Annotated in this window: 44 protein-coding genes, 2 tRNA genes and 3 pseudogenes (2 of these 49 cut by a window edge); 41 read left to right on the top strand and 8 right to left on the bottom strand. The window is 70.7% G+C overall.

The genetic code is table 11. From position 1 onward, the window contains the following. Nucleotides 1-423, bottom strand: the beginning of a protein-coding gene (locus tag SSQG_RS13090) for a GNAT family N-acetyltransferase (RefSeq protein WP_003990241.1). 831 nt of this gene lie to the left of the window's left edge; 423 of the gene's 1,254 nt are visible here — the first part of the coding sequence; the start codon lies at nt 421-423; its stop codon lies beyond the left edge, outside the window. Between the two features lie 162 nt (nt 424-585). Between SSQG_RS13090 and SSQG_RS13085 the strand changes: the two genes are divergently transcribed. Together SSQG_RS13085 and SSQG_RS13080 are read left to right on the top strand one after the other, a co-directional pair. Then, nucleotides 586-1,764: a PP2C family protein-serine/threonine phosphatase gene (locus SSQG_RS13085; RefSeq protein ID WP_003990240.1), complete on the top strand. Its 1,179-nt coding sequence runs from the start codon at nt 586-588 to the stop codon at nt 1,762-1,764. A 59-nt stretch (nt 1,765-1,823) separates the two neighbouring features. Continuing rightward, nucleotides 1,824-2,285: an HD domain-containing protein gene (locus tag SSQG_RS13080; RefSeq protein WP_003990239.1), complete on the top strand. Its 462-nt coding sequence runs from the start codon at nt 1,824-1,826 to the stop codon at nt 2,283-2,285. Between the two features lie 15 nt (nt 2,286-2,300). Here SSQG_RS13080 and SSQG_RS13075 read toward each other — a convergent pair whose 3' ends face one another. Continuing rightward, nucleotides 2,301-3,479: an acyltransferase family protein gene (locus SSQG_RS13075; protein WP_039932560.1), complete on the bottom strand. Its 1,179-nt coding sequence runs from the start codon at nt 3,477-3,479 to the stop codon at nt 2,301-2,303. Nucleotides 3,480-4,114: 635 nt separating this feature from the next. Between SSQG_RS13075 and SSQG_RS13070 the strand changes: the two genes are divergently transcribed. Together SSQG_RS13070 and SSQG_RS43440 are read left to right on the top strand one after the other, a co-directional pair. Then, nucleotides 4,115-4,309 (top strand): hypothetical protein, encoded by a 195-nt coding sequence (locus SSQG_RS13070; RefSeq protein ID WP_003990237.1) that lies wholly within the window; start codon nt 4,115-4,117, stop codon nt 4,307-4,309. A 107-nt stretch (nt 4,310-4,416) separates the two neighbouring features. Further along, on the top strand, nt 4,417-6,768 hold the full coding sequence (locus tag SSQG_RS43440; RefSeq protein ID WP_003990236.1) for a protein kinase domain-containing protein: 2,352 nt from the start codon (nt 4,417-4,419) through the stop codon (nt 6,766-6,768). Nucleotides 6,769-6,866: 98 nt separating this feature from the next. Here the strand turns inward: SSQG_RS43440 and SSQG_RS13060 are convergent, their stop codons facing one another. Both SSQG_RS13060 and SSQG_RS13055 read right to left on the bottom strand, forming a co-directional pair. Next, entirely contained in the window at nt 6,867-7,076 is a 210-nt protein-coding gene (locus SSQG_RS13060; protein ID WP_003990235.1) for a hypothetical protein, read from the bottom strand. Nucleotides 7,077-7,303: 227 nt separating this feature from the next. After that, nucleotides 7,304-7,374 (bottom strand) — tRNA-Gly (locus SSQG_RS13055). A gap of 164 nt (nt 7,375-7,538) precedes the next feature. Here SSQG_RS13055 and SSQG_RS13050 point away from each other — a divergent pair. The 5 genes from SSQG_RS13050 (at nt 7,539) to clpX (ending at nt 12,450) form a co-directional block, all read left to right on the top strand. Beyond that, nucleotides 7,539-7,612, top strand: a tRNA-Pro gene (locus SSQG_RS13050). A gap of 197 nt (nt 7,613-7,809) precedes the next feature. Next, nucleotides 7,810-9,204, top strand: coding sequence for a trigger factor (tig, locus tag SSQG_RS13045; RefSeq protein WP_003990234.1), 1,395 nt, complete (start codon nt 7,810-7,812; stop codon nt 9,202-9,204). A 355-nt stretch (nt 9,205-9,559) separates the two neighbouring features. Continuing rightward, nucleotides 9,560-10,165: an ATP-dependent Clp protease proteolytic subunit gene (locus tag SSQG_RS13040; RefSeq protein ID WP_052310444.1), complete on the top strand. Its 606-nt coding sequence runs from the start codon at nt 9,560-9,562 to the stop codon at nt 10,163-10,165. Nucleotides 10,166-10,274: 109 nt separating this feature from the next. Further along, a complete protein-coding gene (locus tag SSQG_RS13035) occupies nt 10,275-10,982 on the top strand; it encodes an ATP-dependent Clp protease proteolytic subunit (protein WP_003990232.1) in 708 nt (235 codons plus the stop codon). Between the two features lie 181 nt (nt 10,983-11,163). After that, the gene (clpX, locus tag SSQG_RS13030; RefSeq protein WP_003990231.1) at nt 11,164-12,450 is read left to right on the top strand and encodes an ATP-dependent Clp protease ATP-binding subunit ClpX; all 1,287 of its coding nucleotides are present in this window, start codon (nt 11,164-11,166) and stop codon (nt 12,448-12,450) included. 63 nt (nt 12,451-12,513) lie between these two features. On the opposite strand, the gene SSQG_RS13025 is transcribed toward clpX, so the two are convergent. Beyond that, complete coding sequence (locus SSQG_RS13025) at nt 12,514-13,461, bottom strand: hypothetical protein (protein ID WP_003990230.1); 948 nt, start codon at nt 13,459-13,461, stop codon at nt 12,514-12,516. Between the two features lie 138 nt (nt 13,462-13,599). Here SSQG_RS13025 and SSQG_RS13020 point away from each other — a divergent pair. The 12 genes and pseudogenes from SSQG_RS13020 (at nt 13,600) to SSQG_RS12965 (ending at nt 29,653) form a co-directional block, all read left to right on the top strand. Next, nucleotides 13,600-16,223, top strand: a pseudogene (locus tag SSQG_RS13020) (valine--tRNA ligase). A 177-nt stretch (nt 16,224-16,400) separates the two neighbouring features. After that, entirely contained in the window at nt 16,401-17,924 is a 1,524-nt protein-coding gene (folC, locus tag SSQG_RS13015; RefSeq protein WP_003990228.1) for a bifunctional tetrahydrofolate synthase/dihydrofolate synthase, read from the top strand. A 5-nt stretch (nt 17,925-17,929) separates the two neighbouring features. Then, nucleotides 17,930-18,289, top strand: a complete 360-nt coding sequence (locus tag SSQG_RS13010) for a DUF4233 domain-containing protein (RefSeq protein WP_039932556.1) — start codon at nt 17,930-17,932, stop codon at nt 18,287-18,289. A 74-nt stretch (nt 18,290-18,363) separates the two neighbouring features. After that, nucleotides 18,364-18,777 (top strand): nucleoside-diphosphate kinase, encoded by a 414-nt coding sequence (gene ndk / locus SSQG_RS13005; protein WP_003990226.1) that lies wholly within the window; start codon nt 18,364-18,366, stop codon nt 18,775-18,777. A 265-nt stretch (nt 18,778-19,042) separates the two neighbouring features. Beyond that, nucleotides 19,043-20,062: a rod shape-determining protein gene (locus SSQG_RS13000; protein ID WP_004001297.1), complete on the top strand. Its 1,020-nt coding sequence runs from the start codon at nt 19,043-19,045 to the stop codon at nt 20,060-20,062. 144 nt (nt 20,063-20,206) lie between these two features. After that, nucleotides 20,207-21,154 (top strand): rod shape-determining protein MreC, encoded by a 948-nt coding sequence (mreC, locus tag SSQG_RS12995; protein WP_003990224.1) that lies wholly within the window; start codon nt 20,207-20,209, stop codon nt 21,152-21,154. Between the two features lie 13 nt (nt 21,155-21,167). Next, the gene (gene mreD, locus SSQG_RS12990; RefSeq protein ID WP_003990223.1) at nt 21,168-21,839 is read left to right on the top strand and encodes a rod shape-determining protein MreD; all 672 of its coding nucleotides are present in this window, start codon (nt 21,168-21,170) and stop codon (nt 21,837-21,839) included. Nucleotides 21,840-21,957: 118 nt separating this feature from the next. Continuing rightward, nucleotides 21,958-24,204 (top strand): penicillin-binding protein 2, encoded by a 2,247-nt coding sequence (mrdA, locus tag SSQG_RS12985; RefSeq protein WP_003990222.1) that lies wholly within the window; start codon nt 21,958-21,960, stop codon nt 24,202-24,204. Further along, nucleotides 24,201-25,403, top strand: a complete 1,203-nt coding sequence (gene rodA / locus SSQG_RS12980) for a rod shape-determining protein RodA (RefSeq protein ID WP_003990221.1) — start codon at nt 24,201-24,203, stop codon at nt 25,401-25,403. Before mrdA ends, rodA begins: the two co-directional genes overlap by 4 nt. Before the next feature lie 21 nt (nt 25,404-25,424). After that, nucleotides 25,425-26,033 carry a hypothetical protein gene (locus SSQG_RS12975; protein WP_003990220.1) on the top strand — a complete coding sequence of 203 codons (609 nt, stop codon included), beginning with the start codon at nt 25,425-25,427 and terminating at the stop codon, nt 26,031-26,033. 64 nt (nt 26,034-26,097) lie between these two features. Continuing rightward, a complete protein-coding gene (locus SSQG_RS12970; RefSeq protein ID WP_003990219.1) occupies nt 26,098-27,600 on the top strand; it encodes a CYTH and CHAD domain-containing protein in 1,503 nt (500 codons plus the stop codon). An 88-nt stretch (nt 27,601-27,688) separates the two neighbouring features. Continuing rightward, nucleotides 27,689-29,653, top strand: a complete 1,965-nt coding sequence (locus SSQG_RS12965; RefSeq protein WP_039932553.1) for a TIGR03960 family B12-binding radical SAM protein — start codon at nt 27,689-27,691, stop codon at nt 29,651-29,653. A gap of 32 nt (nt 29,654-29,685) precedes the next feature. Here the strand turns inward: SSQG_RS12965 and SSQG_RS12960 are convergent, their stop codons facing one another. After that, on the bottom strand, nt 29,686-30,375 hold the full coding sequence (locus tag SSQG_RS12960) for a GAF and ANTAR domain-containing protein (protein WP_003990217.1): 690 nt from the start codon (nt 30,373-30,375) through the stop codon (nt 29,686-29,688). A 212-nt stretch (nt 30,376-30,587) separates the two neighbouring features. Here SSQG_RS12960 and SSQG_RS43660 point away from each other — a divergent pair. The 15 genes and pseudogenes from SSQG_RS43660 to SSQG_RS12890 all read left to right on the top strand — a co-directional run. Next, nucleotides 30,588-30,683 (top strand): annotated as a pseudogene (locus tag SSQG_RS43660) (DUF2975 domain-containing protein); the annotation flags it as partial. Next, on the top strand, nt 30,683-30,913 hold the full coding sequence (locus SSQG_RS12955; RefSeq protein ID WP_003990215.1) for a helix-turn-helix domain-containing protein: 231 nt from the start codon (nt 30,683-30,685) through the stop codon (nt 30,911-30,913). The pseudogene SSQG_RS43660 and the gene SSQG_RS12955, both read left to right, overlap by 1 nt. Beyond that, complete coding sequence (locus tag SSQG_RS12950) at nt 30,913-31,380, top strand: GNAT family N-acetyltransferase (protein WP_039932550.1); 468 nt, start codon at nt 30,913-30,915, stop codon at nt 31,378-31,380. Before SSQG_RS12955 ends, SSQG_RS12950 begins: the two co-directional genes overlap by 1 nt. Nucleotides 31,381-31,478: 98 nt before the next feature. Next, a complete protein-coding gene (locus SSQG_RS12945) occupies nt 31,479-32,618 on the top strand; it encodes a hypothetical protein (protein WP_003990213.1) in 1,140 nt (379 codons plus the stop codon). Between the two features lie 48 nt (nt 32,619-32,666). Beyond that, nucleotides 32,667-33,449, top strand: coding sequence for a TIGR03936 family radical SAM-associated protein (locus SSQG_RS12940; protein WP_003990212.1), 783 nt, complete (start codon nt 32,667-32,669; stop codon nt 33,447-33,449). A gap of 259 nt (nt 33,450-33,708) precedes the next feature. Further along, nucleotides 33,709-37,885 (top strand): annotated as a pseudogene (locus SSQG_RS12935) (Rne/Rng family ribonuclease). Nucleotides 37,886-38,039: 154 nt separating this feature from the next. Then, nucleotides 38,040-38,633 carry a dTDP-4-dehydrorhamnose 3,5-epimerase gene (gene rfbC, locus SSQG_RS12930; protein ID WP_039932547.1) on the top strand — a complete coding sequence of 198 codons (594 nt, stop codon included), beginning with the start codon at nt 38,040-38,042 and terminating at the stop codon, nt 38,631-38,633. Between the two features lie 195 nt (nt 38,634-38,828). After that, nucleotides 38,829-39,149 (top strand): 50S ribosomal protein L21, encoded by a 321-nt coding sequence (gene rplU, locus SSQG_RS12925; protein ID WP_003990208.1) that lies wholly within the window; start codon nt 38,829-38,831, stop codon nt 39,147-39,149. Between the two features lie 14 nt (nt 39,150-39,163). After that, entirely contained in the window at nt 39,164-39,418 is a 255-nt protein-coding gene (rpmA, locus tag SSQG_RS12920) for a 50S ribosomal protein L27 (RefSeq protein WP_003990207.1), read from the top strand. A 124-nt stretch (nt 39,419-39,542) separates the two neighbouring features. Further along, nucleotides 39,543-40,979, top strand: a complete 1,437-nt coding sequence (gene obgE / locus SSQG_RS12915) for a GTPase ObgE (protein ID WP_003990206.1) — start codon at nt 39,543-39,545, stop codon at nt 40,977-40,979. A 112-nt stretch (nt 40,980-41,091) separates the two neighbouring features. Next, nucleotides 41,092-42,624 carry an FG-GAP-like repeat-containing protein gene (locus SSQG_RS12910; RefSeq protein WP_052310443.1) on the top strand — a complete coding sequence of 511 codons (1,533 nt, stop codon included), beginning with the start codon at nt 41,092-41,094 and terminating at the stop codon, nt 42,622-42,624. A gap of 168 nt (nt 42,625-42,792) precedes the next feature. Then, nucleotides 42,793-44,343 carry an alkaline phosphatase D family protein gene (locus tag SSQG_RS12905; RefSeq protein ID WP_039932544.1) on the top strand — a complete coding sequence of 517 codons (1,551 nt, stop codon included), beginning with the start codon at nt 42,793-42,795 and terminating at the stop codon, nt 44,341-44,343. Between the two features lie 516 nt (nt 44,344-44,859). Then, entirely contained in the window at nt 44,860-46,356 is a 1,497-nt protein-coding gene (locus tag SSQG_RS12900) for a bifunctional cytidylyltransferase/SDR family oxidoreductase (RefSeq protein WP_003990203.1), read from the top strand. A 172-nt stretch (nt 46,357-46,528) separates the two neighbouring features. Beyond that, a complete protein-coding gene (locus tag SSQG_RS12895) occupies nt 46,529-48,637 on the top strand; it encodes a hypothetical protein (protein WP_003990202.1) in 2,109 nt (702 codons plus the stop codon). Nucleotides 48,638-48,844: 207 nt separating this feature from the next. Then, nucleotides 48,845-50,053 (top strand): glycosyltransferase family 2 protein, encoded by a 1,209-nt coding sequence (locus tag SSQG_RS12890; protein WP_003990201.1) that lies wholly within the window; start codon nt 48,845-48,847, stop codon nt 50,051-50,053. A gap of 115 nt (nt 50,054-50,168) precedes the next feature. Here SSQG_RS12890 and SSQG_RS12885 read toward each other — a convergent pair whose 3' ends face one another. Continuing rightward, on the bottom strand, nt 50,169-52,268 hold the full coding sequence (locus tag SSQG_RS12885) for a hypothetical protein (RefSeq protein WP_039932540.1): 2,100 nt from the start codon (nt 52,266-52,268) through the stop codon (nt 50,169-50,171). A 321-nt stretch (nt 52,269-52,589) separates the two neighbouring features. On the opposite strand from SSQG_RS12885, the gene proB reads away from it, so the two are divergent. The 5 genes from proB (at nt 52,590) to SSQG_RS12860 (ending at nt 57,620) form a co-directional block, all read left to right on the top strand. After that, entirely contained in the window at nt 52,590-53,696 is a 1,107-nt protein-coding gene (proB, locus tag SSQG_RS12880; RefSeq protein ID WP_039932538.1) for a glutamate 5-kinase, read from the top strand. A 139-nt stretch (nt 53,697-53,835) separates the two neighbouring features. Then, on the top strand, nt 53,836-54,324 hold the full coding sequence (locus SSQG_RS12875; RefSeq protein WP_039932536.1) for a hypothetical protein: 489 nt from the start codon (nt 53,836-53,838) through the stop codon (nt 54,322-54,324). 83 nt (nt 54,325-54,407) lie between these two features. Further along, nucleotides 54,408-55,694 (top strand): glutamate-5-semialdehyde dehydrogenase, encoded by a 1,287-nt coding sequence (locus SSQG_RS12870; RefSeq protein WP_003990197.1) that lies wholly within the window; start codon nt 54,408-54,410, stop codon nt 55,692-55,694. Nucleotides 55,695-55,863: 169 nt separating this feature from the next. Continuing rightward, entirely contained in the window at nt 55,864-56,463 is a 600-nt protein-coding gene (locus SSQG_RS12865) for a hypothetical protein (protein ID WP_039932534.1), read from the top strand. 89 nt (nt 56,464-56,552) lie between these two features. Further along, the gene (locus tag SSQG_RS12860; RefSeq protein ID WP_003990195.1) at nt 56,553-57,620 is read left to right on the top strand and encodes a hypothetical protein; all 1,068 of its coding nucleotides are present in this window, start codon (nt 56,553-56,555) and stop codon (nt 57,618-57,620) included. 37 nt (nt 57,621-57,657) lie between these two features. Here SSQG_RS12860 and SSQG_RS12855 read toward each other — a convergent pair whose 3' ends face one another. After that, a protein-coding gene (locus tag SSQG_RS12855) for a M48 family metallopeptidase (protein ID WP_039932532.1) crosses the window boundary here: on the bottom strand, nt 57,658-57,671 show its 3' end. Its footprint extends 1,120 nt past the window's final position; the window shows 14 of its 1,134 coding nt (coding positions 1,121-1,134); its start codon lies beyond the right edge, outside the window — the gene reads right to left on this strand; its stop codon occupies nt 57,658-57,660.

The raw sequence follows: 57,671 nt of genomic DNA, 5'->3' as shown, positions 1-57,671 counted from the left end.
ATGGAAGGTGGCGGCGCCGTACCCGAAGCGCCCGTAGATCGCCGGCTCGGAAGCGGTGAGCACGGCCAGCGGCTCGCCCCAGGCGCGGACGTCGTCCAACTGCCGCCGCATCATCGACGTCAGGACACCGCGCCGCCGGTGCGTGGCGGCCACGCTGACCATCGTGACGCCCGCGGCCGGCACCGAGGCCCCGCCGGGCACGGTGAGCCGGAAGCCGAACGCCCCCGCCGTCCCCACGCACTCGGCCCCGTCCCACACACCGAGTGAACGGTCGAACTCGGTCAGCGAGTTCCACAACTCCCGCTCCTCGGCGGCCTCCGGCACCCCGCCGAAGCCCCGTACGAGGGTGTCGTACCACTTGTCCCAGTCGTCCTGCCGAAGCACCCGCGGGGTCGCCGCGGAGCCGGTCGAGTCAGTCGCCATGGGCCATGCCTACCAGGGCAATGCGGGACGAGCGAGGGAATTTCTCCTGGGCGGCGGCAGGGCGGCACGTGGTGAAGTTCACTGTGAAGTCGGCCCTCGGACGGGGGACAAGTGGGACCTCCCGTGCCAAGCGGCTGGTCCGATGGATAGGGTCCCGAACTAATGGCATCAGGACGAGAGCGGCGCGCGGAAGCCGACACGTTCACGGCCCGGTTGAAGAAGCAGTGGCACCGGGCCCGCGTCGGCGTGCGCCGAGCCGCCGTGGACTACTTCCGCGGTGACGGCTCGGACTGGATCGCCCTGGCCGGTCTGTTCCTGACCGTCCCGCTGATCGCGGCGGCCACGCTGGCGAACTCGGTGTGGTTCTCACCGGCCGCGCTCGTCCTGCCGGTCGTCGTGGGCGGCCTGCTGCTGCGCCCGGCGAGCCTGCTCGGCCTGTACGCGGCGGCGGCCACCGCGCTGATCGTGGAGTCGGTACAGCTGGGCCCCTACACGGAGGGCCCGTCCAGGGTCACCCCGGGCGCGGTGCTCGTCGTCGCGGCCTGCGGCTTCTTCGGGCTGCTGCTGGCCCAGTTCCGCAGCCGGGTCGGTGTGCCCTGGCGGCGCGGCGGCACCATGCTGTTCGACCTGCGCGAACGCATCCGGGTGCAGAGCAAGCTGCCCGACCTGCCCGACGGCTGGCACCGGGAGATGGCCCTGCGCCCCGCCGGCGGCCAGTCCTTCTCCGGCGACTTCGTCGTGGCGGCGCGCACCAACGGCGGCCGTACGCTCGAGGTCGTCCTCACCGACGTCTCCGGCAAGGGCATGGACGCGGGCTCCCGCGCCCTGCTGCTGTCCGGCGCCTTCGGCGGCCTGCTGGGCTCCCTCCCGCCGCACGCCTTCCTCCCCGCCGCGAACGGCTACCTGCTCCGCCAGGACTGGGACGAGGGCTTCGCGACCTCCATCCACCTGGTCCTCGACCTGGACTCGGGCGACTACGAGCTCTACTCCGCCGGGCATCCGCCGGGCCTGCAACTCAGCGCGGGCAGCGGCCGCTGGGAGGAGAAGGCGGCCGAGGGACCGCTCCTCGGGGTGTACGACGGCGCCCAGTTCGACCCGGTGAAGGGTTCGCTGCGGCCGGGTGACGTGCTGATGCTGTTCACCGACGGCCTGGTGGAGACCGCCGACCGCGACATCGTCGAGGGCATCGACCGCCTCACCGGCGAGGCCGACCGCTACGTGCCCGGCGGCTTCCACGGCGCCGCCTGGCACCTCATCGAGTCAGTGGCCAAGGACGTCAACGACGACCGGGCCCTGCTGCTGATCTGCCGAGAGGGCCCGACGGCTGCCGCCACCCGCTGAGGTGGGGTTTTCCGCGCCCTGCCGGCCCGGGCGGCGCTGCGCCGGGAGACACTGGGGCGGTGACCGAGACACCCCGCACCCCGCTGACCCTGGCCCAGGTCGAGGCCACCGCCCGCGCCGCGCACACCGGCCAGACCGACAAGGCGGGGCGGCCGTACGCCGAACATCTGCGGGCCGTCGCGGAGGGCGTACGGGCCAGGGGCGGCGACGAGGAGCAGATCGCGGCGGCCTGGCTGCACGACGCCGTCGAGGACGACGCGCTGTCGCCGCAGTGGCTGCGCGAGGCGGCGCTCAGCAGCCGTACCAAGGACATCGTCCTCGCGGTCACCAAGCGGGCCGGGGAGCCGCCCGAGGCGTACGCCGCGCGCATCCTCGCCACACCCGGCGCGCTGCTGGTGAAGGAGGCGGACCTGGCGCACAACGCGGACCCGGCACGCCTCGCGGTCCTCGACGCGGACACCCGGAAACGACTGACCGAGAAGTACGCACGGATGCGCGCACTTCTCGGTCTCGTCAGCTGAGTCCTGCCGTGGGGGTCAGGCGTTGACCTTCTCGCGTTCGCGCCGCTCGGCGCTCTGGCGTTCGCGGGCGAGCTCGGCCGCGTCCCGCTTGAAGGCCCACTCCATCTTCGGCTCCATCGCGAACCGGAACATGCGCTGCACCGGCTTGGTGCACAGCACCGTCACGACGGCGGCGGCGAGGACCGTCACGGCGATCTCGCCGAGCGGCTGGTGGAACCAGGTCGCCTCGAACCAGCCCTGGTAGTCACCGGCCTTCACCAGGAAGCCGTGCAGCAGGTAGCCGTAGAGCGTGCCTGCGCCGAGAGCGGTGAACCACATGTGGCGGCGCGGCACCCAGGCGAAGAAGCAGGCGGTCAGCACCAGGGAGCAGCCGAACATCGCGAGCACCATGACCGGGCCGGTCCACCACGGGGCGCCCAGCTCCTGCGCGGAGTCCCGGTGGTAGAACCACGCGGTGTTCATGCGCGGCACCGCCCACCAGCTGAAGGCCAGCGCGGCGGCGAACACGGGCACCGAGGCGATCCGCACCGAACGGCGGCGCACCATCTGGAAGTGCTCGGGCTTCATCACCAGGCCCAGCACGAAGAACGGCAGGAACTGCAGGACGCGCTGCAGGTCCAGGTCGTCACCGATCTCGGGGGAGACGGTCGCCAGCATGGCGAGGCCGAGCGCGAGCGGCAGCGGCCAGCGCGCCACCTTCCAGATGGGGGTGGTCAGCCGCCAGACGAACAGCGCGACCAGGAACCAGGTCAGGTACCAGGGGTCGAGGAGGCTGATCTCCTGACTCGGGTCGTTGTCGATCCAGCGCTTGAAGAGCGGGTAGGCCGTCTCGAAGACGATGTACGGCACGGCGACGCCGGTGATCAGGCGCTTGAGCCGGTCGGGCCGCATGTCGAAACTGCGCGAGAAGTAACCGGAGATGATGATGAACGCCGGCATGTGGAACGCGTAGACGACCTGGTACGTGGCCTCGAGTATCCGGCTGTCGCCCTTGAGCGGCTCCCAGGCGTGGCCCATGGCCACCAGCACGATCGCGAGGTACTTGGCGTTGTCGAAGAACGCGTCGCGCTGCTTGCCGTTCTGAGGGCTCTGCGGGCTCTGCGGCGAGCGCGGGCTCGGCACTCCGTCGGCCGATGACCGGGCCGGGGGAAGTGGCGCCCTGCGGTCGCCGTTCGGTCGCAGCGAGTTCGTCACAGACCCTCCCACCAGGAGTTCGGGGAGACGATCCGGGACCTCGCTGCGCGTGCGGGGGACGAGGCAGCGTGGAACATCTGAGGCACCCTAGCGTTCCCTGCGGCTATTCGTAAAACGCCGGACGTTAATCCTGGCTATTCGCTGTGAGTACCCCGGATTACGGGTAGTTGACGTCACTGTCGGCGTGATGGCCAACACATCGTCCGATGGCGGATTGCGTACACCGCGCAGGCTCCTCTTGTCGGCATACTTCCGGACTAAGCAGTGCATAAGACCAGCAGGCGACTCCGGTGGAATGTCCGCCTCCGCGCCCTTCCGTGCCCGCACACGGGGGCATCGGGGAGCCCGTGGCGGCAATTCGAATTAGCTGCGAACGCGTTGTGTGGATACGGAAACGACCGAGGCGAATTCCCGGGGTGGGTGGCGTATCGAATTGCCGTACGAGTCTCGGCCGTTGGGGCCCCGCGTCGGGCCCCGGACCCACGTGACGTCCGCGGCTCCGGACACGAGTGAGGTGGTCGATGCGTCACCGGCCGCATAGCGGGGCCGGGTTGGTGGCACGATGGTTCTGGCGGGGGTGCGCGGGGTCGCGTCCCCGGGCCGGGAGAGCGAACCGACCTAGGGTGTGATCAGTTGTGGCCATTTCACTGTCTGTGGTGCTGCTGTTGGCGATCATCCTTGTGGTGTTGCTGAGAGGCGGCTCCATCAAGGCCGGTCCCGCGATCGTGGCGGTCCTCTTCGGCTTCTTCCTCGCCTCGACCGGCATGGCCGACGACATCCAGCGGTTCCTCAACTCGATAGCGGAGACCATCAACTCCATCAGCTTCTGACCGGGAGGGGCGCGCCCCCTCCGGAGCCCCGCGCCGTGGGTCTCCGGCGCGGGCGGATACGCTCGCCCCGACCACAGGACGGTGCGTGACGGGGGGAACGTACGGGGATGGCGCTGCGCGATTCCGACCCGGCGGAGGTGGGCGGCTACCGCATCGAGGACCGTCTCGGCGCCGGCGGCATGGGCGTGGTCTACCTGGCCCGCTCGGCCTCCGGCCGACGCCTCGCGATCAAGGTCGTGCACGGCCAGTACGCCGACGACGACGAGTTCCGCGCCCGGTTCCGCCGCGAGGTGGCCGCCGCACGCCAGGTCAGCGGCGCCTTCACCGCACCGGTCGTGGACGCGGACGCCGACGCCCCGCGCCCCTGGATGGCCACCCTCTACATTCCCGGCGCCGACCTCGGCACCCACATCCGCCGGCACGGCCCGCTCCCGCCGCCCCGCCTGCGCGAACTCGCCGCGGGCCTCGCCGAGGCGCTGCGCGACATCCACCGGGCCGGAGTCGTCCACCGCGACCTGAAGCCGGCCAACGTGATGCTCGCCGACGACGGCCCCCGCGTCATCGACTTCGGCATCTCCCGCGCCGCCGAGTTCGCCGCCGCGGACGTCCTCACCCAGACCGGCCGCGTGATGGGGACCCCGCCCTTCATGTCCCCGGAACAGTTCGCCTCCCCCCAGGAGGTCGGCCCCGCCGCCGACGTCTTCTCCCTGGGCTCGGTCCTCGCCTACGCCGCGACCCGCCGCGGACCGTTCGACAGCCCGAGCCCCTACGAAACGGCCCTGCGGGTCGTCGAGGGCGAACCGGACCTCTCCGGTGTACCGGACGAACTGCTCCCGCTCCTGCGCCTCTGCCTGGAGAAGCACCCCAAGTCCCGCGTCACCGCCGACGAACTCCTGACCCTGCTGGGCGACGGCCACACCCCCGCCCCACCCCCGGCACCGGACGGCCCGGGAACCGATCCGGCCCGCCCCGGGGTCCCGGCCCCGTCCGGCCGTTCGGCGTCCGAGGGCCTGGGGGCCGATCCGGCCCGCCCCGGGGCCCCGACGCAGTCCGGCCGCCCGGCGAGCCGAGGAACCGATCCCGTGCGTCGCGGGACCCCGGCGACCCGTTCCGGCGACATGGCGCCGGAGCCCACCCGGCCGTCCGGTGGCCGCAGACGCCGGTACCTCCTCGCCGCGGCCGTCATGGCCGCCCTGACCGCCGTACTGGCCGCCACCACCGTCGTCCTCACCGACGCCCTCAGCCGCGACAGCGACTCCGCCCCCGCTCCCGCACCCCCCGCCGCCCGCAGCGACCTCCCCGAGGGCTGGAAGCCCTGGGCCACCTCGGCGAAGGCCCCCGAGGGCAGCGAGCGCGTCCTGGGCGGATCCGACAGCCCACTCGCGGGCTGCGCCGCCGTCGACACCTCCCTGGTGTGTGCCGGCGCCTACCTCGCGGCGACCCGCTTCGGTCTCGCCGACGGCCGCAACACCTGGTCCATGCCCGTCGACCCCACGCCCGACGAGAGCTTCGGCGACGAGGGCGCGATCATCGGCACCGGCGACGGCCGCGTCTACGCCTACGAGGCCGACGAGCGGGACGCAGCGAACGGCATATGGAGCAGCTACCGGGTCCTCGCCCTGGCCCCCGGCAGTGGCAAGGTGCTCTGGCGCACCCCGACCGGCAGCGGATTCATGGCCACGGCCCCCGACAGCGCGCAGGGCGCGTCCACGGCCGTGCCCGAGGGTGTCGTCACCTTCTACGGACCCCAGGGTGACGAGTACGCCCTGCTCGACGCCGAGACCGGCGAGGCTCGCTGGAAGCGCCCGAAGCCGGACGGTCGGGGCGACTGCCTGCTGCGCACGGCGGCCGACCGCGCCTACCTCGTATGCGCGACCTCCCCGGAGGACCGCAAGGCCGCCCGTACCACCGTCTCCCAGCTGGACCCGGCCACCGGAAAGGCCCGTTGGGAGGTCGAGATCAAGGGTGCCGCGGATGTGCTCGGCCAGCACGACGGACGCCTGGTGCTCGCGGACGCCTTCACCACGGGAGGCGGCCTGACCCTGATCGACGTCTCCTCGCACGTGCTCACCGTGCGACGGCTCGCGCAGCCCCGGCCCGAGGACGCGAACGTGTACCTGGTCCGTGGCACGCTCTACTTCACCCGAAGCAGCGGCGGTGTCCGCGCGGTCTCGCCGCGCACCGGCCGGACGCTGTGGGAGTCCAACTCCACCGTGGAGCAGCAGGGCCCACCGGCCGCCTCCGCCACCCACGTGTACTTCGCGTCCCCCAGCGGCCGCCTGGCCGCCCTGGACGCGGGCACCGGCAAAGTCGAGGACACCTGGCCCGGCCGCGACGACGGCGGTCGTGTCGACAGCGCGCTCGTCACCTCCGGAGCCCCGCCGGTCCTCGTCGGCGACGCCCTGTACGTCCCCTACGGCGTCCGCTCCGTCTACACGGTGGACGTACGCGACCTCTGAACCGGGAAGACCCAGGTGAACCGGGAAGGCCCCGGACAACACGTCGGGCCCGGTTCAGGGGAACCGGGCCCGAGCCGTACCGAGCGGGCGACGCGTCCTCAGGCGGTCGCCTGCGGCTGCCGCACCGAGAGGGCCCTCACCGCGGAGCCCGAGACGAGCACTCCTGACAGGGCGATCAGACTGGTCAGGATGTCCTGGATCTGTGCCGCCGGGGCGTAGACGATCACGATGACGACGAGCAGGGCCGCCCAGTCCCTCGGGCGAGGGCGAGCGATTGAGAGAACAGAGCGGGTGGGAACCACAGTCATAGCGGTACCTCCTGGTACTCGGTGGCCGCCCCACCGATCACGCGCCGCCAAGCCCGTTCGGTGGTGTGGGCCTCCTGCTTGGGACCCATAGTGGCGCCTCTACCTGCGGGAGATATTTCAGAGCGCCCCGGACAAGGCCCACGGTTCCCTCGGACGGACGAATGCCCCGGGTACGCGGAAGGCCCGGGGAGAGGAAACAACCTCTCGCCCGGGCCTTCGGCGTTCAGAGCGGGCGACGGGAATCGAACCCGCGTAGCTAGTTTGGAAGACTAGGGCTCTACCATTGAGCTACGCCCGCACGGCGCGCGCCGCAGGTCGGGTGACCGCGGCACAGAAAGCATCGTAGCGGGTCGGACCCCTCCGCCGCACACCGCATTCCGGCCCGGGCCGACAAGGCGGAGCCCTGGTGGAAATGCGGCGGCCTGACCGTCCTTCGGCATGTACCCTACGTGTCGCACCAGACGGGGTGTGGCGCAGCTTGGTAGCGCGTCCGCTTTGGGAGCGGAAGGCCGTGGGTTCAAATCCCGCCACCCCGACAAGCCACCCGATCACACTCGAGTGATCGTCTCCTGATCACTCGTATGATCGCCTTTTGGGCGGTGTAGTCGCTGCCGTTACTATGCAAGCTGCACGCCCGTGTGTCTCATCGTCTGAAGTCCTCCGGGCGGCGAAATCCGCCGGGCCGCTCTGGCCCCGGCAGAAACCAAGAAGTCAGCCACAAGGAGACCGAACCGTGAAGAGCGCCGTGGAGACCCTGAACCCGACTCGGGTTCGGCTCACTGTCGAGGTGCCCTTCGAGGAGCTCAAGGACAGCCTCGACGCGGCGTACAAGAAGATCAACCAGCAGGTCACGGTGAAGGGCTTCCGCAAGGGCAAGGTCCCGGCCCGGGTCATCGACCAGCGGTTCGGCCGCGGTGCGGTTCTGGAGGAGGCGGTCAACGACGCGCTTCCGAAGTTCTACACCGACGCGGTCAACGAGGCCGAGCTCAACGTGCTGGGCCAGCCCGAGGTCGACATCACGGAGCTGAAGGACGGCGAGACGCTGAACTTCACCGCCGAGGTCGACATCCGCCCCTCCATCGAGATCCCGGACTTCTCCGGCATCGAGGTCGAGGTCGACGCCGTCGAGGTCACCGACGAGGACGTCGCGAAGGCGGTCGAGGAGCTCCGCGAGCGCTTCGCCTCCACCTCCCCGGTCGAGCGCGCCGCCGAGGACGGCGACGTCGTGACGATCGACCTGGAGGCCAAGGTCGACGGCGAGGTCCTGGAGGACGGCGTCGCCGACGGCGTCTCCTACACGATCGGCTCCGGTGAGCTGCTGGACGGTATCGACGACGCCGTGAAGGGCCTGGAGGCCGGTGGCGAGGCCACCTTCACCTCCGAGCTCAAGGGTGGCTCGGCGGCCGGCAAGGAGGCCGAGGTCACCGTCAAGGTCACCCAGGTCGCCGCCCGCGAACTGCCCGAGCTGGACGACGAGTTCGCGCAGCTCGCCTCCGAGTTCGACACCATCGAGGAGCTGCGGGCGGACAGCCGCAAGCGCCTGGAGAACATGAAGCAGTACGACCAGGCCACGCAGGCCCAGGAGCGCGTCCTGGAGAAGCTGCTCGAGCTGGTCGAGGTCCCGGTCCCCGAGAAGCTGCTCGAGGACGAGGTCAACACCCGCAAGCACAACCTCGAGCACCACCAGCTCGGCCAGATGGGCCTCGACCTCGCGAAGTACCTGGAGATCCAGGGCAAGAGCGAGGAGGAGTTCGAGGCCGAGACCCGTGAGGCCGCGGTCAAGGGCATCAAGACCCAGTTCGTGCTCGACGAGCTCGTCAAGCAGGAGAAGCTCAACGTCAACCAGGAGGAGCTCACCGAGCACCTCATGCGCCGCGCCGCTTCCTCCGGCATGTCCCCCGACCAGTTCGCCCAGGCCGTCGTCGAGGGCGGCCAGGTTCCGCTCCTGGTCGGCGAGGTCGCCCGCGGCAAGGCCCTGGCCGTCGTGGTCGAGAAGGCCACGGTCAAGGACACCAACGGCGAGGTCGTCGACCTGGACGACGAGGACGAGGAGACCGAGGCCCCCGAGGCCGAGGCCACCGACTCCGCCGAGGCCACCGAGTCCGCCGAGGAGAAGACCGAGGGCTGAGCCCCCGGCACCGGGCAGGTAGTACAGGAGGGCCCTGGGGTACGCACCCCGGGCCCTCCTGTCGTACGTGAGGGCATCCCGCCCCAGGGGCGCGGGGAACTGCGCGACAAGCCCCCACTCACCCGCAGTCACCCCCGCCCCGGAACCACCCCGGCCCGAAACCACCCCCGTCCCAGCCGCGCAGCGCTACGCCCCCGGCGAACACTCCCATCTCCGGGATTCCCCGGAGGGACCCGCGCGTTAGGGTCCATGAATACGAGGGCAGTGGAGTCTGCGAACGGCTCCAGCCCCGCAGGGAAACGTGAGACGGCCCGGCGCCGTCGTAAGACGAGCAGGTGGATACGTGACGAATCTGATGCCCTCCGCCGCCGGCGAGCCTTCCATTGGCGGAGGCCTCGGCGACCATGTCTACAACCGGCTGCTCAACGAGCGGATCATCTTCCTCGGCCAGCCGGTCGACGACGACATCGCGAACAAGATCACCGCACAGCTGCTGCTCCTTGCCGCCGACCCGGACAAGGACATTTACATGTACATCAACAGCCCGGGCGGTTCGATCACGGCCGGCATGGCGATCTACGACACCATGCAGTACATCAAGAACGACGTGGTGACCATCGCCATGGGCCTCGCGGCCTCGATGGGCCAGTTCCTGCTCAGTGCGGGCACCCCCGGCAAGCGCTTCGCCCTGCCGAACGCCGAGATCCTGATCCACCAGCCCTCCGCGGGCCTGGCCGGTTCGGCCTCGGACATCAAGATCCACGCCGAGCGGCTGCTGCACACCAAGAAGCGCATGGCCGAGCTCACGTCCCAGCACACCGGCCAGACGGTCGAGCAGATCACCCGCGACTCGGACCGCGACCGCTGGTTCGACGCCTTCGAGGCCAAGGAGTACGGCCTCATCGACGACGTGATTCCCACGGCCGCCGGTATGCCGGGCGGCGGCGGCACCGGGGCCTGAGCGGCCCCACGAGGCTCCCAGAGCCCCGTAGGACCCCACCTGGCCCCACGCGGGGCCCAGGACGCCCCAGCGCCCCAGCCGACCGCCTCAGCCCCTTTCAGGAGACACCGTGAACCACTTCCCCGGCAGCGGCCTCTACGACCGTATGAGCGCCGTGCAGGACATGAGCGACTCACAGGGCCGCTACACCGGACCGCAGGCCGAGTCCCGCTACGTCATCCCGCGCTTCGTCGAGCGCACCTCGCAGGGCATTCGCGAGTACGACCCGTACGCGAAGCTCTTCGAGGAGCGCGTGATCTTCCTCGGCGTGCAGATCGACGACGCTTCGGCCAACGACGTCATGGCGCAGCTGCTGTGCCTGGAGTCGATGGACCCCGACCGTGACATCTCGGTCTACATCAACAGCCCCGGCGGCTCCTTCACGGCGCTCACCGCGATCTACGACACGATGCAGTACGTGAAGCCGGACATCCAGACGGTCTGCATGGGCCAGGCCGCCTCCGCCGCCGCCGTCCTGCTGGCCGCCGGTACGCCGGGCAAGCGCATGGCCCTGCCGAACGCGCGCGTGCTGATCCACCAGCCGTACAGCGAGACCGGCCGCGGCCAGGTGTCCGACCTGGAGATCGCCGCCAACGAGATCCTCCGGATGCGCTCGCAGCTGGAGGAGATGCTGGCCAAGCACTCCACCACGCCGGTCGAGAAGATCCGCGAGGACATCGAGCGCGACAAGATCCTCACGGCCGAGGACGCGCTGAGCTACGGGCTGATCGACCAGATCATCACCACCCGGAAGATGGACAACTCGAGCCTGCGCTGAGGCGAGAAGCTGTATCGTCTGCCGCCCCTTGGCACGGTTTGGCACGGTCCACGTCAAAGTGAACCGCGCCAAGGGGGGCCCGAACGAGGGGCCCGGCAAGGTACCGTCGGACATAAGGCAGCACCAGGAGTCCGCTGGACGTCGGCGTCCAGGAGTCTCCCAGGCGAAGGGGAAGCACACCGTGGCACGCATCGGTGACGGCGGCGATCTGCTCAAGTGCTCGTTCTGCGGCAAGAGCCAGAAGCAGGTCAAGAAGCTCATCGCAGGGCCCGGTGTGTACATCTGCGACGAGTGCATCGATCTCTGCAACGAGATCATCGAGGAAGAGCTGGCCGAGACCAGCGAGGTCCGCTGGGAGGAACTCCCGAAGCCCCGCGAGATCTACGAGTTCCTCGAGGGGTACGTGGTGGGCCAGGAGGCCGCCAAGAAGGCCCTCTCGGTCGCGGTGTACAACCACTACAAGCGCGTCCAGGCCGGCGAGAACGGCGGGGCGAACGGCCGTGACGACGCCATCGAGTTGGCGAAGTCCAACATCCTCCTGCTCGGCCCCACGGGCTCCGGCAAGACCCTCCTCGCGCAGACCCTCGCGCGCATGCTGAACGTCCCCTTCGCGATCGCCGACGCCACGGCGCTCACGGAGGCGGGATACGTCGGCGAGGACGTCGAGAACATCCTGCTCAAGCTGATCCAGGCCGCCGACTACGACGTCAAGAAGGCCGAGACCGGGATCATCTACATCGACGAGATCGACAAGGTCGCGCGGAAGAGCGAGAACCCCTCGATCACGCGCGACGTGTCGGGCGAGGGCGTCCAGCAGGCCCTGCTGAAGATCCTGGAGGGCACCACGGCCTCGGTCCCGCCGCAGGGTGGCCGCAAACACCCCCACCAGGAGTTCATCCAGATCGACACGACGAACGTGCTGTTCATCGTGGGCGGTGCCTTCGCCGGCCTTGAGAAGATCATCGAGGCCCGGGCCGGCGCCAAGGGCATCGGCTTCGGCGCGCAGATCCGCTCCAAGCGCGAGATGGAGTCCAAGGACCAGTTCCAGGAGGTCATGCCGGAGGACCTGGTCAAGTTCGGCATGATCCCCGAGTTCATCGGCCGTCTGCCGGTCATCACCTCGGTCCACAACCTGGACCGCGAGGCCCTGCTGCAGATCCTCGTCGAGCCGCGCAACGCGCTCGTCAAGCAGTACCAGCGTCTCTTCGAACTCGACGGCGTGGAGCTGGACTTCGAACGCGAGGCCCTGGAGGCCATCGCCGACCAGGCCATCCTCCGCCAGACCGGCGCGCGTGGCCTCAGGGCCATCATGGAGGAGGTCCTCCAGGGCGTGATGTACGAGGTCCCGTCCCGCAAGGACGTGGCCCGGGTCGTCATCACGGCGGACGTCGTGCAGTCGAACGTCAACCCGACGCTGATCCCGCGGGAGGCGCGGGGCCGCGGACCGGGGGAGCAGAAGACGGCCTAGTCACCCACTGCACGCGAAGGCGCCCGGCACGGCTCGTGCCGGGCGCCTTCGTCGTCGCCGGCGTCAGGCCTTGACGCGGACTTCCTCGCGGATCTTGGTGGTGAGGTCGATCGCCACGTCCTGGGTGACGCCCTGCGCCGCCTCAGCCGGCGACACGATGGCGATGGTGCTGTAGTCGGCCCACGCGCAGAACCAGTTGACCTTCTCCTTCTTGGTCAGCTGGTCCTGCGACTTGGCCGACTGGCACTTCATGGCCGCGCCGTCGAGGTCGGCCTCCTCGGGCTCCCCGATCAGTTCGGGCTTCGTGGACCCGGACGCGGCCTCCTTCTCGGACGACTTCTTGAAGTTGGCGAAGAACAGGTCCAGCGTCGCCTCCGGGTCGGTGATCTCACCGTAGGCGCCCGCCACCGTCAGGGTCTTGGCCGATGCCATCTTCGCCGCGGACGAGGGATCGTCGGGGTCGTAGTCGCTCAGGTCCACCGTGGAGTAGAGGCCCGCAGCGGTCTTGGCGCCCTTGACGCCGCTCTTCTCCAACTCCGAGGCGTTTCCGGCGGTCTGCCCGTCCTTCGTGGTGCGCTTGTACTCGGTGAGCACGGTCGCCGGCGTCGTCAGCTTGTGCGGCCCGTCGTCCTCCAGGCCGCCGCCCCCGCCGATCACGAAGTAGGCGCCCACGGCGATCGCCGCGACGACCGCGACCGCGCCGATGATGATGCCCGTCTTCTTCTTGCCGCCGCCCGGGGGCGGGGGCTGGGGGACGCCGTACTGGGGCTGCTGGCCGTAGGGCGGCTGCTGACCGTACTGGGGCTGCTGACCGTAGGGGGCCTGCTGGGGCGGGACGCCCTGCGGGGCCTGCTGCGGGTAGCCGTAACCGGGCTGGGGCGGAGGGGCCTGCTGGGGGTAGCCGTAGCCGGGCTGGGGCGCCTGTGGCGGCTGGCCGTACGGACCCGGCTGGCCGTACGGTCCGGGCTGCTGAGGCTGCCCGCCGTACGGGCCCGGCTGGTTGTAGCTCATGTTCTGGGTTCCCCTCCAGATGCTTATGCGTTCGGGACATCCTGGCGCAGACCCGCCGTGTGCATGGCATCGGGCCCCCCACCGTTACAAACGAAACGCGTTTCGGGACACGGACGTGACGCCTCTAAACTGACCCCCGTGACCGAGAACGCTCAGCAGCAGCCACCAGCGCCCAGCACCGACCTGCCGACCCAGTACGCGCCGGCCGACGTAGAGGGGCCGCTGTACGAGCGCTGGGTAGAGCGGGGTTACTTCGAGGCGGACGAGAAGAGCGACAAGCCGCCGTACACCGTCGTCATCCCGCCGCCGAACGTCACGGGCTCGCTCCACCTGGGGCACGCCTTCGAGCACACCCTCATCGACGCCCTGACCCGCCGCAAGCGCATGCAGGGCCACGAGACGCTGTGGCAGCCCGGCATGGACCACGCCGGCATCGCCACGCAGAACGTCGTCGAGCGGGAGCTCGCCAAGGAGGGCAAGTCCCGGCACGACCTGGGCCGTGAGGCCTTCGTCGAGCGCGTCTGGCAGTGGAAGGGCGAGTCCGGCGGCCAGATCAGCGGCCAGATGCGCCGCCTCGGCGACGGCGTCGCCTGGTCCCGCGAGCGCTTCACCATGGACGAGGGCCTCTCCCAGGCCGTCCAGACCATCTTCAAGCGGCTCTACGACGACGAGCTGATCTACCGCGCCGAGCGCATCATCAACTGGTGCCCCCGTTGTCTGACCGCCATCTCGGACATCGAGGTCGAGTACCAGGACGACGACGGCGAGCTCGTCTCCATGAAGTACGGCGACGGGGACGACACCATCGTCGTCGCCACCACCCGCGCCGAGACCATGCTCGGTGACACGGCCGTCGCCGTTCACCCCGAGGACGAGCGGTACAAGCACCTGGTCGGCAAGCAGGTCAAGCTGCCGCTGACCGACCGCTCCATCCCCGTCGTCGCCGACGAGCACGTCGACCCGGAGTTCGGCACCGGTGCCGTCAAGGTGACGCCGGCCCACGACCCGAACGACTTCGAGATCGGCCAGCGCCACCACCTCCCGGCGCTGACGATCATGGACGAGCACGCGGTCATCACCGCCCACGGTCCCTTCCAGGGCCTGGACCGCCTGGAGGCCCGCTCGGCGATCGTCGCCGCGCTGCGCGCCGAGGGCCGGATCGTCGCCGAGAAGCGGCCGTACGTCCACTCGGTCGGCCACTGCTCGCGCTGCAAGACCACCATCGAGCCGCGCCTGTCCATGCAGTGGTGGGTCAAGGTCGGGCCGCTCGCGAAGGCCGCGGGTGACGCGGTCCGCGACGGGCGCGTCAAGATCCACCCCCAGGAGATGGAGAAGCGCTACTTCGACTGGGTCGACAACCTCCACGACTGGTGCATCTCGCGGCAGTTGTGGTGGGGGCACCGCATCCCGGTCTGGTACGGCCCGAACGGCGAGGTCGTCTGCGTCGGCCCCGACGAGCAGCCGCCCGGCACCGAGGCCGAGGGCTGGCGCCAGGACACCGACGTCCTCGACACCTGGTTCTCCTCCGGCCTGTGGCCGTTCTCCACGCTGGGCTGGCCCGAACAGACCGAGTCGCTCGCGAAGTTCTACCCGAACTCGGTCCTGGTCACCGGCTACGACATCCTCTTCTTCTGGGTCGCCCGGATGATGATGTTCGGCCTGTACGCGATGGACGGCACCCCGCCGTTCCACACCATCGCCCTGCACGGCATGGTCCGTGACCAGTTCGGCAAGAAGATGTCGAAGTCCTTCGGCAACGCGGTCAACCCGCTGGACTGGATGGACAAGTACGGCAGCGATGCCCTGCGCTTCACTCTGGCCCGCGGCGCCAACCCCGGCGTCGACGTCCCGATCGGCGAGGACTGGGTCCAGGGCTCCCGCAACTTCGCCAACAAGATCTGGAACGCGACGCGCTTCGCGATGATGAACGGCGCGACGGTGGACGGCCCGCTGCCCGACCCGTCGAAGATGTCCGCCACGGACCGGTGGATCCTCTCCCGCCTGAACACCGTCGTCGCCGAAGTCGACGCGTTCTACGAGGACTTCCAGTTCGCGAAGCTCTCCGACGCGCTCTTCCACTTCGCGTGGGACGAGGTCTTCGACTGGTACGTCGAGCTGTCCAAGACGACGTTCCAGGCGGGCGGCGAGGCGGCCGAGGTCTCCAAGCGGGTCCTCGGCGAGGTCCTCGACGTCACGCTGAAGCTGCTGCACCCGGTGGTCCCCTTCGTCACCGAGACCCTGTGGACCACGCTCACCGGCGGCGAGTCGGTCGTCATCGCCGCCTGGCCGAAGGACAGTGGCTTCCGGGACGCCGGCGCCGAGCGCGAGATCGAGTCCCTCCAGTCGGTCATCACCGAGGTCCGCCGCTTCCGCGCCGACCAGGGCCTCCAGCCCGGCCAGCGGGTCCCGGCCCGCCTCACCCTGGACGGCACCCCGTTCGCCACCCACGAGGCCGCCATCCGCCAGCTGCTGCGCCTCCAGCCGGAGGGCGACGCGTTCACGGCCACGGCGACCCTCCCGGTCGCCGGCGCCGAGGTCGCCCTCGACCTCTCCGGCACGATCGACGTGGCGGCGGAGCGCAAGCGCCTGGCGAAGGACCTGGCGGCCGCCGAGAAGGAGAAGGCCCAGGCGGGCGCGAAGCTCGGCAACGAGGCGTTCCTCGCGAAGGCCCCCGACCACGTCGTGACAGATCCGCACCGCCTCGCAAGGCGGAGGAGGACATCACCGCATCAGTCCAGCTGGAGCGCCTCCCGCAGGCGTAACCGTCCCCACGGTGTGTGAGGCCCCCGGAGCCGCCAGGCCCGGGGGCCTCACACGTACCTCTGGGACACGCACTCAGGGACGCGGGGAACTGCGCGACCAGCTCCCACGGAGCCGCAGCCGCCCACAGGCACAAGCCACCGCAAACAATGTCAGTCGGTCTCCGTAGACTGGGCCCCGTGAGCGAGCTCCCTCCAGACCACGACGCCGACGACCAGCCCGACCCCCTCGACTCCTTCGACGAGATCATCGCGGAAGAGACCACCCGCGACCCCGACCTCGCGGTCATCGAGGCCGGCAGCCGCACCCTGCGCACCCAGGGCGGCCCCCCGGACGCCGACATCCCCACCCGCCCCACCGACCCCGAGGTCGACAAGGCCCTGCGCGAGGTCGAGGCAGAGCTGGCCACGCGCTGGGGCGAGACCAAGCTGGAGCCGTCCGTCAGCCGTATCGCCGCGCTGATGGACGTGCTGGGAGAGCCGCAGCGGTCGTACCCGTCCATCCACATCACGGGCACGAACGGCAAGACCTCCACCGCCCGCATGATCGAGGCCCTGCTCGGCGCCTTCGAGCTGCGGACGGGCCGCTACACCTCGCCGCACGTGCAGTCGATCACCGAGCGCATCAGCCTGGACGGCGCCCCCATCTCCGCCGAGCGGTTCATCGAGACGTACCAGGACATCAAGCCGTACGTCGAGATGGTCGACGCGTCGCAGGAGTACCGGCTGTCCTTCTTCGAGGTGCTCACCGGCATGGCCTACGCGGCCTTCGCCGACGCCCCCGCGGACGTCGCCGTGGTCGAGGTCGGCATGGGCGGGTCCTGGGACGCCACGAACGTGATCGACGGTGACGTCGCCGTCGTCACGCCGATAGACCTCGACCACACCGACCGGCTCGGCACCACCCACGCCGAGATCGCCGCGGAGAAGGCCGGCGTCATCAAGCAGGGTGCGACGGTCATCATGGCGCAGCAGCCGGTCGACGCGGCGCAGGTGCTGCTGAAGAAGGCCGTCGAGGTGGACGCGACCGTGGCCCGGGAAGGGCTGGAGTTCGGTGTCGTGGACCGGCAGGTGGCCGTCGGCGGCCAGATGCTGACGCTGCGCGGGCTCGGCGGCGAGTACCCCGAGGTGTACCTGCCGCTGCACGGCGCGCACCAGGCGCACAACGCGGCCGTCGCGCTCGCCGCCGTCGAGGCGTTCTTCGGGGTCGGCGCCCAGCGGGCCGAGCAGCTGGACCTGGACACGATCCGCAAGGCGTTCGCGGCGGTCGCCTCGCCCGGGCGTCTCGAGGTCGTGCGGCGCTCACCGACCGTCGTGCTGGACGCCGCCCACAACCCGGCGGGCGCCCGGGCGGCGGCCGCCGCGATCGGGGAGGCCTTCCAGTTCAGCCGCCTCATCGGCGTGGTCGGCGCGAGCGGCGACAAGAACGTACGGGGGCTGCTGGAGGCCTTCGAGCCGGTCTTCGCGGAGATCGTGGTCACGCAGAACTCGAGCCACCGCGCGATGGACGCCGACGAGCTGGCGGGCATCGCTGTCGAGGTGTTCGGCGAGGAGCGGGTCCAGGTCGAGCCGCGGCTGCCGGACGCCCTGGAGGCCGCGATCACCCTGGCCGAGGAGGAGGGCGAGTTCGCGGGCGGCGGTGTGCTCGTCACCGGCTCCGTCATCACCGTCGGCGAGGCCCGACTGCTCCTGGGGAGGGGCTGAGTCCCGTGCGTACCCTCTGTTCCTCGACCCTGATCGGCGAGTTCTTCATCATCGGATTCGCCGGGCTGGTCGCCATGAAGGACCCCGACCTGTCCATGACCACGGTGTGGACGGTCAGCGGTGTCGCGATGTTCCTGTGCCTGGTGCTGTGCGGCCTGGTGACGCGCCCCGGCGGGGTCGTGCTCGGCTGGGCGCTGCAGCTCGGGCTCATCGCGTCGGGTTTCGTCGTGCCGATGATGTTCTTCCTCGGCGCGGTCTTCGCGGCCCTGTGGTGGGCGTCCGTGCACTACGGGCGGAAGGTCGACGCGGCGAAGGCGAGGTTCGCGGCGGCCCAGGCCGGTTCCTCCACACCTGACGCTGCGTAACAGGTGCCCCGACACGCCGGGTAACCTCGTCTCACCGCACAACCGCACAACCTTGACGCATAAGGAGCCCCGTCGTGACCCAGCGCACCCTCGTCCTGCTCAAGCCCGACGCCGTCCGTCGCGGCCTGACCGGCGAGATCATCAGCCGCATCGAGCGCAAGGCGGGCTGGACGATCACCGCGCTGGAACTGCGCACCCTGGACCAGGACACGCTGGAGCAGCACTACGGCGAGCACAAGGGCAAGCCCTTCTACGAGCCGCTGGTGGAGTTCATGGCCTCGGGCCCGGTCGTGGCGCTGATCGTCGAGGGCGAGCGGGTCATCGAGGGGCTGCGCGCGCTCGCCGGCCCGACCGACCCGATCGCGGCTGCCCCCGGATCCATCCGCGGCGACTACGGCGTGATCGTCCGGGAGAACCTGATCCACGCCTCGGACTCGGAGGAGTCCGCGGAGCGCGAAGTGAAGATCTTCTTCCCGGGTCGCGCGTAAAGCGCGAAGGGCGAGCAAAGTCTGGGGGCGCCGCTCCCAGACTTTTCTGGCATATACGTGCCGATCGAGGGAACGATCGCCCCCGAACGCCCGTCTCCACAAGCGAACCCGCGCAGCATCTGCTGACATTGGCGGAGACCCTCCCGCAGTGTTCGCGAAGGCGCGTCTACGATGGAAGCCTTCACGTCACAGCACCCACCTTTGCCTACCTGAAAAGCCCTCAAAAGCTCCTGGGAAGGCCAGACGAATCCTGATGGGGAACTCAATGTCGTTCATCGGCCGTGACATGGCTGTCGACCTCGGGACCGCCAACACGCTGGTGTACGTCAGGGGTCGTGGGATCGTACTCAACGAGCCGTCCGTGGTCGCGATCAACACCAACACCGGTGGCATCCTCGCGGTCGGCGCCGAAGCGAAGAAGATGATCGGGCGCACGCCCGGCAACATCGTTGCCGTACGTCCACTGAAGGACGGTGTGATCGCCGACTTCGAGATCACCGAGCGGATGCTCCGCTACTTCATCCTGAAGATCCACAAGCGGCGGTATCTGGCTCGTCCGCGGGTCGTCGTCTGTGTGCCCTCGGGCATCACGGGCGTCGAGCGCCGCGCCGTCATCGAGGCGTCGTCCCAGGCCGGCGCCCGCCAGGTGCACATCATCGAGGAGCCCATGGCCGCGGCCATCGGCTCCGGCCTGCCGGTCCACGAGGCCACGGGCAACATGGTGGTCGACATCGGCGGCGGCACCACGGAGGTCGCGGTCATCTCCCTCGGCGGCATCGTCACCGCCCAGTCCATCCGTGTCGCGGGCGACGAACTGGACAACGCGATCATCCAGCACATCAAGAAGGAGTACTCCCTCCTGCTGGGTGAGCGGACGGCCGAACAGATCAAGATCACGATCGGTTCGGCGTACGACCTCGACTCCGACGAGCACACCGAAATCCGCGGCCGGGACCTGGTCTCCGGGCTGCCGAAGACCGTCGTCATCTCCGCGGCGGAAGTCCGCAAGGCGATCGAGGAACCGGTCAACGCGATCGTCGACGCCGTCAAGACGACCCTCGACAAGTGTCCGCCGGAGCTGTCCGGCGACATCATGGACCGGGGAATCGTTCTGACCGGCGGCGGGGCGCTGCTGAGGGGCCTGGACGAGCGGCTGCGCCGGGAGACCGGCATGCCGATCCACATCGCCGAGGATCCCTTGGACAGCGTGGCGCTCGGTTCCGGAAAGTGCGTCGAGGAGTTCGAGGCGCTCCAGCAGGTGCTGGACGCTCAGCCGCGCAGATGACGTAACTCTTCGATTCCGCCGTACGGGACGATCTCCTCTCGTACGGCGGATCGTTGATATAGAGACATAAACTCCCACAAAGCAGCCCCTCGGGTTTCCCTGGGGCTTCCCGAATTCCTATGAGGAAGGGCACGGCCGCCGCACGTGAGGGACACACGAGAGAGCCGGCTGCTCCTGGTGCTGCTGATCGCCATCGCGTTCGCGTTGATCACGGTGGACATCCGCGGCGGGGAGGATTCGCCCGTGGACGGCGCGCGACAGGCCGCGGCGACGGTCTTCGGCCCGATCGAGAGCGGTGTGTCGGCCGGGGTCGACCCGATCGGCAACGCGGTCTCCGCCATCCGTGACTCCGGCGGGCGGCACGACCGGCTCGCTCTGCTGGAGGAGGAGAACGCGGCCCTGAAGGCCCGGCTCGGCAGCGACGACCGCAGCCGCAGCCGCCTCAAGCAGCTCGACAAGATGCTGAAGACGGCCGGCCAGGGCCAGTACGGCATCAAGGGCGCCCAGGTCATCGCCATAGGGGCGGCGCAGGGCTTCTCCTGGACCATCACCATCGATGTCGGCGCGAGCGACGGCATCAAGCGCGACATGACCGTCCTGAACGGGGACGGGCTCATCGGGCGGGTCACCACCGTCGGGCCCGACACCGCCACGGTCCTGCTCGCCAGCGACCCCGACTTCACGGTCGGCACCCGGATGGAGTCCAGCGACGAACTCGGCTTCGCCTCCGGGCAGGGCGACCGCCCGCTGCGTGTGGAACTCCTCAACGGCAAGGCGGAGGTCAAGAAGGGCGACCGCCTGGTCACCTTCGGCTCGCAGGCCGACCGGCCGTTCGTGCCCGGCGTGCCCGTCGGCGTCGTCTCCCGTGTCGACCCGTCAGGCGGCGGCCTGACCCGCACGCTGTACGTCACGCCGTACGCCAGCTTCACCAAGCTCGACATCGTCGGTGTCGTCGTCGAGGCCCCGAAGAAGGACCCGCGCGACACGGTGCTCCCGCCCAAGCCCAAGCCGACCCCCAGGCCGACGGTGACGGTGACCGTGACGCCGTCGGCCGAGGCACCCGCAGACGGCCAGAACCAGCCAGAGCAGTAGGAGCTGTCACCTCATGCGCGTCAACCGGATCCTGCTCTCCTCCGTCCTGGTCGTCGTCGCCCTGGTGATCCAGGTGAGCGTCCTCGCCCGCCTGCACCTGCCCGGCGCCGTGCCCGACCTGATGCTGCTCACCGTCCTCGGACTCGCCCTGGTGTACGGGCACGTCGGCGGCGCCCTCGTCGGCTTCGGCGCGGGTCTGCTCGCCGACCTGGCCCCGCCCGCGGACCACGCGGCCGGGCGCTACGCACTCGTGCTGTGCGTCATCGGCTACCTCGCGGGCCTGGTGAAGCCCGAGACGGGCCGGCTGAAGTCCGCGACCGGCCCCATGGTCGTGGTGGTCGCCGCCGCCGTCGGCTCCACCCTGCTGTATGCCGGGGTCGGCGCCCTCGTCGGTGACACCGCCGCCCGCCACGTGGGCCTGGGCAGCCTGCTGTTCACGGCCGCCCTGTACGACCTGCTGCTGGCCCCGTTCGTCGTGCCCGGGGTGATGGCACTGGCCCGGCGCGCCGAGAACGATCCGCTCGCCGAGTCCGGTTCCGCCGCCAAGGCCACCGACATCTCCTCCGGCTGGCTCTCCGGCGGCACCGGCCTGAAGATCGGCAGCCAGCGGAACGGGCTGCGGGTGAAGGCGGTCCGGGCCCGGATGGCGCGGGCCGGGCGCATCAAGGGGGTCAAGCGGCTGTGAACGGTCAAGCGGCTGTGAACGGTCAAGCGACGGTGAGGGGTCAAGCGGCTGTGCACGCAGGGGACTTCAGCCCGTCATCACAGAGTCGTAGGCGTACGGAGAGGGGGAGGCAGCAGCAGTGACCAACATTCCCGAGACCGGCCGGAACACACGGGTCCAGATCCGGCTCGTCGTCATCCAGGTCCTCGTCCTCTCCCTTCTGCTCACGCTCGGCGGACGCCTGTGGTACCTGCAGATCCGTGAGGGCGCGGCCTATGCCAAGGAGGCCTCCGGGAACCACGTCCAGCAGGTCGTCCAGCCGGCCGTCCGCGGCTCCATCCTGGACGCGCGCGGCGTGGCCCTCGCCGACAACGAGACCCGGCTGGTCGTCTCCGCCTCCCGCACCGACCTGCTGAAGATGAAGGACGACGGCAAGGACGTCCTGACCAAGCTCGCCGGCGTGCTGGGCATGACCCCCAAGGAGGTCATGGCGAAGGTCCGGCTGTGTGACGCCAAGACGCCCCAGCCCTGCTGGAACGGCTCGCCCTACCAGCCCATCCCCATCACCGACGAGGCCACCGCCAAGCAGGCCCTGCAGATCCGCGAGCGCGCCGAGGACTTCCCCGGCATCACCGCCGAGCCGCAGGCCGTGCGCCGCTACCCGAGCCCGGGCAAGGCCAACACCGCCCAGGTCCTCGGCTACCTCTCGCCGGTCACCGACGAGGAGATCAAGGAGGCGCAGGACACCAACTCGCCGTACCTGCGCTCCGACCAGGTGGGCCGCTCGGGCATCGAGCGCCAGTACGACAAGCAGCTGCGCGGCAAGGCCGGCGTCACCCGCTACGAGGTCGACAACCTCGGCCGCGTCATCGGCCAGGCCGAGGCGGACCCCGCCCACCCGGGCGACAACCTCGTCACCAGCATCGACGCCCGCGTCCAGCGGATCGCCGAGTACCAGCTGAACGAGGCCATGAAGGAGGCCCGCAAGCAGCACGACCGGAACACCGGCACCAACTACAAGGCCGACTCCGGCGCCGTCGTGGTGATGGAGGCCAAGACCGGCCGCGTCGTCGCCATGGCGTCCAACCCGGACTACGACCCGAACGCCTGGGTCGGCGGCATCTCCGCGAAGGACTACGCCCGGCTCACCGGCAAGAGCTCCAACTACCCGCTGCTCAACCGCGCGATCCAGGGCCAGTCGGCGCCCGGCTCGATCTTCAAGGTCGTCCCGACGGCCGCCGCGGTCAACGCGGGCTACTCCTTCGACGGCCCCTACCAGTGCTCCAGCTCGTACTCCATCGGCGGCCAGGTCTTCAAGAACTTCGAGTCCAAGGGATACGGGCCGATCAGCCTCGGCCGCGCCCTGGAGGTCTCCTGCGACACCGTCTTCTACCGGCTCTCCCACGAGGAGTGGAAGCGCGACGGCGGCACCAAGCCGAAGAAGAAGCCCCACGACTGGTTCTACAAGACCGCCCACCAGTTCGGCCTCGGCGAGGAGACCGGCATCGACCTGCCCAACGAGGTCACCGGCCGCGTCCCCGACCGCCAGTGGAAGCTGAACTACTGGAAGGCCAACAAGGACGCCTGGTGCCGCACCGGCAAGCGCAACGGCAGCTACGCCGAGAAGATCGCCTACGAGAACTGCCTCGAAGGCAACCGCATGCGCGCCGGTGACTCCGTCAACTACTCCATCGGCCAGGGCGACACGCTCGTGACGCCCATCCAGATGGCCACCATCTACGGCGCCATCTCCAACGGCGGCACGCTGTACGACCCGTCCATCGGCAAGGCCGTCATCAGCGCCGACGGCAGGACCATCACGCCGATCAAGCCCAAGTCGCACGGCAAGCTGCCGATGACGCGGACGACGCGCGACCGCATAGACGATGCCCTCGCGGGAGTCGCCACCCGCGGTACGGCCGCCTGGCGCTTCGGCGGCTGGCCGCAGGACAAGATCCCGATGCACGCCAAGACGGGTACGGCCGAGGTCTACGGCAAGCAGACGACCTCCTGGTTCGCCACGTACACCAAGGACTACACGGTCGTCATGACCATCTCCCAGGGTGGCACGGGCTCCGGCGCCTCCGGCCCCGCCGTCCGCAACATCTACAACGCGCTGTACGGCGTCTCCGAGGACGGCAAGATCGACTCGAAGAAGGCCCTGCTGCCCACCCCCGAGAAGGCCCTGCCCAAGGTCAAGACGGACGGCACCATCGCCACCCCGAAGATCGCCAAGGACCCGGCCAAGGACCCGCAGGCGAAGAAGAAGGACCCGAACGCCCCGGCCGACCCGCTCCAGCCGGTGACGTCGGCCCCACCGTCCCCCGAGAACCGTGACACCCGAAGGCGCCGGCGCCGGCGGGGAAGCCGGAGGTTGCCGACATGACCGGCGGTGTGAACAGCTTCCAGGTCTCGGGCTACGGCCCCGAGCGCACCGGCTGGAACCGCTTGCTCGCACGCGACTCCGTGGCGCGGCGGCTCGACTGGCCGATCCTGCTGTCGGCGATGGCCCTGTCGCTGCTCGGCACGCTCCTCGTCTACTCGGCGACCCGCAACCGCACGGAGCTCAACCAGGGCGACCCCTACTACTTCCTCATCCGGCACCTGCTCAACACCGGCATCGGCCTCGCCCTGATGGTCGGCACCATCTGGCTCGGCCACCGCGGCCTGCGCACCGCCGTGCCGATCCTGTACGGCGTCTCGGTCCTGCTGATTCTGCTGGTGCTCACCCCGCTCGGCTCCACGATCAACGGCGCCCACTCGTGGATCAAGCTCCCCGGCGGCTTCTCCCTCCAGCCCTCCGAGTTCGTGAAGGTCACGATCATCCTGGGCATGGCCATGCTGCTCTCGGCCCGGGTCGACGCGGGAGACCGGCAGTACCCCGACCACCGCACGGTGCTGCAGGCCCTGGGTCTGGCCACCGTGCCCATGCTGATCGTGATGCTCATGCCCGACCTCGGGTCGGTCATGGTCATGGTCATCATCGTGCTCGGCGTGCTGCTCGCCTCGGGTTCCTCCAACAGGTGGGTGTTCGGGCTGCTCGGCGCGGGCGCGGCCGGCGCGATCGCCGTCTGGCAGCTCGGGGTGCTCGACGAGTACCAGATCAACCGCTTCGCCGCCTTCGCCAACCCCGAACTCGACCCGGCCGGCGTCGGCTACAACACCAACCAGGCCCGTATCGCCATCGGCTCCGGCGGCCTGACCGGCTCCGGCCTCTTCCACGGCTCGCAGACCACCGGCCAGTTCGTGCCCGAGCAGCAGACCGACTTCGTCTTCACCGTGGCGGGGGAGGAGCTGGGCTTCCTCGGCGGCGGCCTGATCATCCTGCTGCTCGGCATCGTCCTGTGGCGGGCCTGCCGGATCGCCCGCGAGACCACCGACCTGTACGGCACGGTCGTGGCGGCCGGCATCGTCGCCTGGCTCGCCTTCCAGACGTTCGAGAACGTCGGCATGACCCTCGGCATCATGCCCGTCACCGGCCTGCCCCTGCCGTTCGTGTCGTACGGCGGCTCGTCGATGTTCGCCGTGTGGATAGCGGTCGGCCTGCTGCAGTCGATCCGGGTACAGCGACCGATGTCGGCCTAGCGACTCTGACGGGGGAACGGAATGTCCGAAGAGTACGTGGCCCTGTGCCCGGTGACCGAGGAACTGGTGAGCCAACTCCTCGCGCTGGCGGAGCTGGACCTCACCGACGACGACGCCGTCGAGGAACGGATGCGCGAGACCGGCTGGCCCGACTGGTCACAGGCGGTGCGGGGACCGGCGTACGAGGGCACACCCGATGTCCCCGACGCCACCCACGTCACCCCGCAGGGACACTTCGTCACCTGCGACGGCGACGGCTCGCTCCACCTGCCGTTCGCCTACCTCTACTCCGTCGACGGCGGACTGCTCGACGAGGACTGCTGGGGCACCCTGCCCGGCTGGACCAGCCAGGAGGGCGCCTGGCGGCCCGAGTTCGACGCCCACTTCGCCACCGTGGTGCAGCGCTTCACCGACCGGCTGGGCCTGCCGAACCACGACATCCGGCAGCCCAAGTACGACACCCGGTACGTCAGCTGGCGCCTGGAACACAACGTGCTGATCGTCGGGCAGGGCCCGGAGCCGCTGTCGTACCACCAGTTCGAGGACGCCCATGTGTACCTCGTCTCCCGGACGGCGAAGGACGCGCCGTTCCCGGACGGCGAGGAGATGCGGGCCCTGCTGACCACCTGAACGTGAAGCCCTTCCCGCGGCGCCCACCCTGCCGTTCCGGCCGGTCAGCCATTAGATTCATTGCATGGCGGAGACGAAACGCGAGGTCGAGCGCAAGTACGAATCCGACGACAGCGGGCTTCCCGACCTGACCGGCGTCGCGGGTGTCGCGGACGTCCTCGACAAGGGCGTGGCGGAACTGGACGCCACCTACTACGACACGTCCGACCTGCGCCTGGCCGCGGCCTCGATCACCCTGCGCCGCCGCACCGGCGGCTCCGACGCCGGCTGGCACCTCAAGCTGCCGGTCGCCGCCGGCGTCCGGGACGAGATCCAGGCCCCCCTCTCCGACGCGGTCCCCGACGAGATCGCGGCGCTGGTCCGCTCGCGCGTCCGCACAGGGCAGATCGTGGCCGTCATGCGGCTGCGCTCCGAACGGGACATACGCGAACTCCGCGACCACGACGGGCGGCCGCTCGCCGAGGTGAGCGTGGACGCCGTACGGGCGGAACGGCTCTTCGGCGGCAAGGGCACCGCCCAGTGGACCGAGATCGAGGTGGAGCTCGCCGACGGGGGAGACCCCGCCTTCCTCGACAAGGTGGACAAGCGGCTGCGCAAGGCCGGCGTACGGCCGTCCTCCTCGCCGTCCAAGCTGGCGCGGGCCCTCGCCGAGACGACACCGCGGAAACGGCGCGCGACCGCCGCCGGGGAGCCCGTGACCGCCGGAGACCATGTACTCGCGTACCTGCGCGCCCAGCGCGACGCGATCGTCGAGCTCGACCCCGCCGTCCGCAGGGACGCCGAGGACTCCGTGCACAGCATGCGCGTGGCCACCCGCCGGCTGCGCAGCACCCTCAAGTCGTTCGGCAAGGTCCTCGACCGGGCCGTCACCGACCCGATCGGCGACGAGCTGAAGTGGCTGGCCGGCGAGCTGGGCCGGGACCGCGACCGGGAGGTGCTCGCCGAACGGCTCACGGCGACCCTCGACGAGGTGCCCGCCGACCTGGTCCACGGCCCGGTGCCCGAGCGGATCGACACCTGGTCCAGCACCGAGCACCACGGGGCCCGCGGCCGGCTCCTCGGCATCCTGGACTCCCGCCGCTACCTCGACCTGCTCGACACCCTGGACGCACTGATCGCCGACCCGCCGCTGCGCAAGGCCGCCGGCAGGAAACCACGCAAGGTGATCGCCAAGGCCGTGAAGAAGGACTTCCGCAAGGTCGCCGGGCTCATCCAGCAGGCACGGGAACTGGAGCCCGGCACCGACCGGGACGTCGCGATCCACAACGCCCGCAAGAAGACCAAGCGCACCCGCTACGCGGCGGAAGCCGGCGAACCGGCCCTCGGCAAACCCGCCAAGAACCTGGTCAAGACCATGAAGGGGCTGCAGAACCTGCTCGGCGAACACCAGGACAGCGTGATGGCCCGGCAGACCCTCCGCGAGCTGTCGGCGGTCGCCCACGCGGCGGGGCAGGACACCTTCACCTACGGCCTGCTCCACGAGCGCGAGGAGCAGCGGGCCCTGCGCGTGGAGGCCGAGCTGCCCGCCTTCTGGGACGGGATCAAGGACGCGACGGCGGGCCTGTAGGCCTTCGGGCGTACAAGGCCGCTCCGCGGTCGCGTTAGTCTGGATGGTCACCCCTGTCAGTTCAGTCCAGCTCACGAAGGTGCGCGACATGCCTGCCGAAGTCGCTGCGTCGGTCTTCCCGCAGCTCGAAGCTCTGCTCCCGCATGTGCAGAAGCCGATCCAGTACGTCGGCGGAGAGCTCAACTCCACGGTCAAGGACTGGGAGTCCTGTGACGTCCGCTGGGCGCTCATGTACCCGGACGCCTACGAGGTCGGTCTCCCCAACCAGGGCGTCATGATCCTCTACGAGGTCCTCAACGAGCAGCAGGGCGTCCTCGCCGAGCGCACCTACAGCGTGTGGCCGGACCTCGAGGAGCTGATGCGCAAGCACGACGTCCCGCAGTTCACGGTGGACAGCCACCGCCCGGTCAAGGCGTTCGACGTGCTCGGCCTCTCCTTCTCCACGGAGCTGGGCTACACCAACATGCTGGCGGCCCTGGACCTCTCCGGGATCCCCCTGGAGGCCAAGGACCGCGGCCCGGACGACCCGATCGTCCTGGCCGGCGGCCACGCCGCGTTCAACCCCGAGCCCATCGCGGACTTCATCGACTGCGCGGTGATCGGCGACGGCGAGCAGGCCGTCCTGGAGATCACCGCGATCATCCGCGCCTGGAAGGCGGAAGGCCGCCCCGGCGGCCGCGAGGAGCTCCTCTTCCGTCTGGCGAGGACGGGCGGGGTGTACGTCCCCGGCTTCTACGACGTCGAGTACCTGCCGGACGGCCGTATCGCCCGTGTCGTACCGAACCGCAGCGGCGTCCCGTGGCGGGTCTCCAAGCACACGGTGATGGACCTCGACGAGTGGCCGTACCCCAAGCAGCCCCTGGTCCCGCTGGCCGAGACGGTCCACGAGCGCATGTCCGTGGAGATCTTCCGCGGCTGCACCCGCGGCTGCCGCTTCTGCCAGGCCGGCATGATCACCCGCCCGGTCCGCGAGCGTTCCATCACGGGCATCGGCGACATGGTCGAACAGGGCCTGAAGGCGACGGGCTTCGAGGAGGTCGGCCTGCTGTCGCTCTCCTCGGCGGACCACAGCGAGATCGGCGACGTCGCCAAGGGCCTGGCGGACCGCTACGAGGACGACAAGATCGGCCTCTCCCTCCCCTCCACCCGCGTGGACGCCTTCAACATCGACCTGGCCAACGAGCTGACGCGCAACGGCCGCCGCTCCGGCCTCACGTTCGCCCCCGAGGGCGGCTCGGAACGCATCCGCAAGGTCATCAACAAGATGGTCTCGGAAGACGACCTGATCAGGACCGTCGCGACGGCCTACGGCAACGGCTGGCGCCAGGTGAAGCTGTACTTCATGTGCGGCCTGCCGACGGAGACCGACGAGGACGTCCTGCAGATCGCGGACATGGCGACGCGGGTCATCGCCAAGGGCCGCGAGGTGTCGAAGTCCAACGACATCCGCTGCACGGTCTCCATCGGCGGCTTCGTCCCCAAGCCCCACACGCCCTTCCAGTGGGCGCCGCAGCTGTCCGCGGAGGAGACGGACGCCCGCCTGGAGAAGCTGCGGAACAAGATCCGCGGCGACAAGAAGTACGGCCGCTCCATCGGCTTCCGCTACCACGACGGCAAGCCCGGCATCGTCGAGGGCCTGCTCTCCCGCGGCGACCGCCGCACCGGCGCGATCATCCGCGCGGTCTACGACGACGGCGGCCGCTTCGACGGCTGGCGCGAGCACTTCTCGTACGACCGCTGGATGGCCTGTGCCGACAAGGCCCTGGAGCCGTTCGGCGTGGACGTCGACTGGTACACCACGCGCGAGCGCACGTACGAGGAGGTCCTCCCCTGGGACCACCTGGACTCCGGCCTCGACAAGGACTGGCTCTGGGAGGACTGGCAGGACTCCCTCGACGAGACGGAGGTCGAGGACTGCCGCTGGACGCCTTGCTTCGATTGTGGGGTGTGTCCGCAGATGGACACCCACATCCAGATCGGCCCGACGGGCAAGAAGCTCCTGCCGCTGACGGTCAAGAACGCGGCGCCGGCGCCGAGCGGTCACGCGCACTGAGCGTCAGGTCGCTTCTCGGCGGGCCTCGCAGGTCAGCCCAGGCTGCCGCGTTCGCAGACGCGGCGGGCGACCTCGCGGAGCTTGATGTTGTTGTCCTGTGAGAAGCGGCGCAGCACGTCGAAGGCCTGCTTCTCGGTGAGGTCGTGGCTGCCCATGAGGATGCCCATGGCCTCGCCGATGAGGTGACGTGTGGCGATGGCCTGCTCCAGCTGGGCGTGGCTGCGGGCGCTGGAGAAGGCGACCGCGGCGTGCGAGGCCAGCAGCCAGCCGGCGGTCTCGCTGTCCTCGGTGAAGGCCCCGGGGCGGCCGGAGTAGAGGTTGAGGGCGCCGAGCTCTTCCTCCTCGGTGTACAGCAGGAAGCCCATCATGCTGCCCACGCCCAGTTCCTCGGCCCGTGAGGCGTACCGGGGCCAGCGGGGCACCTCGTGGGTGAAGTCGTAGATGCGGAAGACCCGTTCGCCGGTGTCGCCGCGCGCCGCGTCGAAGCAGGGGCCCTCCGCGAGGAGCTCCTGGAGCCGGTCGCTCTCGGTGACCAGGTCATGGGTGGGTGCGAGCGTCTCCACCTTCTTGCCGTGCAGGAGGAGGATGCCGGCCGCGTCGCAGCCCGACACCAGTTCCGTGGCCGAGTGGGTGATGCGTTCGAGGGTGGCGTCGACCGAGTCCTGGGCCAGCAGTTCCCGGGACATGGAAGCCATCTGCTGTGCGAACACGCGCCAGTCCACTGTCGTCCTCCTCGGTCCGGGTGCGTCGGGTGCTTCAGTGCCTCCTGCCCACGGTGCCACGCCTGGCACACGTCTGATGTGCCTTCACACGTCGTGTTCGGTGTGCTCCACTTTCGACCCTCTCACCTCCGGGCGGACGGCACCCCTTGCGAGGCATATCGAGTCTCGATAGATTTCAATCGGAGTTCGATCGGAGGAGTGGTGATGGGGAACTGGTCGTGCTCGTGCTGCGGGTGCTGCTCGCGCAGGCCGTCGCGCGGGACGTCGAGGCGGCCCGGATGCGGGCCGAGTTGGAAGAGGTCATCTGATGCCGATCGCCGTCGACATCGACGTGATGCTGGCCAAACGGAAGATGTCCGTGGGTGAGCTGGCGGAACGCGTCGGCATCACCCCCGCCAACCTGGCCGTCCTCAAGAACGGTCGCGCCAAGGCGGTCCGCTTCTCGACCCTCGCCGCCCTCTGCGAGGTGCTCGAGTGCCAGCCGGGGGATCTGCTGCGCTGGGAGGCGGACGGCGCCGCCGACCGGACAATGCCGTGATGGAGAACGTCAGCATCCGCCCGGCTCGATCCGGTGAACTGGCCGCCGTGGCCGCACTTCGATGGGACTGGCTCGTGGAGAACGGCGGCGAGGCCGTCGGTGAACGCGAGGACTTCGTCAGGCACTTCGCCGGCTGGGCCGAGGAGAACGCCGGGTCGCACCGGTGCACCGTGCTCGTGCGGGACGGCGTGGTCCTCGGAATGGCCTGGCTCGCCGTGGTGCAGCGGGTGCCCACGCCGAGATCGCCGCGGCGGGCCTCCGGCGACCTCCAGTGCGTGTACGTCGTACCCGGGGCGCGGGACGCCGGACTGGGCGGGCGGCTCATCGAAGCCGTCCTGGACGGGGCGCGCGAACTCGGGCTGGAGCGCGTCACCGTGCATTCGAGTCCCCGGGCGATTCCCGCCTACGCGCGGCGTGGTTTCCAGGAGTCGCCCCGGTTGCTGCAGGCGCGTCTCGCGGACGGGTGAGTCGTATGATCATGGGGCCGAGTGGAGGATCTGCGGGAGAACGGGGCAGGACTGTGCGGTGCTGGATCCGGACAGGGCGCTGAGGCGTCTACGACGGTATGGATCTGGAGAAGCCGGCCCGTGAGGGTTCCGAGGCGGTCGTTCGGCGGGAGTCTGACGCGCCCGAAGGGTGTCTGGTCGTCGCGATCCGGATTCCCGTGCGGATCGTCGTGCTCCTGCTGGTCGTCCCCGTGCGGATGGTGTGGGACGCGCTCGTCGTGGCCGGGCGGTTCCTGAACGACGTGCTGTTCCGGCCGCTCGGGCGGGCGCTGCTGTGGCTCGGGCGGGCGCTGTTCGTCTGGCCGTTCGTGGGGCTGTGGCGGTATGTCGTGGTGCCCGTGGCCAAGGCGCTCGGGTGGCTCGGGTACGTCCTCCTCGTCGTGCCGGCGGTGTGGTGCTACCGGTACGTGCTGACTCCGGTGGGGCATGCGATCGCCTGGGTCGCGCGGGGTGTGGGGGCCGCCCTCGGCTGGGTGTACTCGTATCTGCTCACGCCCGTCGGGCATGCCGTGATCTGGGTGCTCAAGGGGCTGGGGGCCGTGCTCGCCGCGATCGGTACCGGTGTCTACGCGGCCCTGGCGTGGCTCGTGCGGTACCTCCTCGTCGTCCCCGCCGGGTGGCTGTACGCGTGGGTGCTCGCGCCCGTCGGGCGTGCGATCGCCTGGTGCGGCAAGGGCCTCGTGTGGCTGGTGCGCATGATCGTCACCGGCATCGGCGTCGTCCTCCACTGGATCACCCGGATCCTGCTGGTCCTTCCGGCGCTCGCCCTCTGGCGCTGGATCCTGGTGCCGGTCGGCCGGGTCCTCGCTGTCGTCGGGCGGGAGGTCCGGGACGCCCTCGGTCACGCGTGGCGCGTCGCCGGGTACGTCTCGCTCGCCGTCGGGCGGTTCCTCGGCACCCTCTTCCGGTGGATCTTCGTCGAGCCGGTGCGGTGGGTGTACCGCAGCGTGCTGACACCCGTCGGGCACGTGGTGCGGGACGCCGTCCTGCGGCCGGCCGCCGAGGCCGCCCGCAGTGTGGGACGCGCCACCCGGCAGGTGCTCGCCTCCGCAGGTGAGTCCGTACGGCAGGCCCGCGCAGACTTCCGGCGGATGCTCTTCGGGGAGCCGAAGCAGCCGCGGCCGGTCGACCGGAGGGAACCTTCGGGCCGCGAGGCACGTACTCTAGGTAGCAGTACGACCGCTCTCACGAAGGACTGAACGACACTGGGCAAGCGACAGCCCGAAGGCCCGCCGCCCGCACCCGCGGTGCAGCGCATCCGACTGCGCTACACCAAGCGCGGCCGCCTCCGGTTCACCAGCCACCGTGACTTCCAGCGCGCCTTCGAGCGTGCGTTGCGCCGTGCCGAGGTGCCGATGGCCTACTCGGCGGGCTTCACACCGCACCCGAAGGTGTCGTACGCCAATGCCGCACCCACCGGCACGGGCAGTGAGGCGGAGTACCTGGAGATCGCGCTCACCGCGCCCCGCGACCCGGAGCAGCTCAGGGTCCTTCTCGACGAGTCGCTGCCCACCGGGCTCGACATCGTCGAGGCGGTCGAGGCCCGCACCTCGGGCCTCGCCGACCGGCTCACGGCTTCCGTGTGGGAGCTGCGGCTGGACGGCGTGTCGCAGGAGGAGGCCCGTCGCGCGGCGGACCTCTTCAACGCGGCCGAGACCGTCGAGGTCCAGCGCCTCGCCAAGAACGGGGTCCGTACCTTCGACGCCCGCTCCGCCGTGGTCAGCCTGGAGATCCCCGACCTCACGGAAACGCACGGTTCGCAGGCTGATAGGCCGACGGACCAGCCCTGTGCGATACTGCGGCTGGTTGTTCGGCACGTGACGCCTGCCGTACGACCCGACGACGTCCTGTCCGGTCTCCGCGCCGTGGCCGACCTGGCGCCGCCGGTCCCCGCAGCGGTGACCAGGCTGGCGCAGGGGCTGCTCGATGAAGAGACCGGCACGGTGACCGACCCGCTCGCGCCCGACCGCGAGGCAGCGGAGGCCCGCTCAACGGCCGAACCGCCTGCCGCCGCGACGGCGCCGGCGTAAGGAAGGTTCCGCGTAGGGACGGACGTCGTAGCGCCGCCCTCGTACTCGGGAGCCACCTGGGTCGGGCAGCGCACCGACCAGAAGACTTTCGCCAGGCCGTACGCATTCGGCGTACGGAACCGGCGAGACAGGACACGGAGAGCTCCCGTGCGGCGCCCGCGCCCCGGACGGCGGCGACGCGCACAGCGCGAGCCGCGGACGTCACCGGCACCGCCGGACCAGGCGCGGCGCCCGGGAGCCTGACGGGAGACAAGCCCGCATGCTCGAACCGACCGAACCCACAGAGTCCTCCTCCACGGGCTCCGAACAGAACAACACCCCCAGCGACACCCTGCCGCCCCGCCGGCGGCGCCGTGCCGCGTCCCGCCCGGCGGGTCCGCCCGTCGGCGCCGCCTCCGACGCTGTGGCGGAGACCGTCACGCCGGCCATACCGGTCGCGGATCCCGAGGATCTCGAAGAGATCGAGGAGATCGGGGCAGGCGCCGCGGCGGAGACCCCCGAGGCCGCCGGGAGCGGTGAGCCCGGGGAAAAGGCCGCGCCTGCCGCCCCTAAGCGGCGTCGCGCCGTTCGCCGTGCCTCCGCGCCCGTCGGGTCCCCGGAGGCCGCCGAGACCGCCGAGACCGTGGTACCGGTGAGCGCCGCCGCCCCGATCGCCTCCGAGGCGTCGGAGCAGGCCGAGGCCCCCGCGTCCGCCGAGGTGTCCGAGGACGCCGCTCCCCGGCGTACCCGGCGTCGTGCGACGCGCAGGGTGGCCACGCCTGCTGCGGCTCCGGCGGAGCCGAGCGAGACGACGGCGGCGCCTGCGGCGACCGCTGCCGAGCCCGTCGCGGCCGGTGCCGCCGAAGGCACCGAGGCCGCGGAGCCCGCCGAGGAGGCCGCTCCGCGCCGGACGCGGCGTCGTGCCACGCGCCGGGTGTCCGCGGTCACCGAAGCGCCCGCTGCCGCGGAGGCGGCGGAATCGACCGCCGAGCAGGCGAAGGCTTCCGAGGCCGAGACCCCCGCCGCCGAGCCCGCCCGCGCGTCCGGGGCCACCGCTGCCGAGAGCTCGGTCCCCGAGGCCGCCGCCGCTGAGGCCACCCCCTCCGAGGCCACCGCCGAAGCCGTCGCGGCCGGCGCCCAGGCCGGTGAGGACGAGGAGGGCGGTCCGCGTCGCCGCCGCCGGGTCGTCCGCCGGGCCGCCAGTGGTTTCGCCGAGCCCGGGCAGACGGCCAAGGCCACGAAGACCGCGAAGGCCACGAAGACCGCGACGGCCGCCAAGTCCGCCGAGGCTTCGCAGGACACCGCCGGTGAGGGCGACTCGTCGGCGCGTCGCGCGCGGCCCGCCGTCGCCCTCTTCCAGGCGCCGGTGTTCACCGAGCCCCAGTTCCAGACCCCGGAGCGGGCCGCCGCCGCTGCCGCCGCCGAGGCGGCCGGGAGCGATGAGCCCGAGGAGGCGGAGGAGCCCGCCGCGGCCGAGAGCGCGCGCGAGGACCAGTCCGGCGGATCGCGTCGTCGGCGCCGTCGCCGGGGTTCCGCGGACGAGCCCGACGCGGCCCAGGCCGCCGAGCCCGCCGTCGTGGAGAGCAGCGTCGACGAGACGGAGGAGCCCGAGGAGTCCGCCGAGGGCGACGACCAGGACGAATCCGAAGGGGCCGGCTCGCGCCGCCGCCGTCGCCGGGGCGGTCGCCGCCGCCGGCGTGGTGAGTCCGCCGAGTCCGACACCGAGGGCGAGGCCATGGACGCCGAGTCCGAGCAGGCCGCGCAGGACGCCGAGGACACCGCCGAGCAGACCGAGGAGGACCGGGAGGACTCCGAGGAGGCCGACCGTGACGAGTCGGGCGGCGGTGGCGGCTCCAACAGCAGCCGTCGTCGTCGGCGCCGTCGTCGCCGTGCCGGTGACACCGCGGGCGACTCCGAGCCCACCGACGGCGACCCGGAGCGCACGGTCGTCAAGGTCCGCGAGCCCCGGCCCCCGCGGGAAAAGAGTGCCGAGCCGTCCGACGAGGTGCAGTCCATCAAGGGCTCGACCCGTCTGGAGGCCAAGAAGCAGCGCCGCCGGGAAGGCCGCGAGCAGGGCCGCCGGCGCGTCCCGATCATCACCGAGGCCGAGTTCCTGGCCCGCCGCGAGGCCGTCGAGCGCGTGATGGTCGTCCGCCAGCACGGCGACCGCACGCAGATCGGCGTCCTCGAGGACAACGTGCTCGTCGAGCACTACGTCAACAAGGAGCAGTCGACCTCGTACGTCGGCAACGTCTACCTCGGCAAGGTGCAGAACGTGCTGCCGTCGATGGAGGCCGCCTTCATCGACATCGGCAAGGGCCGCAACGCCGTCCTGTACGCGGGTGAGGTCAACTTCGAGGCGCTGGGCATGGCCAACGGGCCGCGGCGCATCGAGTCCGCCCTGAAGTCCGGGCAGTCCGTGCTCGTGCAGGTGACGAAGGACCCCATCGGGCACAAGGGCGCCCGCCTGACCAGCCAGGTCTCCCTCCCCGGGCGCTACCTCGTGTACGTCCCCGAGGGCTCCATGACGGGCATCAGCCGCAAGCTGCCCGACACCGAGCGGTCGCGGCTGAAGTCCATCCTCAAGAAGATCGTCCCCGAGGACGCGGGCGTCATCGTGCGCACCGCCGCCGAGGGCGCGAGCGAGGAGGAACTGCGCCGGGACGTCGAGCGGCTCCAGGCGCAGTGGGAGGAGATCCAGAAGAAGGCGAAGAGCGGCAACGCGCCCACGCTGCTGTACGGCGAGCCGGACATGACGGTCCGGGTCGTGCGCGACATCTTCAACGAGGACTTCTCCAAGGTCGTCGTCAGCGGCGACGAGGCCTGGTCGACGATCCACGGGTACGTCTCGCACGTCGCGCCCGACCTGGCCGAGCGGCTGTCGAAGTGGACCTCCGAGGTCGACGTCTTCGCCACGTACCGGATCGACGAGCAGCTCGCCAAGGCCCTCGACCGCAAGGTGTGGCTGCCCAGTGGCGGTTCGCTGGTGATCGACCGGACCGAGGCGATGGTCGTCGTCGACGTCAACACCGGCAAGTTCACCGGCCAGGGCGGCAACCTCGAGGAGACCGTCACCAGGAACAACCTGGAGGCGGCCGAGGAGATCGTCCGCCAGCTGCGGCTGCGCGACCTCGGCGGCATCATCGTCATCGACTTCATCGACATGGTCCTGGAGTCCAACCGGGACCTGGTGCTGCGGCGCCTGCTCGAGTGCCTGGGCCGTGACCGTACGAAGCACCAGGTGGCCGAGGTGACCTCGCTGGGGCTCGTGCAGATGACCCGCAAGCGGGTCGGGCAGGGGCTGCTGGAGTCCTTCTCCGAGACCTGCGTCCACTGCAACGGGCGCGGTGTCATCGTGCACATGGAACAGCCGACCTCCTCCGGAGGCGGCGGCAAGCGCAAGAAGCGTGCCCGTGCCGGTGCCGCCGAGCTGCCGCACGTGCACGAGGCCGCCGTCGCCGAGACCGCCGAGCAGGAGGCGGAGACCGAAGCGGAGGTGGGTGCCGAGGTCGCCGAGCCGGTCGCGCTGCCCGAGCCGGCCTTCGAGCCCGACGAGGAGCTGTACAGCAGCGCCGCCGAGGCGGAGGCCGCGGCCGGGCCGTGGCCGGTCGCGACGCCGGGCGAGCCGGCGGGCGTCGGCTCCGGCGGGAGCGCCGCGTGGCGGCGACGCCGCCAGGACGGCCGAGCAGAAGCCCGAACCGGTCAGGTCCGGCCGGAAGAGCGAGGCCGGACAGGCCGAGGCGCAGGCGCCGACGGCTCAGGACGTGACGGCCGAGCAGGAGGCCGCCCGTCCGGTGCTGCCCGAGCCGGCCGCCGAGGCGCAGGCCGAGCCGATGGCCGTCGAGGACCCGGTGGTCGAGGCTTCGGCCCCGGCCGCGGAGGAGGCCGCGCCGAAGGGCCGTACCCGGCGGCGGGCCACCCGCAAGGTGTCCGCTCCGGCCGGTTCGCCGGCGGGCGACGAGGCGACCGTCGTGACGGTCACGGAGACGGCGTCGGAGGCGAAGCCGGAGGAGGCGAAGTCCGAGGAGCCGACGTCACAGGAGCCGCTTGCCGAGCAGGCGCCCGCGACCGAGGCGCCCGCTGAGAGCGCCGCGCCGGCCCGCCCGCGTCGCCGTGCCGTGCGCAGGTCCACCGCGCCGACGGCGTCCGAGGAGGCGGCCGTCGTGGTCGTGTCCGCGACCGCCGACGAGGCCCCGGCCGCCGCCGAGGCGGGCGAGGTGTCCGAGGAGCCGGCCCCGGCCAAGAAGGCCGCCCGCAAGACGACGGCCAAGAAGGCCACCGCGAAGAAGGCCGCCACCAAGAAGACGGCGGCCAAGAAGACGACGACGGCCAAGAAGACGGCGGCGAAGAAGACCGCCACGAAGAAGACGACCGCGAAGAAGGCGGCGTCGAAGAAGACGGCGGCGGCGGAGCAGCAGTCCGTCCCGTCCGTGTCGAGCCCGGCGGACGAGGCCTGACGCCCCGCGCCGAACGAAGGAAGTGATCCGCCCCCGGTCCGACGACCGGGGGCGGATCACGTCCTCATGCCCTTCGGCCCCCGGCGACGGGGGCATGTCCCTAGACTGATCGAATCCCCGGAAGAAGAGCTGAAGAAGAGCTGAGGACACTGTGATGCGGCCCCTTTCCATCTCCGGCGCCTGGGTGCACGAGCCGAAGGTCTTCCCGGACAGCCGTGGGAGCTTCCACGAGTGGTTCAAGGCACCGCTCTTCACCGAGGCGGTCGGCCACCCGCTGAAGCTGGCCCAGGCCAACATGTCGGTCTCCGCCCGGGGCACCCTGCGCGGCATCCACTTCGCGGACGTGCCGCCCAGCCAGGCCAAGTACGTCAAGTGCGTGCGCGGTGCGGTGCTGGACGTGGTCGTGGACATCCGGACCGGCTCGCCCACCTTCGGCCAGTGGGAGCTCGTCCGTCTGGACGACCGGGACCACCACGCGCTGTACCTCTCCGAGGGGCTCGGCCACGGCTTCATGGCGCTGACGGACGACGCCACCGTGGTCTACCTCTGCTCCGAGGGCTACGCCCCCGAGCGGGAGCACGGCATCCAGCCGCTCGACCCGGCCCTCGGCATCGACTGGCCCGCGGACATCACCCCGCTGCTCTCCGGCAAGGACGAGCAGGCGCCCACCCTGGCCGAGGCCCGGGAGCAGGGGCTGCTGCCCTCGTACGAGGCGTGCGTGGCCTACCGGGACAGCCTCGGTTCCTGACCTCCGAGGGGCCCGGTTTGACCCTCTCGGCCGTGGCCCCGTAACCTTGACCGTCGGCGTGTCGTCAGGCGCGCCACATCCCCGTAAACCTCATCCTCCCGGACACGGGCCGTGATCGGGAGAGGTCGTTCGCGCGCTGTCGTGGGTGACTGGACTGCGGGGGTGCCGTTTCCCGAGCGAGAGAGTGAGTTCCGCGTGTACGCCATCGTGCGCAGCGGTGGTCGCCAGCACAAGGTTGCTGTCGGCGACATCGTTGAGGTTGACAAGATTTCCACTGCCAAGGTTGGCGACACGGTCGAGCTCTCGACCCTGCTCGTTGTCGACGGCGACGCCGTGACCAGCGACCCGTGGGTGCTGGCCGGCATCAAGGTCCAGGCCGAGGTCGTGGACCACCACAAGGGGCAGAAGATCGACATTCTGCGCTACAAGAACAAGACCGGTTACCGTCGTCGGCAGGGCCACCGCCAGCAGTACACGGCGATCAAGGTCACCGAGATCCCCACGGCTGCGAAGTAAGGGACTGAGGAGAAATGGCACACAAGAAGGGCGCATCGTCCACCCGGAACGGTCGCGACTCCAATGCCCAGCGGCTCGGCGTGAAGCGCTTCGGCGGTCAGGTCGTCAACGCGGGTGAGATCCTGGTCCGCCAGCGCGGCACCCACTTCCACCCGGGCGCCGGCGTCGGCCGTGGTGGCGACGACACGCTGTTCGCCCTCGAGGCCGGTTCGGTGCAGTTCGGCACCCACCGTGGCCGCAAGGTCGTGAACATCGTTCCGGTCGCCTGACCGGAAACTTTCGCGAGGCGGACCTCACTTCCCTCACGGGAAGCGGGTCCGCCTTTCGCGTGTTGGTCTGAGAAACAACCCGTACGCAAGAAGAAGAACCCGTACGTAACTGGAGGCACACACCATGACCACCTTCGTGGACCGCGTCGAGCTGCATGTCGCCGCGGGTAGCGGAGGTCACGGCTGTGCCTCCGTTCACCGTGAGAAGTTCAAGCCGCTGGGCGGGCCGGACGGCGGCAACGGCGGTCGCGGCGGGGACGTGATCCTCACCGTCGACCAGTCGATCACCACGCTCCTCGACTACCACCACTCCCCGCACCGCAAGGCCACCAACGGCAAGCCCGGCGAGGGCGGCAACCGCTCCGGCAAGGACGGCCAGGACCTGGTGCTGCCGGTGCCGGACGGCACGGTCGTGCTCGACAAGGCGGGCAACGTCCTGGCCGACCTGGTCGGGCACGGCACGTCGTTCGTCGCCGCGCAGGGCGGCCGGGGCGGGCTCGGCAACGCGGCACTGGCGTCCGCGCGGCGCAAGGCGCCCGGATTCGCGCTGCTCGGCGAACCCGGAGATCTGCGGGACGTCGTCCTGGAGCTGAAGACGGTCGCCGACGTGGCGCTCGTCGGCTACCCGAGCGCCGGCAAGTCGTCCCTGATCTCGGTGCTGAGCGCCGCCAAGCCGAAGATCGCCGACTATCCCTTCACCACGCTCGTGCCGAACCTCGGCGTCGTCACGGCCGGTTCGACGGTCTTCACCATCGCCGACGTGCCCGGCCTGATCCCCGGAGCCAGCCAGGGCAAGGGCCTCGGCCTGGAGTTCCTGCGGCACGTGGAGCGGTGCAGTGTGCTCGTGCACGTCCTGGACACCGCCACGCTGGAGTCCGACCGTGACCCGGTCTCCGACCTCGACATCATCGAGGAGGAGCTGCGGCAGTACGGCGGTCTGGACAACCGTCCGCGGATCGTCGTCATGAACAAGATCGACGTACCGGACGGCAAGGACCTCGCCGAAATGGTGCGGCCCGACCTGGAGGCGCGCGGCTACCGCGTCTTCGAGGTGTCGGCCGTGGCGCACATGGGCCTGAAGGAGCTGTCGTACGCGCTCGGTGAGCTCGTCGCGAAGGCGCGGGCGGCGAAGCCGAAGGAAGAGGCCACCCGGATCGTGATCCGGCCCAAGGCCGTGGACGACACCGGCTTCACCGTGCAGCGCGAGGCCGACGGCCTGTTCCGGGTGCGCGGGGAGAAGCCCGAGCGCTGGGTGCGGCAGACCGACTTCAACAACGACGAGGCGGTCGGCTACCTCGCGGACCGGCTCAACCGCCTCGGCGTCGAGGAGGAGCTCGTGAAGGCGGGCGCCCGCGGCGGGGACGGAGTCGCCATCGGGCCCGAGGACAACGCCGTCGTCTTCGACTGGGAGCCGTCCCTGACGGCCGGGGCGGAGATGCTCGGCCGACGGGGCGAGGACCATCGGTTCGAGGGGGAGCGTCCGGCCGTGCAGCGCCGTAGGGACCGGGAGGCCGAGCGGGACGAGGCGCAGCGGGAATACGACGACTTCGAGCCCTTCTAAGTTAACAAGGAGCAAATTCGCGACCGATTTTGGTGCAACCAAGTCGCTCGTCAGTGAGTCGTACAGGGCAGAGCGGATGAGGATCTTGTTCCTCGCCGTGCAGCAACTGCCCATGCGATCAACGGAGTTGACGTACGTGCCTCAGTCCACGAGCAAGCGCAGGATCGGCCGGGGCGTCGGGGTCGCGGCGGCGGTCGCCGTCGTTGCCGCCGTCACCGCCCCGGTGGCCGCGCACGCCGCCACCGACGCCGGCCCCGCCGAGCCCGCCGCGACGAAGCTCCACGACGACTTGAACGGCGACGGGTACGCCGACCTCGCGGTGGCCGCCCCGAGCGCCACCGTCGGCGGCAAGAAGGGCGCCGGCTACGTCGCCGTCGTCTACGGCTCGAAGAACGGGCTGGACATCACGACGAGGCAGGTCCTCAGCCAGAGCACGGCCGGCGTGCCCGGCAGTCCCGAGACGGACGACGCGTTCGGCAGCGCGCTCACCACCGCCGACCTCGACCGCGACGGGTACGCGGACCTGGTCGTCGGCGTGGGCCGTGAGGACACGGCCGACGGCGGCGCCGAGTCCGGGATGGCCGAGGTCCTGTGGGGCGGCCCCCAGGGGCTGACCGGTGGGCCCGTCCTCGCCACCGGAAAGGCCCACGACGGGCTCGGTGGCCAGGGGCGCCTGACCGTCGGGGACGTGAACGGCGACGGAGCCGCGGATCTGGTGACCGTGGCGAACCAGCACGATCTGCGTGTGCTGAACGGCCCGTTCACCCGGGCCGGCGGCACGGCCCACGGCGAGCAGGTCGTCAAGGACGAGTTCGACAGCCGCGTCCTCGACCTGGCCGCCGGTGACGTCAACGGCGACGGCGTCACGGACGTCGCCGCCTCCGAGAACGACGGCGACGAGTACGACGCCCGGCGCGTCGTGTACTGGCCGGGCTCCCCGCGGGGGCTCTCGCCGTACACCACCGTGAAGGGCGGCGACGGCTACCGGCTCCAGGGCGGCGAGAACCTCGACATCGGGGACGTCGACCAGGACGGTGTCGACGACATCGTGGTCGGCCGGGCCGTCGACGGGTACGACAGCGACCTCGACACTCCGCTCGCCAAGGGCGGCCGGGTCTCCTTGATCCCCGGCACCCCGGACGGTCCGGACGGCGCCCACGCCACGTTCCTCAACCAGGACAGCCCCGGCGTGCCCGGCAGCGCCGAGCGGGGTGACGGTTTCGGGACGGACGTCCGGATCGCCGACGTCGACGGCGACGGGCACCCGGACGTGGCCACCGGCCTGCCCGGCGAGGACCTGGACGGCGTGACCGACGCGGGCGCGGTCGTCGTCCTGCGCGGCACCGCACAGGGCCTCACCGGCACCGGCGCCCAGGTGGTCACGCAGAACACGCCCGACGTGCCGGGCGCCGCCGAACAGGGCGACACCTTCGGCGGGGCCGTGCACCTCGCCGACGCCGACCACGACGGCCTGGCCGACCTGGCCGTCGGCGCGCCGGGGGAGAACGGCAAGGCCGGGTCCGTCTGGTACTTCAGGTCCGGTCCGTCGACCGTGGTGAGCCCCAACGGCACCACCACCTTCGGCAACACGCTCCTCGGCACCTCCGCCACGAACGCAAGACTCGGCACCGCTTTCGCCGGCTGATCACCTGTCAGACTCGCCCCAGCAACGGCTTGTTCCGGTGCTGGCGGCGAGTCTCTTTTTGTCTGCTTAGTTGTCATGTACGTGAACCCCGGCGTTCAGCGGGCGGACCGCCCGCGAACGTGAAGCTTCCCAGAGTCCAAGTGGCCAGCGAGGTAAGGGAGTCACCTGATGACCGGAGCAGTTTCCCCCGACCGACGCCGCTTCCTGACCGCCGGCGCCGCCGTGCTCGGTGCCGCGGCCTCCGCCCAGCTGTGGCTTCCCGCCGCCGCGCACGCTGCCGAGACGCCACTGCCCGACGGTGTGTTCAGCCTCGGCGTCGCCTCAGGTGACCCACTGCCGGACGGCATCGTCCTGTGGACCAGGCTCGCCCCGGACCCGCTGAACGGCGGCGGCATGCCCGACCGGGTGGTGCCCGTGGAGTGGCAGCTCGCGGAGGACCAGCGGTTCAGAAAGCTCGTCCGCCGCGGCACCGCCCAGGCCCGGCCCGAGTACGGGCACAGCGTTCACGTGGACGTACGCGGGCTGCGCCCGGACCGCGTCTACTGGTACCGCTTCCGCACCAGCGGCCAGCTCTCACCCGTCGGCCGCACCCGCACCGCGCCCCACCCGTCCAGCTCCGGTGGCTCCCTGCGCATGGCCCTCGCCTCCTGCCAGAACTGGCAGCACGGCTATTTCACGCCATACGCAGACATGCTGGAGCAGGACCCGGACGTCGTGGTGTTCGTCGGCGACTACATCTACGAGTCCACCCCGTCGGCGACGGCCGTACGCCGGCACGAGGGGACCGGCGAGCCGTTCAGCCTCGCCCAGTACCGCAACCGGTACGCCCAGTACCGCACCGACCCGGACCTCGCGGCGATGCACGCGCACGCGCCCTTCGTGGTGAGCTTCGACGACCACGAGGTGGACAACGACTTCGCCGGCGAGATCCCCCAGGACCCGGACAAGCAGCCGCACGACGCCTTCGTGGCCCGGCTGACGGCGGCCTACCAGGCGTACTACGAGCACATGCCGGTCCGTGCGACCGCCGTCCCGAACGGCCCGCACATCCGGATGTACCGCCGCCTGGAGTTCGGCCGCCTGGCCCGGCTCAACGTCCTGGACACCCGGCAGTACCGCAGCGACCAGGCCACCAGCCAGGCCGGCGCCCAGGACCCCTCGCTGACCATGCTGGGCGCGCAGCAGAAGCGGTGGCTGCTGAACTCGCTGCAGGACTCGCCCGCCCGCTGGAACCTGATCGCCTCGCAGATCATGATGGCGGAGACGGACCTCCAGGTCGGCGAGGGCAAGCTCTGGTTCTACGACGCCTGGGACGGCTACCAGGCCGAGCGCAACGGGTTCCTCCAGGAGTTCCAGCAGGTCCGCAACCCGGTCGTGCTGTCCGGCGACCGGCACCTGACGATGATCAGCGACCTCAAGGAGGACTACGCCGACCCGGACTCCGGGGTCGTCGGCGCCGAGTTCGTCGGCACCTCCATCTCCAGCAACGGTGACCAGGACCAGGAGGCCTTCCGCAAGGAGTGGGACCCGCGGCGGCCGGACAACCCGCACTGGAAGCTGCTCGACGCGCACCGCGGCTACCACCTGTTCGACGTCCGCCGTGACGGCATCGACGCGCAGGTGCGCGTGGTCGACACCGTGCGGCAGCCCACCGCGACGCCGAGCACGCTGGCCCGGCTGAGGGTCGAGGCGGGCCGGCCGGGCGTCGAGGTCGTCTGACCCCTCTCGGTTGACGGCGCGAGAGCCTGGGACCCGTCCGGGTCCCGGGCTCTTCTCGGCTCGTCCCACGGCGAATCGTTCCCTTACCGTGCCGAGACCGAAATGCTGCGGAATCTTGACCAGGAATTCCGCGGCAATGAGACGCTGAAGGAGACGCCGGACGAGCGGTATTGCCACCGCCCCGCCGCCGCCGTACGGAGGGGCCGACGCTGTACGGAGCACACGCCGATGCGGCCCGCAGCGCCAAAGCGCGTACCGTGCACCAGACATCGTCCAAGGAACTCGTGAAGGTCCTCGGGCACCGCTGTCCCAAGCGTCTCCGACGTCGCTGAGCTCCTGTGGAGTTACTCACAGCGCATTTCCCGGAGGCCCGCGGAACCGTCTCACCAATCACCAGGAGTGGGAGGTGAATGACAGGTTGCGCGCACATATGCGGCAGAGGTCGCTCACCTTGCACTGCGGTAACCCGAAGTGGGACCATTTCGAAGTTCCCTGTCGCCCCAAGGTAGGTCACCTGTGTCCCAGCGCATAGCCAAGCCCCGTACCACCGCAGTGATCCTGGCCGGTGGCACCGGTCAGCGGGTGGGTCTGTCGATCCCCAAGCAGCTGCTGAAGATCGCCGGCAAGGCAGTCATCGAGCACACGCTGACCACCTTCGAGAACACGGACTCGATCGACGACATCATCGTGCTGATGGCGCCGGGCTACGTGCCCGACGTCGAGAAGATCGTCGCGAAGGCCGGATTCAAGAAGGTCTCGAGGGTCATCGAGGGCGGCTCCACGCGGAACGAGACCACCGAGCGCGCCATCGCCGCCCTGGGTGAGGGCCTGGCCGAGGGCGAGGACGCCAACGTCCTCTTCCACGACGCCGTGCGCCCCCTGCTGTCGCAGCGCGTCATCGACGACTGCGTCGTGGCGCTGGAGCGTTACCAGGCCGTCGACGTGGCCATCCCCTCCGCCGACACCATCATCGTCACGCGCACGCACGGCGAGGACGGCGAGTTCATCACCGAGATCCCGGACCGCTCCCGGCTGCGCCGCGGCCAGACGCCGCAGGCCTTCAAGCTGTCCACGATCAAGCGGGCCTACGAGGTCGCCGCCGGCGACCCCAACTTCCAGGCCACCGACGACTGCTCCGTCGTGCTCAAGTACCTGCCGGACGTGCCGATCCACGTCGTCGCGGGTGACGAGTACAACATGAAGGTCACCCAGCCCGTCGACGTCTTCATCGCCGATAAGCTCTTCCAGCTCGCCTCCACCGCCGCGCCCGAGCAGGTCTCCGAGGAGGCCTACCGCGAGCTCCTCACCGGCAAGACCGTGGTCGTCTTCGGCGGCTCCTACGGCATCGGCAAGGACATCGGCGAGCTCGCCGAGTCCTACGGCGCCAAGGTCTACGCCCTGGGCCGCTCCACCACCGGCACGCACGTGGAGAACCCGGAGGAGGTCGACGACGCCCTGTCCAAGGCCTACGCCGAGACCGGCCGCATCGACTACGTGGTGAACACCGCCGGCGTGCTGCGCATAGGCAAGCTCGCCGAGACCGACAACGCCACCATCGAGGAGGCGCTGAAGGTCAACTACCTGGCCCCGGTGCAGATCGCCCGTTCGTCGTACAAGTACCTGTCCGAGACCAAGGGCCAGCTGCTGCTGTACACCTCCAGCAGCTACACCCGCGGTCGCGCCGAGTACAGCCTGTACTCCTCGACCAAGGCCGCCATGGTGAACCTCACCCAGGCGCTGTCCGACGAGTGGGCCGGCGACGGCGTCCGCGTCAACTGCATCAACCCCGAGCGCACCGCCACCCCCATGCGCACCAAGGCCTTCGGCCAGGAGCCGGCCGGCTCGCTGCTGTCCTCCGAGGCCGTGGCCCGCACCTCGCTCGACGTGCTGCTCTCCGAGCTGACCGGCCACGTCATCGACGTCCGCCAGCAGGACCCGACCGCCGGAGCGGCCCGGGCCTCCGGCTTCGAGCAGGCACTGGCGACGGTGCTGGACCGGCAGGACGGCGTGTAATAATTGGCGCCAAATAGACTTCAGTAATTCAGGCCTCTGCGCCCTCCTGTTAACGGGTTTCGTCAACAGGAGTGTTCGCAGGGGCCTGAATCCATACCCCAAGCGAATATTCACAGACCAGCCGCATTCTCGAACCAAGACCGGCACACCCCTCCCAAGAGCAGGTTTCTCCGTGATATCCACCGCTATTCGCGTCGCCCGGGTGGGCAGCGCGGCCGAGCTGGCCGCGGCGGTCCTCATGGTGGCGGGCTTCCCCGCCCTCATGCTGGCCGCGCTCGTCCCGAGCGTCCCCGCCTTCGCGGCAGCGGCCGCCGTGACGTACCTGGCGGACCACTATCTGCACCGCAAGGGCAGCTACCTGATCAACCGCCTCGGCAAGGTGCGGGCCGGCCTGTCGATCCGCTTCCTGATCCGGCAGCTGCTGCTCGTCCTGCTGCTGGCCCGGCTGTCCCTCGCGGACAACCTGATCTACTACGGGGCGATCGCCTGCTTCATCGCCTTCTACGGTCTGCAGGCCCCGCACGGTGCGCTGGTCCAGCTGATCCGCAACCGCCGCCGCATGCCGGTCGCCACGCGCAACGTCGACCTCAAGTCCCGCATCCGCATCCCGGACGCCCCGCCGCGCGGGCTGCTGCACCGCTCCGCCGAGAAGATGCTGCACCTCGACCTCGCGGCGGTCGCCGGCATCCTGCTCGCCGCCCAGGTGAAGTCGGCCCTCGTCGGCTTCATCGGCATCGGCATCACGGTGGTCCTGGCCACCCTGTACGTCCTGGCGCTCGTGCCGTTCGTGCGCGGCCGGAGGATCCCGCCGAAGGCCGACGTCGTCCTGGCGGCCGTCGACGACTGGCTGGCCGAGTACCAGCCGGAGACGGTGCTGTACTTCTCCGGCTCCAAGGACTCCGCGTACCAGGTCAACATGTGGCTGGACACCATGGAGAACCTGGACTCCAAGCCGCTGATCATCCTGCGTGAGCGGGCCATCCTGAACAACCTGGCGCCCACCACGGTCCCCGTCATCTGCGTGCCCGGAGGGGTGCACCTGATGAACCTGGACCTGTCCACGGTGCGTGTCGCGCTCTACGCGGCGAACGTCGGCAAGAACATCCACATGCTGCGCGTGCCCACCATCAAGCACGTCTTCATCGGCCACGGCGACAGCGACAAGCTCGCCAGCGTCAACCCGTACAGCAAGGTCTACGACGAGGTGTGGACCGCCGGCCGCGCGGGCCGCGACCGGTACGCCATCGCCGACGTCGGTGTCCGCGACGAGGACATCGTCGAGGTCGGCCGCCCGCAGCTCGCCCCGATCCAGACCTGGCAGGGCGTGCCCGACGGACGGATCCCGACCGTCCTGTACGCCCCCACCTGGGAGGGCTGGGACGGCAACCCGGGCAACACCTCGGTCGTGCTGGCCGGCGAGAACATCGTGCAGCAGCTCGTGCAGGCCGACCCGCCGGTCCGCGTCCTGTACAAGCCGCACCCGTTCACCGGCAACGTCAGCAAGGAGGCCAAGGCCGCCCACCAGCGCATCACCGCCCTGGTGCAGAAGGCCGCCGCCGGGCGCGCCATCGACACGCGGTTCACCCCCGACACGGCCGCCCAGGCGCAGGCCAAGACCGAGCTGGCCCGGATCGAGGCCCGGCTCGCGGAGCTGTCCGGCTCCGGCGGCGACCGGCGCGACGAGGCCGAGGCCACCCGCGACGGGCTGGTCGACGTCGCCCGGCACGAGGAGGTCGCCCGGCTGCGCGCCGAGTGGAACGACGCCTACTGGCGTTCCTTCCCCACCTGGGAGCACCGCGTCATCACCGGCGCCCAGCCGCGCCTGTACGACTGCTTCAACGTCTCCGACGCGATGGTCTCCGACATCTCCAGCGTGGTCTCCGACTTCATCGCGAGCGGCAAGCCCTACGCGGTCACCGACTCCGCGGGGGTGGGTGTCGAGGAGTTCAAGCGGAACAACACCGCGGTGCGTGCCGCGGTGATCCTGTCCAACAGCGCCGACGAGCTGGGCGAGTTGCTCGGCGCGGTCCGTGACCCGGCCGCCGACCCGCTGGCCGAGGACCGCAAGGAGCTCAAGCAGTACCTGCTGGGCCCGGACGAGCCGACCTCGCTGGACCAGTTCAACACCGCCGTCGCGAACCTGGCGCTCAAGGCCGAGACGCGCAACGTCGGTCAGGAGTCACGGGCCGCGGCGGCCACCGCCGAGGCCGAGCTGGCCAACGCCGTGCCCGGGCAGCGGGTGTCCGCGGCCGGTGACACGGACGGTGTCGGAACGGGCTGACCACCCCGCCGAATTGAGGGCCCGGCCCCCGAGGAACGTATTCCTCGGGGGTCGGGCCTTTTCGTTTTTCCTGTTTCTGTCGATTCACCATGTGAGGTGACTCACTAACACGTGTGACTGAGGCAACCGCTTGCCCGGGTCACCCGTCTTCCAGGTAGTGAATGAGGCGATACAGGGGGAATATCCTGTTGACTAGGGGGAAACGACGTGACCGTTGCGCAACCTGATGTGAGTGTGATCATCGGGGCGTACGAAGCGATGCCGTACCTGATCGAGTGCCTCTCCTCCGTCGAGGCGCAGACCATCGATCCGGAGCGCGTCGAGGTCATCGCGGTGGACGACGGATCGACGGACGGGACGGGCGAGTACCTGGAGGAGTTCGCCGAGCGCGCTCCCATGCACGTCCTGGTGGTCCGGCAGGAGAACTCGGGCGGCCCCAGCGGCCCGCGCAACGTCGGCCTGGCCAAGGCCACGGGACGTTACGTCTTCTTCCTCGACGCCGACGACCGACTGGGCCCCGAGGCCCTGGAACGCATGGTGGGCATGGCCGACCGCGCCGGCACGGACGTCGTCCTCGGCAAGGTCGAGGGCGTCAACCGCTCCGCGCCGAAGTCCATGTGGGGCAAGACGCTGGAGCGCACGGACGTCTTCTCGTCCAACATCAAGTTCACGCTCAGCGCGCAGAAGCTGTTCCGCCGCGAGCTGCTCGACCGGCACGGCATGCGGTTCGACGAGTCGCTGTTCACCGGCGAGGACGCGCTGTTCACGATGGAGGCGTACCTGCGGGCCGACGGTGTCTCCGTGGTCGCCGACCACACCTGCTACTACCTGGTCGGCCGCGACGACGGCAAGCACGTGACCAAGAGCGGCAGTTACACCCTGCGGTTCGACTCCGCGCGGGCCCTGATGCGCCTCATCGCCGAACTCGTCCCCGCGGGCGCCCGGCGCGACCAGCTGATGATCCGGCCCTTCCTGGTCACCCTGCTGCCGCAGTTCGGGCCCAAGTACCTCACGGACAGCGAGGAGATACGCCGGCACAAGTTCGAGCTGGCCAAGCCGCTGATGGACACCTACTGGACGGAGGGCGTCGCCCAGCGCCTCAAGGTCCACGAGCGGCTGCGGCTGCACCTGGTCGCCGAGCAGCGTCCCGAACTGCTGCCGGAGGTCGTCACGTTCGTCAAGGCCAAGAAGCAGGCGGCCGCCCTCCTGGAGAAGAAGGGCCGCCGTGTCTACCTGGCCTACCCGTACTTCCGCGACCGCGCCGCGGGTGTCCCCGACGCGGTCTACCTCGCCGAGCCCCGTGAGGCCCGCGCCTTCCCGGGCTACCGCGAGGGCGGCGTCGACACCCTCGTACGCCGGGCGGTGCGCAAGGCGCGCCGCGTGCTGACGTCCCGTGAGGTACGGCCGGCGGCGTGAGCCCCGGCGGGGTCGGCGGGGTGTGAACACCGGGCGGGGCCGGGGGATCGTGGTCCCCCGGCCCCGCCGTCGTCTCGTCGTCGCGTAGTGCCGTCGGTCAGCGGAGTGCGGTCGGTCAGTGGGGTGCGGTCGGGACCACCGGCAGTCCCGCGCCGTCGCTGGTGGTCTCCGTGCGCTGCCCGGGCAGGTCCGCCGTCGGCCGCTCCGCCGTCAGACGCGCCGCGATCCGGGCCCGGTGATCCCGGGCCGCCGCGCACAGCGCCCGTACGGCCGCGTCGAAGCGCTGCTGCGACGGCGGGTCGGCCGGACCCAGCAGGCGCAGCTTCAGCTCGGCGCGGGCTTCGGCCAGCGCGTCCTTCTCCGGGTGCCGGACGGTCTCCAGCAGAGCGGGCACCCCGGCCGCGTCCGGCGTCAGCACGGTCGCCGCCGCCACCGTCGGGAACGCCGTACGGAACACCTCCTCGGGCAACCCGCTGGTGTTCGCCACCGCGTACGGCTTCTCGCTCGCCAGGAACTCGCTGATCACGCTCGACACATCACTGATCAGCAGGTCGGCCGCGTTGAAGCAGGAGTACAGCGTCGGCCGGGCGTCCGTGACGACCTGGTGCTCCCCCTCCGGCAGCGAGGCCCAGTACGCCTCCTCCCACGCGGCCGTCGCCCGCCTCACCGCCTCGGCCCGGCCCGGATCCGGCGCCGACTGCACCAGCATCCGCTCCACCGTGTCGGCCCCGGCGCGGAAGTCGGCCGTGGTGAGCCGGTCCAGCTCCCGTGTGCACCGCGCGAGTTCCGCGTCGTCCGGGACGCGCGCGCACGTCCGCTCCCGGTTGGCCACCCGGATCAGCTGCCGGATGCGCAGATCGGCCGCGCCCGCGCGCGGGTCCACCGACCCGGTCAGCGGATGCGGCTTGTAGAGCAGCCGCACGCCCGGGTCCGCGAGGAGCGCCCGCACCAGGTTCTCACCGGCCGCGACCACCGAGGTGTTGCCGGGGTTGCCGTCCCAGCCCTCCCAGGTCGGCGCGTAGAGGACCGTCGTGACGCGTCCCTCAGCGCCTTTGCCGCCGGGCCCGGACGGTCGGACCGAGGCCGGCCGTACGGCGTCCAGCTGCGGGCGGCCCGTCTCCACCACGTCCTTGTCCTCGACACCCACCTCGGCCAGCGCGTACCGCTCCCGCGCGGCGGGCCCGGCCACCCACACCTCGTCGTACGCCTTCGCGTACGGGTTGCACGAGGACAGCTTGTCGCTCTCGCCGTGGTTGACGAAGGTGTGCTTGATCGTGGGGATGCGCAGCACCTGGGAGGTCTTGCCGGAGTTCGACGGGTGGATGAGGACCTGGAGCGTGGAGTGCTCCAGACGCATCAGCGTCGACACCTTCGGCAGGCACACCACGGGGATGTCCGTCGCCGCGATCTTCTGCACCATGAACCGCTCGCGCAGCACGATGACCGGCCGGCCGTGGGTCCGGGCGAGCGGCTCCAGCCACATGTTCACCTGGTAGGCCGAGGAGACGCCGCCCGAGAAGTACAGGCCGACGGTGGGCCGGTACGAGGCCAGCCACCCGTCGAACCAGTCGAGCACCTCCTGCTCGCCGGCCGGACGGCGTCCCGGCAGCAGCCGGAACAGCAGCGCGCCGAGGCCGGCCAGCGACAGGACGACGGAGAGCGCGATGCCCGCCGCCGCGTACCAGGGTTCGTCGGCCCCGGCGGCGGCCAGCAGCCCGGACGTCGCCGGCAGGCCGAACACCAGCAGCCGGTGGCCGGGGCGGCGCAGCAGCACGGACGGGGCCGGGGACAGCCGCAGCGCCGAGGCGTCGATGTTCCGCGTCACCACCGGCAGGGTGCGGGTACGGCGCACCAGCACGGAGACCGCCTGGATCGCGCAGTGCAGCGCGTAGAAGGTGAGCAGCCCGGCCACCAGCGGCGCGTACACCGTCTCCCGGTCCTGCTCACCGAGCCGCAGCAGGCCCACGACCAGCAGCAGGTCCCGCAGGACGTGCCGCACGGTGATGTCCGCGTGCGACTTGGCGAACAGCGACAGCACCCCGCGCTGCCACCGGTGCAGGGCACCCTCGGTGGCCAGGGAGACGGCGGTCGCGACGAGCAGCAGCGGTACGTGGGGCAGCAGCGCCGCGACCGCCTGAGCGGCGAACGCGGCGGCCAGGACGACGGTGACCAGCCCCTTCAGCAGGGCCGGCGGACGGGGGAGAGGTACGGGCACTGCGGTCACTCCAGGAGCGTCGGGTCGGCGCAGGTCGGCCGTCCGGGTTAACGCACGGCGACCTCCGGACGACACGCGCGTGTCGAGGAAGCGAGGAGGGCGACTGCCGGACCGCTGTGCCGCCGGACCGTAGCGGAATATCGCCCTCCTGTCTTGGGGTGGGACGGGATCAGGGGGGCGCTCGTCCTCCCGTGACCCTCCCTGCACCGTCCGTAGCGTGGACCGGCTCCGCGCCCTCCCCCACGGGTCCCGTAGATTTCCTGGTGAGGACCGGAACGACGTGAGGGGACGGGCGGCGACGTGGCAGGGGCAAGACAGGGCGTGGGCGAGGCCCGCAGGATCGTCGTCAAGGTCGGCTCCTCGTCGCTGACCACCGCGTCGGGCGGTCTGGACGCGGACCGCGTGGACGCGCTGGTCGACGTGCTCGCCAAGGTCCGCAGCGGCGGGGAACGGGAGATCGTCCTGGTCTCCTCGGGCGCCATCGCCGCGGGCCTCGCCCCCCTGGGCCTGCGCCGCCGCCCCCGGGACCTGGCCCGGCAGCAGGCCGCCGCCAGTGTCGGCCAGGGCCTGCTGGTCGCCCGCTACACCGCCTCCTTCGCCCGCTACGGCGTCCGCGTCGGCCAGGTGCTGCTGACCTCCGACGACATGAGCCGCCGCGCCCACCACCGCAACGCCTCCCGCACCCTCGACAAGCTGATCGCGATGGGTGCCTTCCCGATCGTCAACGAGAACGACACCGTCGCCACGGACGAGATCCGGTTCGGCGACAACGACCGCCTCGCCGCCCTCGTCGCCCACCTCGTCCACGCCGACCTGCTGGTGCTGCTGTCCGACGTGGACGGCGTCTACGACGGCGACCCCGGCAAGCCCGGCACCTCCCGCATCGCCGAGGTGCGCGACCCCTCCGACCTGGCCGGCGTCGAGATCGGCAGCGCGGGCAAGGCCGGCGTCGGCACCGGCGGCATGGTCACCAAGGTCGAGGCCGCCCGGATCGCGGCCGCCGCCGGTGTCCCCGTCGTCCTCACCAGCGCCGTCCACGCGGCCGACGCCCTGACCGGCCAGGACACCGGCACCTACTTCCACCCCACCGGCAAGCGCTCCGCCGACCGGCTGCTGTGGCTCCAGCACGCCTCCACCCCGCAGGGCGCGCTCACCCTGGACGACGGTGCCGTCCAGGCCGTCGTGGAGCGCCGCAAGTCACTGCTGCCGGCCGGCATCGCGGCCGTCGAGGGCGAGTTCAGCGCCGGCGACCCGGTGGAGCTGCGGGACGCCACGGGACACGCGGTGGCCCGCGGGCTCGTCAGCTTCGACGCCAAGGAGATCCCCCGGCTGATCGGCCGGTCGACCCGCGAACTGGCCCGCGAGCTCGGACCCGCGTACGAACGCGAGGTCGTACACAGGGACGACCTGGTAGTTCTGCACCCGTAATAGGCCGAAACATCCGCCCCCGGTGGTGGACGTTCCGCAAAACCACCACGCGATCTCTTGTGGCCTGCTCAACTTTGTATCGGGGACGCGTTCCCCGGGGACATTTCGCCAGCAGCGCCACTGTGCAAAGGAGGCCGTCGTGAGACGAGTACGCCAAGGGGCCGCGCTGTCCCGTGGTGGTGCCGGCTCCCGCGCGGCCGGTGAGGAGCGCGCCCTGACGAGTGTGGCGGCAGGGGACCGGTTCCAGGCGGCCGGGGACCGGCTCAAGGGCGAGGAACCCGGTGACACCCCGCGCCTGTGGCACGTCACCCTCAGCGTCTCCGGCAAGGAGGCCCCGCTCAAGGAGGTCCGGCGCGCCCTGGAGCAGCTCGCCCACGACCATCCCTTCTTCCTGACCAGCCGATACGCCGTCGACCACGCGGAGATCCGCTACTGGGAGGAGGCCCGCGACCTGCACGACGCGGCCGCCGTCGCCCTGCGCCTGTGGGGCGAGCACCGGCAGACCGCCGGCCTGCCGCCCTGGGAGATCGTCGGCCTGGAGGTCATCGATCGCGTGACCTACCACCAGCGCATCGCCGAGGGGTACGGCCCACCACCCGCCTCGCCGGTCGGAGTCCACCCGTTCTGACCTGGTCCCGCCCCGGTCCAAAGCGTGTCTCGGGGTGTGGAACGAACGATGAACCGACCGGCCCGGCGCACTACGCTTCCCCCATGACCACGCTCTCGCCGTACGACTCCATGACCCCGGTCACCCAGGCCGCCTACCGGGCCAAGGCCGCCGCCGCGAGCCTCGCTCCGGTGCCGCGGGCCGAGAAGGACGACGCGCTGCTCGCCATCGCCGACGCGCTGGAGGTCCGTACGAGCGAGATCGTGGAGGCCAACGCCAAGGACGTCGCGAAGGCCCGCGAGGCCGACATCAGCGAGGGCATGATCGACCGGCTCACGCTCACCCCCGAGCGGGTCCGCGCCATCGCCTCCGACGTGCGCGACGTCGCCGCGCTGCCCGACCCGGTCGGCGAGGTCGTGCGCGGCTCCACGCTGCCCAACGGCATCGACCTGCGCCAGGTCCGCGTGCCGCTCGGCGTCGTCGGGATCATCTACGAGGGCCGGCCGAACGTCACCGTCGACGCCGCCGCCCTCTGCCTGAAGTCCGGCAACGCGGTCCTGCTGCGCGGCTCCTCCTCGGCCTACCAGTCGAACGCCGCCCTCGTGCGCGTCCTGCGCGACGCCGTGGGCGGGGCCGGGCTGCCGGCCGACGCCGTCCAGCTCGTGCCCGGCGAGAGCCGTGACAGCGTGCGCGAGCTGATGCGCGCCCGTGGCCTGGTCGACGTGCTCATCCCGCGCGGCGGCGCCTCCCTGATCAACACGGTCGTCCAGGAATCCACCGTCCCGGTCATCGAGACCGGCACCGGCAACTGCCACGTCTACGTGGACGCCGCCGCCGACCTCGACATGGCCGTCGAGATCCTGATCAACTCCAAGGCCCAGCGGGTCGGCGTCTGCAACGCCGCGGAGACCCTCCTCGTCCACCAGGACATCGCCGCCGAGTTCCTGCCCCGGGCGCTGGACGCGCTCGCCGAGGCCGGGGTCACCGTGCACGCCGACGAGCGCGTGCAGGGCTACGCCAAGGGCTCCAAGGCCACCGTCGTCGAGGCGACGGCCGAGGACTGGGAGACCGAGTACCTGTCGTACGACATCGCCGCGGCCGTGGTGGACTCGCTGGAGAAGGCCGTCGAGCACATCCGGCTGTGGACCTCCGGCCACACCGAGGCCATCGTCACGACCTCCCAGCAGGCCGCCCGCCGCTTCACCCAGCTGGTCGACTCGACCACGGTCGCGGTCAACGCCTCTACCCGCTTCACCGACGGCGGCCAGTTCGGCTTCGGCGCCGAGATCGGCATCTCCACCCAGAAGCTGCACGCCCGCGGCCCGATGGGCCTGCCGGAGCTGACCAGCACGAAGTACATCGTCACCGGCGACGGGCACGTACGGCGCTGAGCCACGGACGGCGCTGAGCCACGAACGGCCTAAGGCGTCATGCGCGCGGCCGCATAACCGTGCGGGCGCATATGCGCGCGGCAGGGGCGGACCGGCCGGGCGCGCGCCGTGCGGCACCCTGTGAACGCCGTCTCAACGGGTGGATGAATTTCCATACCGTCTGCCCAAATTGACCCCCCAGGTCTACTCTGGAACCGTGCCGGAGGACGTGGGGGGCACGCCGTTTCCGGACGGCCGGGAGCCCGACGACGACCACGACCGCGGGGTGTCGGACGAAGAGTTCGCCTCCGTGGTCTTCGACGAGGCCTTCGTACGCGCGGCCGTGGTGCACGAGCCGACCGCCGTGGAGCGCCTCCTGGCCGCGGCACAGGCGAGAGCCGAGGCATCCGAGGCGGAGGCGCGCCGCGCCCACTCCAGAGGCGAGCGGTACGACGACGGGTACGGCACCGACGGACCCGGCGATTTCGGCCATGATCCCGACCTGGACGAGTTCGACGACCCCGACCTCCTCGAGGACCACTACGGCACGGGCCCGTACGCCAAACAGGTCCGCTGGCACCGTCCCGTCGCCTGGGTCCTCGCCCTCGTGATGGGCGTCGGCATGGTCGCGCTGGCCTTCACGGCGGTCTACCGGGGCGCGAACTCCGGTCGCCAGGAACCCGCCCCACCGCCCGCCTCGACCGGGCTGGAGCAAGGCAGCGGAGTAACTCCCTCGGCCTCCGCCGACCACTCCCAGCCTGCCATCTCGGTGATCCCGCGCAACCCCTGACCGGAACCCGCCCGTAGGGGTGAGAACCTGTCAGAAGTTGTGGTGGAGCAGGGCGTTTACCCGACCTTCCGGAGACCTACCCTGAAGATATGGGCGGGCCTGCAGACCCACCTGAGGGGCCCGAGGGCGCTCCCGGAGGTGGAGAGGACGAGTACCGATCCGTCGTTTTCGACGAGTCGTTCGTCCGCGCTGCCCGCCTCCAGGAGTTCTCCGCGCAGGAGCGCATGGCCGACCACGCGCCCGCCGTGCGCCGCCGCCCGCCCCTGCGCCGGGGCCTGTCCCGGCAGGCGCTGGTCCTGGTCCTCCTGATCGCCGTCGCCTTCGGCACCGCGATCTACATGGGCGTCCGGCACCCGTACCAGAGCCCCGCCGCCCGGGAGTCCGTCGAGCCCCTGCGGATGACCGTCATCCCGCTCGTCCCCGAGGGCAAGGTGCCCGGCACGGCCGACACGGCCTATCTGTACGAGCACAGCCCGGCCGCGCAGTTCAAGTCCGGCGCGGAGGGCGTACCGCTGCCCGCCTCGCGCCGCACTGAGCACTTCTCGGACAGCCAGGTCGTGACCGCCCTGAGCACCGCCAAGGACTACATCGTCCGCTCCGCCCTCGACCCCGAGGTGCTCACCGGCGGTGAGGTGCGCGCCGTCCGGGTCCTGCTCGACCCCGGCCAACTGGACCAGTTCGACCAGAGCTTCGCCCGCCCCACCGCGGACGGCCGGCACGCGCCCACCGGCTGGCTCGTCCGCTTCGACCCCTCACGCGCGGAGCTGGCCGACCGGCGGGTGCGGGCGCAGGGCACGCTGCAGGCCGCCGAGACCGACTCGTCCACGCTCGAGGTCACCGCGGACCATACGTTCGTGTACGCGCTGCGGCCGGCCGGGGCGGACGACAAGACCGAGGCGTCCCTGTTCACCGTCCGCCGCGAGCTGCACTTCCGCTTCGACCGCGACGACCTGCGCCTGCACCAGGCGCAGCTCGTCGTCTCCTACGTCCAGGCCGGACCGCTCTCCTGCGCCGAGGACTCCACGCACCACCTGCGCCCCCTGCTCGCCGGCCAGACGGCCAAGGAAGGCGGCCCCGCCGGTACCGACCCCTACGCCACGGGCAGCGCCACGGCCCTGTGCGGCTCGCTGGCGACCAGCGCGCAGCCGAAGGTGTGAGGCGGGCTTGTGCGGGCTCCGTGGACCGGCTGGTGACTCACCCGCCGTCGC

The organism is Streptomyces viridochromogenes DSM 40736, assembly GCF_000158955.1.
GTDB classification, from domain to species: Bacteria; Actinomycetota; Actinomycetes; order Streptomycetales; family Streptomycetaceae; genus Streptomyces; species Streptomyces venetus.
Note: the sequence above shows the minus strand (reverse complement) of the source record. Positions and strands in the feature narration are given on the sequence as shown.

Bases quoted from the DNA above. Each gene is read 5' to 3' on its own strand.
- SSQG_RS13085 (WP_003990240.1), top strand. From the start codon at position 586: ATGGCATCAGGACGAGAGCGGCGCGCGGAAGCCGACACGTTCACGGCC.
- SSQG_RS43440 (WP_003990236.1), top strand. From the start codon at position 4,417: ATGGCGCTGCGCGATTCCGACCCGGCGGAGGTGGGCGGCTACCGCATC.
- SSQG_RS13060 (WP_003990235.1), bottom strand. From the start codon at position 7,076: ATGACTGTGGTTCCCACCCGCTCTGTTCTCTCAATCGCTCGCCCTCGC.
- SSQG_RS13040 (WP_052310444.1), top strand. From the start codon at position 9,560: ATGCCCTCCGCCGCCGGCGAGCCTTCCATTGGCGGAGGCCTCGGCGAC.
- SSQG_RS13025 (WP_003990230.1), bottom strand. From the start codon at position 13,461: ATGAGCTACAACCAGCCGGGCCCGTACGGCGGGCAGCCTCAGCAGCCC.
- SSQG_RS13000 (WP_004001297.1), top strand. From the start codon at position 19,043: ATGTCGTTCATCGGCCGTGACATGGCTGTCGACCTCGGGACCGCCAAC.
- mreD (WP_003990223.1), top strand. From the start codon at position 21,168: ATGCGCGTCAACCGGATCCTGCTCTCCTCCGTCCTGGTCGTCGTCGCC.
- rodA (WP_003990221.1), top strand. From the start codon at position 24,201: ATGACCGGCGGTGTGAACAGCTTCCAGGTCTCGGGCTACGGCCCCGAG.
- SSQG_RS12975 (WP_003990220.1), top strand. From the start codon at position 25,425: ATGTCCGAAGAGTACGTGGCCCTGTGCCCGGTGACCGAGGAACTGGTG.
- SSQG_RS12970 (WP_003990219.1), top strand. From the start codon at position 26,098: ATGGCGGAGACGAAACGCGAGGTCGAGCGCAAGTACGAATCCGACGAC.
- SSQG_RS12965 (WP_039932553.1), top strand. From the start codon at position 27,689: ATGCCTGCCGAAGTCGCTGCGTCGGTCTTCCCGCAGCTCGAAGCTCTG.
- SSQG_RS12955 (WP_003990215.1), top strand. From the start codon at position 30,683: ATGCCGATCGCCGTCGACATCGACGTGATGCTGGCCAAACGGAAGATG.
- SSQG_RS12950 (WP_039932550.1), top strand. From the start codon at position 30,913: ATGGAGAACGTCAGCATCCGCCCGGCTCGATCCGGTGAACTGGCCGCC.
- SSQG_RS12945 (WP_003990213.1), top strand. From the start codon at position 31,479: ATGGATCTGGAGAAGCCGGCCCGTGAGGGTTCCGAGGCGGTCGTTCGG.
- rfbC (WP_039932547.1), top strand. From the start codon at position 38,040: ATGCGGCCCCTTTCCATCTCCGGCGCCTGGGTGCACGAGCCGAAGGTC.
- rpmA (WP_003990207.1), top strand. From the start codon at position 39,164: ATGGCACACAAGAAGGGCGCATCGTCCACCCGGAACGGTCGCGACTCC.
- obgE (WP_003990206.1), top strand. From the start codon at position 39,543: ATGACCACCTTCGTGGACCGCGTCGAGCTGCATGTCGCCGCGGGTAGC.
- SSQG_RS12910 (WP_052310443.1), top strand. From the start codon at position 41,092: ATGCGATCAACGGAGTTGACGTACGTGCCTCAGTCCACGAGCAAGCGC.
- SSQG_RS12905 (WP_039932544.1), top strand. From the start codon at position 42,793: ATGACCGGAGCAGTTTCCCCCGACCGACGCCGCTTCCTGACCGCCGGC.
- SSQG_RS12870 (WP_003990197.1), top strand. From the start codon at position 54,408: ATGACCACGCTCTCGCCGTACGACTCCATGACCCCGGTCACCCAGGCC.
- SSQG_RS12860 (WP_003990195.1), top strand. From the start codon at position 56,553: ATGGGCGGGCCTGCAGACCCACCTGAGGGGCCCGAGGGCGCTCCCGGA.